Origin of the sequence: Promicromonospora soli (genome assembly GCF_014653785.1) — a bacterium.
Lineage (GTDB): Bacteria > Actinomycetota > Actinomycetes > Actinomycetales > Cellulomonadaceae > Promicromonospora > Promicromonospora soli.
On record NZ_BNAS01000008.1, the window covers coordinates 94,108 to 148,920 of the forward strand.

Sequence of the window (54,813 nt, forward strand, 5' to 3'; positions counted from 1 at the left end):
GTGGCCGTCAGGGGGAGACGTGACCTGCCAGCGCATCGCCTCCCAGATCCAGTCCTTGATCTCGGCGGGGGTGCGGCCGCCGGCGACGTGCGCACCGATCTCCGCGACGTGGTCGGCGACGACCTGCTCCGCGGCGCCGTCGAAACCGTCCGCGTGCACCTCGGCCAGGACGCTCATGAGCGCGCGGTCGTAGACGAGGGCGTGCCAGGGCTCCGGGGTGCGGTAGTTGGGCGTGGCGTCGTCGGACCGGTCAGGGTCGCGCTGGAGCACCTTGGTGTGGCCCCGGCCGGGCAGCACGTCGGTCGCCGGGAGCGCGGCCACCTCGGCGGCCGTCACGCCGTCGCTGAGCAGCTGCGAGGTGAGCAGCAGGGTCGGGTCGGGCGTCGTGCTCGCGAGGCGGGCCCGCACGACCCCCGCGATGTTCTCCAGCGGCGGGCGGTGGTTCGGCTGGTACCGGGTCATGGCGAGGATCAGCGCCCGCAGGTGCCGGTCGATGACCGGCCGCTCGGGCAGGGGGTCCTCGTCCGGTGCGAGGTCGGCCAGCTCCTCGTCCACGAGGTCGGTGGCCACCAGGTCGCGGCCCAGGAAGTTCAGGTCCAGCGGCAGCGTGCCCGTGCTCCCATACACGAGCAGCAGGCCCAGGCTGTACACGTCCGACCGCGGGTGCACCCGGCGCCCGAACAGCTCCGGCGCCATGTAGGAGAAGGTTCCGGCAGGCTGCGTCGACGTCGCGGCGTCGAAGACCTTGGCGATGCCCAGGTCGATGAGCACCGCGCGGTCGCCGTCGACCATGATGTTCGCCGGCTTGAGGTCACGGTGCAGGCAGCGCTCCTCCTGCAGCACGAGCAGCGCGTCGACCAGCTGCATGGCCAGGCGCAGCGCCTGTGGCCCGGACAGCGGCCCTTCCTCGCGCACCCGGTCCCGCAGCGTGGTGCCGGGCACGAGCTCCATCGCGAACCAGGGCTGGTCCGCGTCCAGGCCGGCCTCCACGAAGCGCGGGAAACCGCGACCGTCCAGGCGCTCCAGGAGATGCGCCTCCTGTGCGAAGCGCTCCCGGGCGTCGTCGTGCAGGCCGGTCAGGACCTTGAGGGCTACCTCGTCGCCGTCGTCGGCCTGTGCCCGGTACACGTGCGCGAAACCGCCGTGGCCCAGCGCCTCGGCGAGGGTGAACCGGCCCAGGCGCTCGCCGCTGGCCGGGATGCGCCGAACCGGCCGGACGGGGAGCGCCGCGGCGCGCAGGGCGGGCACGGGCGCGGGCACGGGCACGGGTGCCGGTTCGGGCTCTGGCTCGGGTTCGCGCTCCGATTCCGGTTCCGGTTCCGGTGCGGGGGCTGCTGGGGGCGCGGGCTCCGGCTCCGGCTCGGGTGGCGGGACCGGACCTGGGTCGACGACCGCCGCCGGCGCGACCTCGCCGACGCCCGGCGCTGGTGACGTCATGACGGGCAACCTACCAGCGTGGATGTGTCGGTCCGAGGAAAGTCTCAGGCCATACGGAAGTACGTCAGCGGTGTGGCTGCCCGGCCAGCGAGTGCCGGCACCGGGACAGATACGTGCGGAGGATCTCCGTCTGGCCCAGGTCGAAGCCCTCGAGCATCCGGGCCTCGATGCCGGCCACGTCGTCGGAGAGGTTGTCGAGGACCTGTTGGCCCTCCCGGCTCAGCGCGAGGAGGTACTGCTTGCGGTTGCTCGGGTCCCGCTCACGGGTGACGAACCCGCGGCCGAGCAGGTAGGTCACCATCTCGGCCATCGTCTGGGCCCGGACGAACGAGTTCCTGGCCAGCTCTGCCGAGGTCATCCCGGGATGCCGTTCCAGCACGGTGAGCGCGGTGTACTGCAGGGCGGTCAGGTCGGCGCCGGCAACTACGTCGTCGAGCGCCTGCCGTACGGCCAGCTCGACCTGCTTGATGATGTAAAGCAGGGTCACGTCCTGGTCATGGGCCGGAAGGGCCTCCGGACTCGTCATGTAGGTCCCCGCCCCCGCCACTCGATCCGCCGCCTTGTATCAGGTCTCCTGACGACCAGTCAGTCTGCGGTGGTGCTGGCGCACTGTCAACCGGACCCTTGACGGCCGGTGTGACCGCCGCCATACTCCATCATCAGGGTTCCTGATAACAGAAAACCTGATAACTCGAACGTCTCGGCCCGTCTCAATGAAGAGGTGACCATGTTCAAGTCCCGACTTGCTGTTATCGCCATGGCTGGAGCGCTCAGCCTGTCGGCGTGCAGCTCCTCCGGCGGCACCCCCGCAGAGGGCTCCGGCCCCATCAAGATCGGCGTAGTCATCCCGCTGACCGGCTTCTTGTCACCCCTGGGCGCGGGAGACAAGGCGGCCATCGAGCAGGAGGTCGCGGCGATCAACGAGGCAGGAGGTGTCCTCGGCCGCGACCTGTTGGTCACCATCAAGGACGACAAGTCCGATGTCCCGCAGTCGGTCACGGAGTACAACCAGCTGGCCGCGGACCGCGGCTACAGCGCCATCCTGTCGTCGTCGTTCGTGTCGGCGTCGACCGCAGTGGGGCCGAGCGCGGAGTCCAACAAGATCCCGACGGTGGCACTGGGACCTGTCAGTGCGTTCGCGGACGGCAGCAACCCCTACGCGTTCACGGGTGTCGCCATTCCTGAGGTCTACGCCCAGGCGATGGTCGACCACGTGGCCGACCAGGGCTACGAGACACTGGCGATCGGCTATGTCGGTGACGACCTCTACGGCGAGACCGGCAACGAGGCGACCCTCGCTGCGGCGAAGGAGGCCGGCATCGACGTCGTCGTCGACGAGGCCTTCGACCAGACGGGAACGGACTTCACCCCTCTCGTCTCCAAGGTGAAGGCGGCCGCTCCCGACGCGTTCCTGGTCTGGGGCGCCGGCCCAGCGCCGGTGATCATCACCAAGCAGATGGAAGGCAGTGGCATCCCGCTGCTGATGACGGGAGCCCAGGCGTCCCAGCTGTACGTCGAGCCCGCTGGTGAGGCGGCCGAGGGCGTCACGATGACCAGCAGCATCGCCGTGCCGGGACGCGAGCTCCCCGCCGGTTCGCTCAAGGACCTCGTCGACGCCTTCGCCGACCCGTGGGTCGAGGCCAACGGCACCTACCCGCCCCAGTTCGCGTTCGACGGCGCGACCGGCGTCCAGCTGCTCGTCGCCGCCATCGAGAAGGCGGGATCGGCGGACCGGGAGAAGGTGCGCGACGCCTTGGAGGACCTCGACGAGCTCACGCCGACCGGCCGGTTCACGTTCTCGTCCGACGACCACGCCGGCCTGGACACCGACGCGGTAGCGATCGTCACGGTCACCGACGGCGACTTCAAGACCACGGAGTACTCGCTGGCACGGTTCGAGACCGATCTGCCGAGCTGACCGCAGGCAGACGACGGGAGAGACCATGCTCACGATCGACCGGGTGTCGCGCAGCTTCGGCGGCGTCTACGCCAACCGGGACGTCACACTGACCGTGGCGGAGGGCGAGGTGCGCGGCATCATCGGCCCCAACGGAGCCGGCAAGTCAACACTGTTCAACCTCGTCGCGGGTCACATCCGGGCGGAGAGCGGCACGATCAGCCTCGCCGGACGGCGGATCGATCGGCTGCCGGCGCACGCGAGGGCACGCCAGGGTGTCGGGATCGTGTTCCAGGGCGCTCGGGTCTTCCCCGGGATGAGCCTGCTGGCAAACGTGATGGTGGGCGCGCACGCGCACACCCGGGCCGGCGTCGTCGCGGCGGCGCTGCGCCCACCGTCGCAACGGCGGGAGGAGCGGGCGATCCGGGCCCAGGCCGAGGACTGCCTGAGCCGGGTGGGACTCCTCGACTGGGCCTCGCGCCCGGCCGAGGGGCTCCCGCTCGGCCAGCAGCGCCGGCTCCAGGTCGCCCGCGCGCTCGCGGGGCTGCCGCGGGTGCTCCTCCTCGACGAGCCGGCATCGGGGCTGCGCGCCGCGGAGCGGCAGGAGCTCGCCGAGCTGATCGGTGAGCTGCGCCGCGACGGGACCACGATCCTGCTGGTCGAGCACGACGTCGGCCTGGTCACCTCGCTCGCCGAGCGCATCACCGTGCTGGACCTCGGGCGGGTGATCGCCGACGGTACGCCTTCCGAGGTCACGTCCGACCCCGCGGTGATCAAGGCCTATCTCGGAACAGGAGCCTCGCATGCTGCGGATCGATGACCTTGTGGTGCGCTACGGGTCCGCGGTCGCCGTCGACGGCATCTCGTTCGAGGTCGGTGCGGGCGAGATGGTTGCCCTCGTCGGCCCCAACGGCGCCGGGAAGTCGACCCTCATCAACGCGATCAGCGGACTGGTCGCGCCGCACTCCGGGACCGTGGCCTGCGAAGGCCGGATCGCCCAGGTGCCGGAGGGCCGACAGATGTTCGCCGACATGAGCGTCGAGGACAACCTGCTGCTCGGCGGCTGGTCGATCCGCAACCGGGACCTCGGCGAGGTGTACGACCTGCTGCCCGACCTCGCCGGCATGCGCAAGCGCAAGGCGGGTCGGCTCTCCGGCGGCCAGCAGCAGATGGTGGCGGTCGGGCGCGCCTTGATGGCCCGTCCGGACCTCCTGGCGATCGACGAGCTGTCACTGGGGCTCGCGCCTCTTGTGGTGGCCGAGCTGGCCGAGCACCTCCGCTTCCTCAACCGGGAGCGCGGCACCGCCGTCCTCCTGGTCGAGCAGGAGGTGACGCTCGCCTTCGACGTCTGCCCGCGCGCCCTGGTGCTGGAGGCCGGCCGGATCATCGCGGCCGGACCGTCGGTCGAGCTGGCGCAGAGCGAGACGGTGCGCAAGGCCTACTTCGGCGACCTCGCCGTCGCCGAGACGATGACGGGTGCGACCGCCCCCGCAACAACGGAGGTGTCCCCATGACCGAGCTCGTCGCCTATCTCATCTCGGGGATCGCCCTGGGCTCGTCGTTCGCTCTGATCGGCAGCGGCCTGGTCGTGGTGCACCGGGTCACGCGCGTGGTCAACTTCGCCCAGGGGTCGGTCGCCATCGTCGGTGGCATGACGTCCGCCACCCTGTTGAACGGGTTGCTGCCGCACGGCCTGGGCGAGATCGCGGCCGTCGTGTTGTGCGGGGTGCTGGGCGTCCTCGTCGGGCTGCTGGCGATCGGTCGTCGCGGCACTCCGCCTCTGATCTCGCTGATCGTGACGCTCGGAGCGTCCATGCTCGTCTCCGCGGCGATCATCTGGCTGTGGGGTCAGGACCCCGTCACCCCACCGGGCCTCGAAGGTTCGGTGACAGTTCTCGGGGCCGAGGTGGAGCGTCAGCGCCTGCTCGTGGTCGCAGCGACGGGTGTGGCGTTCGCGGCTCTGACCCTGTTCTTCTCGCGCTCCTACCTCGGCAAGGGGCTGACGGCCAGCGCGTCGAATCCCTTCGCGGCGAGGATGGTCGGCATCGACGTCCGCAAGATGGGGCTGCTCGCGTTCGGCCTGGCCGGGATCCTCGGTGGCCTCGCCGGAGTGCTCATAGCTCCGAGCAACCCGCTCTCGTTCTACTCGGACCTGCCGCTGGTCCTCAGCGGCTTCGCGGCCGCCGTCTTCGGTGGTCTGACCAGCCCCCTGCGCACGTTGTTCGGCGGCCTGGGTCTCGGCGTCGCCGGCCAGCTGACCGCCGGCTACCTCAACGGGTCGTACCAGACCGAGATGGCGCTCCTCCTGATGCTGGTCATCATGATCATCCGGAGCCGCGCCCTCGTACAGGAGGAGGTCAAGTGATGGACCGTGTCAACCCCAGGAACGTCCTGGTAGTCGTCGCGGCGGTCGCCGGGTGCGTCGCGCCGTTCGTGATGGGCGATCTCACCTTCCTGATGCGCATGCTTCTCGCGGCCATCGTCGTGACGGGGCTGTCCCTGCTGATGGGGTACGCCGGCCAGGCCTCCCTCGGCCAGGGCGCGTTCGTCGCAGTTGGTGCGGTCACGGTAGCTGTCGGGACCACGCGCTGGGGGCTGCCGCCCCTCCTCGTGCTCGTCGCAGCCCCGATCGTCGCCGGCGCCTTCGCCGCCTTGGTCGGCGTGCCACTGCTGCGACTGAGGGGCCACTACCTGGCGTTCGGGACGTTGGCCCTGCTGCTCATGGTGCAGACCGCGATGAGCACCCTCGACTTCCTCGGCGGCGCGTTCGGTATCAGCGGCATCCCCGCGTTCGGCGTCGGCGGGAGCGTGTTCACGGACCAGCGCCCTTACGTGCTGCTCGCTCTCGGGCTGCTCGCGCTGGTCCTGTTCGTCACCCACCGGATCGTGGACAGCCGCTTCGGTCGTGGTATCCGGGCGCTTGCGGGCAGCGAGACCGCGGCGGAGTCGGCGGGCGTCCCGGTCATGCGCGGCAAGCTCGTCATCTTCGCGCTGTCGGCGATGTACGCCGGCCTGGCCGGCGGGCTCTCGGCGTTCTTCACGCCGTACGTGAGCCCCGACTCGTTCCCGGCGCTCGAGTCGTTCACCTACGTCATCATGGCCGTGGTGGGAGGCCTGGGGACGCTGTGGGGAGGGGTGGTAGGTGCCGTGCTCGTCTCGACCCTCCTCCAGGTCCTCAACCTGGTGAGCAGCCAACCCCAGCTGCCGCCGACACTGGGGCCGATCCTGCAGTACGCGACCTATGGCGGACTGCTGGTCGTCGCGCTCCTGTTCATGCCCGGAGGTATCGTCCCCACCGTGCAGAGCGCCGCCGCCCGTGCCGTCTCGCGTCGGGGTGGGGCGGGACGCACCTGACCGAACCCCGTGACGCGACGCTTTACGCTCCCTGGCTGTGATACCAGGCGATCTTCTCCCGCAGCTTGTCCTGCTGGCTGCGCAGCGCGTCGATCGACTCCTGCACGCGCCGGTCGTGCTCCTCGAGCAGCGCGACCCGCGCGGACAGGGTGGTCCGGTCGAGCGACAGCTCGGCGTACCGCTTGAGGTCGGCGATGGGCATGCCGGTGTCGCGCAGGCAGTGGACCAGGTCGAGCCAGCCCAGGTCGGCGTCGGTGTAGGTGCGGTGCCCGCCGGATGTCCGCGCGACGGGGCGCAGGATGCCCTCCCGCTCGTAGTACCGGAGCGTGTCGATGCTGAAGCCGGAGACCTCGGCGGCCTGCGCAGGCGAATAAGTGGTCATGTTCAGATCCTGCCCTTGACCTGGAGCGCGCTCCAGGGATTTCGCTGGTCCCATGACCACACTGCAGAGCAGCACCCAGCGCACCACCACCCACGACACCCCACCGGCCGAGCGTCTCGTGCTCGGCGCCATGATGTTCGGCACCGCCGTCGACGAGCCCACGTCGTTCGCCGTCCTGGACCGGTTCGTCGACGCCGGCGGCCGGTGGATCGACACCGCCGACTGCTACGCCTTCTGGGCGAGCGAGTCCGGCTACGGCGGGCAGAGCGAGGAGCTGCTCGGCCGCTGGCTCGCCGCCCGCCCCGGCATGCGGGACCGCATCCTGCTCTCCACCAAGTTCGGGGCCGAGCCGCGCGACGCCGCCGGCTGGCCCGCCTCCCGCACGGGCCTGTCGGCCGCCGCGATCCGCGAACAGATCACCGGCAGCCTGCGCCGCCTCGGCACCGACCGTGTCGACCTGGTGTGGGCGCACATGGAGGACCGGTCAGTCCCGATCGAGGAGACCGCGGACGCCTGCGCCGCCCTCGTGTCCGACGGCGTCGCGGCCCGTGCCGGAACGTCCAACCACCCGGCGTGGCGGGTCGAGCGGGCGCGGCGGCACGCCGTCGCACAGGGCAAGGAGCCGGTGAGCGTGGTCCAGCACGCGTACAGCTACCTCCAGCCCCGGCCCGGGACGCTCACGGGGAACCACCGGTTCGGCTGGCTGAGCGACGACCTGGTCGACCTCGCCGCCGTCGAAGGCCTGGACGTGTGGGCCTACACGCCGCTGCTGTCCGGGGCGTACGACAACCCGGCCAAGCCGATCCCCGAGGTCTTCGACCACCCGGGCAGCACCCAGCGGCTGGCCGTGCTCGACGACGTCGCGGCCCAGGTCGGGGCGTCCCGCGGCCAGGTGGTGCTCGCCTGGCTCACGGCACGCGGGATCCGGCCGATGCTGGGTGGCAGCAAGGTGAACCAGCTCGACGCCGCCGTGGCGGCCCTGGCGCTGGAGGTCCCGGCCGAGCTCCTGGAGCGGATGAACGAGGTGGACGCGACAGCTCCCCGAGCCTGAGTCAGGACAGGTCGATCGTCACCGGCTCGAACGCGGTGCCCGTCGGGTAGCTGCCGCCCCAGAGCTTCGCACCGTCGTCGGTGAGCTCGACCTGCTTCCACGTGAGCCGCGCGCCGTCGTCGGACCGCTCGGGGGCGCCGGCCAGCCGGAACGCGACGGTGCGCACGTCCGACTCGCGGTCCCGGATGGACATGGTCCAGTCGGGGCCGCCGTCGGACGGGGCCACGACCTCGATGTCGGCGACCTCGCCGACGAAGGAGCCGAAGTGCCCGATGAAGACCACGGAACCCGTGAACCCGAACAGCGCGGCGTCGGCGGACGGGTCCGGGCTGCGTTCCGGGTCCAGCGGGAAGTGGAACGCCGCGCCGCTGCCGCCGACGGCGTCGTCCTGCACGATGCGGCCGCCTGGCGCCCCCATCACGTACATCAGCAGGCTTGCCTTGATCTCCCAGTCCAGATGAGCCACCCGAGAACGGTACTCCCGCGTGGGGATTTCTACTGCTTTGCGCCAGGCGGGTGGGTGCGACAGAACTCGCGCACGGCGTCATTCACCTGGTCGGGGTGCTCGAGGTGGCTCAGGTGGCCCGCGCCCTCGATCACGACGAGCGTGGTGTCCGGGATCGCGTCCTCGAACTGCCCCGCGACCGTGAGCGGCGAGCGCGCGTCCAGGCTTCCCCAGACCAGCAGGGTCGGGACGGCGATGCGTGGCAGCAGCTCGTTCAGGTCGGTCTCGGCCATGATGCCCAGCTGCTGGGCAAGGGTGGCCGGGCGGACGTCGGCGGAGACGGCGGCGAGCAGGGGCACGAGCTCCGGCGGCGGATCACCGGCGAAGAGCCCGGGAAACGTCGGGTCGAACTCCGCACGAGGCGCCGCGAGCATCTCGCGTGCACCGGCGACCCGCGCCCGTACCTCGTCCGCCGGCAGCGACCCCTTCCAGCCGGCGTAGGTGTCGATCATGATCAGGGTCGCGACGAGCTCAGGCCGGCGGCGGTAGAGCTCGAGCGCCACGGTGCCGCCCCAGGACACGCCGGCGACGTGCGCGGGCCCGAGGTCGAGAGCCTCGACCAGCGCCGCGAGCGCGTCCGCGTAGCCGGCCAGGCCGAAGCCCTCCGGCAGGTCGGAGGACCGCCCGGCCCCGGGCTCGTCCCAGGCGACGACCGTGAGCTCCTCGGCCAGGCCGGCGAGCTGGAGCTGCCAGACGCGACCGTCCTCCGCGGCTCCGTGGACGAGGACCAGGGGAGGCCCCTCACCGGCCCGCTCGTAGGCGATCCTGAGCCCGCCCGTCTCGATGAACTCCACGCTGAGACGGTACGTGTCCCCGGCACCACGTGCAGGAGATGCCGATCGTGCGGCGGCTCAGCCCGCCGCCTCGGCGGTTCCGTCCTCAGGCGTTGCCCGACGCCGGTCCCGGCGTCCGCGGGCCAGCTCGGTCGCCAGGGCGTCGAGCGGCTGGGCGAACGTGTCCTCGAAGCGGGCGAGCCACGCGCGGGCGGCGGCCGTCCCGGCGTCGTCCACGGCGTAGAGGCGGCGCGTGCCCTCGGCGCGAACCCGCACCAGGCCTGCCTCGCGCAGCACCTTGAGGTGCTGCGAGACGGCCGGCTGGGTGATGTGCACCCGTGCCTGCAGGGCGGTGACCAGCGCGCCGGCGGGCTGCTCGCCCGGTGCGAGCAGCTCCATCAGCCGACGGCGCACGGGGTCGCCGAGCGCCTCGAACACCCCGGGCTGCGCCGAGTCGGGCACTCAGGCCTCCGGCTGCGTCGTGTAGAAGGCCAGGGTGCGTTCGCGGGCCGCCTGCGCCTCGGCGGGGTCGTCCCCGGCGACGACGGCGGCGTCGGCCCAGCCGGTGCTCGCGAGCCGCGCGAACTCGACGCCCTCGGGCGAGAGGGACCACGCCTCGGCCTCGGCGGGGTCCATGGTGGCGCCGCCGGCGAGGTGCAGGCCCAGCCCCATGAGGCCGAGGTCCCAGCCGACGCCGACGGCGCCCGGGCCGTACTGGGCCCAGAAGTCTGGGTCGACTGGGGACTCGTGCTGCAGCTCGAGGGTGGTGCCGCCGTCGGCCGGGGTGAGGTGGACGGTGAGCCAGGAGACCGTGTCGCCGAACTCCCAGGTGACCGCGAACTCCTCGGGCGCGGCGCAGCGTTCGACGGTGCCGCCCGCGTTGCCCTCGAGCTGGTAGCGGCCGCCGACCGAGAGGTCGCCGCTGACCGGCATGAACCAGCGGGGGATGCGGTCGGGGGAGGTGACGGCCTCCCAGAGGTCGGCTCGTTCGGTGGTGTAGGTGCGGCGGGCGACGGCGACCTTGGTCGGGACGCCGTCCCGGCTGCTGTCACGGACCTCGCGGGTCACGAGACCGGCGGTGGCGACGGGATCGATCAGGGTGGGCATGCTGACTCCTTCTATAAGTGAACACTTATGTTATGCCACGAGACGGGGCCGGGGGCAACCGGAGCGTCTTGGTTGTGGGCGCAACCGTCGCGACTATGCGCCCGTTTTAGGCGCAACGGTCACGCCCACAACCAACTAAAAGTGTGCCAAGCGCGAGTGTCGGTGACGCGGAGTAGGTTCCGAACATGGCCACGAAAGACGGGGCTTCGGAGACGCCGACCGGCGCGCCGCGGGTCACCGTGGTTCCCGCGACCGCCGACCGGTTCGGCGATGTCGCGCGCGTGCTCAACCCCAACGGACGCGAGCAGGCGTGCTGGTGCATGCACTGGCGTACGCCGCCCAAGGAGGACGTGACAACGCGCGAGGACCGCCTGCGTGAGCTGACGGAGCGCGAGCCGGCGCCGGGGATGCTCGCGTACCTCGGCGTGGAGGAGGGGGAGAGCCCCGAGGTCGCGGGCTGGCTCGGGTTCTCGCCACGGTCGGCCGCCCGGTCGCTGCAGCGGTCCAGCGTGCTGCCGGTCGGCGAGCCCGACACCTGGCCTACCACCTGGGTGTTCATGTGCGTGACCGTGCGCGCGGGCTTCCGCAGGCAGGGGATCGCCCAGGCGCTGCTCGACGCCGGGGTCGACTACGCCGCGACCCACGGGGCGACGACGCTCGACGCCTTCCCCGTCGAACCGGAGCCCGGCCGGCGGGTGCCCGTGAGTGCGGCGTTCGTCGGCACCGTGGGAATGTTCGAGCAAGCCGGGTTCGACCGGCTGGGGCCCACGGGGGCCACGAGCGGCCGCCTGACCCGCTGGCACATGCGGCGCGAGGTCACGCCGGCCTGAGCGCCCCAGGCCCGAGTGCTACGCCTCGACCGGCACGACCACGCACAGCTCGAACGTGTCCCGGCCGCGGCGGAGCAGGTAGCGCACCCGCTCCGCCGTCGCCTCGGACGCGTTCTCGTCCTTGTAGCTCCAGCGCACGTCGACCCACAGCAGGGCGTCGCCCACCTGCTCGACGGCGCGCACCTCCGGGACGGCGGCGACCAGACCCTGCTCCCGGTAGGCGGCGAGCATGCTGCCGAGACGGTCGCGCGCGGCCTCGGCGTCGGGCACCACGAGGGACCGGACCGCCTCCACCACCACGGACGGGTAGGCGAGGCTCTCCGTCACGGCTTCCAGGTCGCCCGAGCCGAGCGCTACGCCGTACTCGACGAGGAACTTGAGCAGGTCGTCCTGGTCGTACGGGGTACTGGTCATGACCTCACGGTAGGCGGACGCCGCCCACCTCACCACGCCTGAACGCCTGGTCGAGGTCGGCCCACAGGTCCTCTACGTCCTCCAGGCCCACGGACAGGCGCACCAGGTCCGGCGAGATCCCCGCGTCCTTGCGGGAAACCTCGTCCATGATCCGGTGGGTGAGGGACGCGGGGTGCTGGATCAGGCTGTCCACGCTGCCCAGGCTCACCGCCGGGGTGATCAGCCGCACGGCGGAGACCAGGGCCACCGGGTCGACCGACGTCTCGAACGAGACCATCGCCCCGCCCAGCCGCGGGTAGTGCAGCCGGGTCACGCGGGGGTGCTCCGCCAGCCGGCGCGCCAGCTCCGCCGCCGTGGCCGACGCCGCACGCACCCGGACCGGCAGTGTCGCCAGGCCCCGGAGCAGCTCGTAGCCCGCGATCGGGTGCAGCACGGCGCCGGTCATGAACCGGACCTGCCGCAGCGACCGGGCGAGCTCCTCGTCGCACGCGATGACGCCGCCCATCACGTCGCCGTGCCCGCCCAGGTACTTCGTGGCGCTGTGCAGCACCATGCCCGCCCCGAGCGTCAGCGGACGCTGGAGCACGGGCGTGGCGAACGTGTTGTCGACCAGCACGGGGACCGGCGCGCAGGCGTCGGCCAGGGCGCGCACGTCCACCTCGTCCAGCGTGGGGTTCGCCGGGCTCTCGACGACCACCAGTCCTGTGTCCTCAGTGATGGCCGACGCCGCGTCGTCCGGCGACGTCCAGGTCACCGAGGTGCCGAGCAGGCCCGAGCCGAGCAGGTGGTCGGTGGTGCCGTACAGCGGCCGCACGCCGACGACGTGCGGCTTCCCGGCAGCGACCTGCGCCAGCAGGCACGCCGACAGCGCCGCCATGCCGCTCGCGAACGCGACCGCCGCCTTCGCCCCCTCGAGCTCGGCAAGAGCCCGCTCGAAGCGCCGGACCGTCGGGTTGGCGACGCGGCCGTACACGGGCGGACCGCCGTCGTCGTGCCCCTCGGCGAACTCGTCCAGACGCCCTGCCTCGGCGACCACGTCGTGCGACGGGTAGGTGGTGGACAGGTCGATCGGCGGGGCGTGGAGACCCAGGGCGGCCAGGTCGTCCTTGCCGGCGTGGACCGCGCGCGTGGTCCAGGAGTGCGTGCTCATGAGGGACTATCGCCATTCCCGAGGACCGACGCCGGCCAGGCGTGCTAGAAATTCGGTCCATGGCCCAGAACGTGATCCTGGATTCGGTCGACCGTGCGCTCCTGACCGAGCTGCAGAACGACGGACGTCTCTCCAACAAGGTGCTCGCGCAGCGGGTCGGCGTCGCGCCGTCGACCTGCCTGGCCCGCACCCAGCGGCTGCAGAACGCCGGCGTGATCCGCGGGTACCACGCCGAGATCGACCCGGCCGCCGTCGGGCGCGGGCTGCAGGCCATGCTGATGGTGCGGCTCACCACGCACTCCCGGCCGCTGCTGGGACCGTTCGTCGAGTGGGTGCGCCGGCTCCCGCAGACGCGCGCCGTGCACCACGTGTCGGGCCCGGACGACTTCCTGGTCCACGTGGCCTGCGCCGACACCGACGAGCTGCAGCGCCTGGTGCTCGACCTCACGGCCCGCGGCGAGGTGGGCCGCGTGCAGACCGACCTGGTGTTCTCCTCCTGGACCTGCGGTCCGGTCACCCCGGCGGGATGACCGGACCGGCCGGACTGCCCCGTCCGTGTCAGAAGGCCTGCGCGAACAGGTCCGCGAACAGGGCGTCGGGGTCGACGTCCAGCCCGCGGGCCGTGAACCAGCCGCACACCGTGCGGCAGTCCCGCAGCAGCACCTCGCTCGCGAAGGGGTTGGACGCCAGGTCGACGACCTGCGGCAGGTCGATGATGACCAGCCGCTCGCCGTGGGCCAGGATGTTGTACGGCGACAGGTCGCCGTGCGCGAGACCGAGCCGGGCCAGCACGGACATGCCGTGCGTGAGCTGGTCCCAGTACGACTCGAGCAGGTCGTCCGACGGGCGTTCCCGCGTCAGTCGCGGTGCGGCGACGGGCTGGGTGCGGCCGGAGTCGTCGACCTCCTCGGTGCCCACGAACTCCATGAGCACCTCGGTGCCGTCGATCTGCACCGGGTAGGGCACCGGGGCGCCCGCCGACCAGGCGTCGCGCAGGGCGACGAACTCCGCGTCGGCCCACTGGGTGGCGGACACGGCGCGGCCCCACGCGGACTTGCGGTCCTCCATGGCGCGCTGGTCGCGCGTGCGCCGCACCCGGCGGCCCTCGGTGTACTCGGTGCCGCGCTGGAACTGCCCGTGCTCCAGGCTCCGGTACCGCTTGGCCACCAGGAGGCACCGCTCGGTCCGGTCGGACGACGCCGGATCGGCACCTGGCGGGACCGCACGCTCCACCAGGAACGCGTCTGCCTCCTTGCCGGTCTTGAGGATGCCGAGCTCGGTGTCGAGCGCGGCGTCGCGCGTGACCAGCCAGTCGGGCAGCGGCTCGGGACCGCGCTGCCCCTTGGCGACGGATCGCCAGGTGGACCAGCGCTGCCCGGGGCCGGGCTGGGTGGGATCGGGGTTGGTGGTGCCGTGCTCGTTGCTGTCGTATCGGTCGTCGTTGTAGTCGTCGCTGCCCGACGGGCCGCCCTCGACCCGGCTCGGGTGCGGGCCCTCCAGGTCCTCGCGGCGGACTCCACCGCTACGGGTGGCCCGGCGCTTGGCGGCGGTCAGCCGGGCGTCTGGCTGCTTGCGGTCCCGGTTCGCGGCGCGGACCAGGACGGACTTCGGTGCTTCGGGAAAACGGGGCAAGACAGTGCTCCTTGATGCCGGAGCAGCGCCGGATCAGCCCCGCGTGCTCCTGGTGACAGTGGCGTCTGCTGCCGCGAAGGCAGCCGCGCGAACGACGTTGTCCATGGCTGCCTCCTCCCTGTCTTGCCTGAGCTGGCCGGTCATCGAGCGCCTCGACGGGTTGACCCGGTGACCGTGCGACGAGCATGGCATGCCGGTGCATCAGGCTGCACCTGATTTTCCGGAAGTTCTTCGTCGACGTCCGGTGAGCGCCGGCGTCAGCCGCTCAGCTCCAGGGGAGAACGCTCTCGAACGATTCCCAGAGCGAGTCCCGAACGTCCTCGGTGGTGTCCTGGACGCCCTGCTCGATGTCGTCCTGGAGCTGCTCCCGCTGCTGCTCGAAGGAGACCCGGGCGTCCTCCGTGACCTGCTGCGCGTAGCTGACCACACCCTGCACCGCGATCACGATCACCCACACCACGACGACCAGCCAGAACGGCCAGGTGCGTCCGCTGCGGCGCGAGCGGACCGCCCGCACGAGGTTCACGATCGCGGCGGTCACGATGCCGAGCAGCGGGATCGACAGCTCTGCCAAGCGCGGCGTCCACACCGGGTCGACGCCCAGCACGGACACCCCCAGGTCGCCGAGCGCCGCGAACAGCGGCAGCGCGGCCGCGCTGGGCATCTCGGCGAAGCCAGGGATCAGGCGCACCAGCTGGTAGACCGCCACGGCGAGCAGCAAGCGGGGGATCCAGCCGATGATCGCCGCCACAGCCCCCGCGCCCCGGCCGGAGGCGCGGTCCTTTGTCTCGCGGTCCTTGGCAGCGGGGGCCTCCCGCTCGTCGCGGCGCGGCTGGGACCCAGTCGGCAGGGGCGGCGTCGGCGGCTGCGTGCCTACTACGGGCTGCGGCGCCGTGGTGGGCATCGGTCGCGTACCCGGCGGCGGGCCCGGGCGGAACGCCGGCGCGACCTGCGTGACCCGCTGGTTGGTGACGGGCATGGGCTGCGCCGGGCCGCCGGCCTGTCGCCGGGGCGCGACCGGCGTCGAAGGGACGCCGGGGAGCGGAAGGCCGTGGCGCTGCCGATAGCTGGTCCAGCCCTCGAACGTGTCCGGGTAGCCCTCGGGCGTGAAGGCAGGGGCCCAGCGCATCGCGGCCCACAGGTAGTCCTTGATCTCGGCGGGCGCGCGCCCGCCCGCCCGCTGCGGCCCGACGGCGGCCAGGTACACGGAGATGACATCCTCCGCGGCGCCGTCGAACCCGTCGGCGTGCACCTGGTGCAGGCGGCCCATGAGCTGCTGGTCGTAGACCAGGTTGGTGATGGGCTCGCCCTGCCGCACCGGGTTGGTCGCGAGCACGCTGGTGGGCGCGACGGTGGCCGCGGACGTCCCGACGCCGGTCATCACCTCGGTGACGAGCCCGCGCTCGGTGCTGGTGGTGCCTGCGGCGGCGAGCAGCGCAGTGTCGAGCAGTGCCGTATCGAGCCCGCCGCTGGTGGCGAGCTGGGCCACGGTGCGGATGAGGTTGTGCAGCGGCGGGCGGTTCTCCGGCTGGTGCCGCGTCATGGCCAGGACGAGCGGCAGCAGCCGCTGGTCGACAGGTCCGACGTCGGCCGCCGTCAGGTCGCGGCCCACGAAGTTGAGGTCGTTGGGCAGCTCACCCGTCGCGAGGAAGACCAGCAGCAGGCCCAGGCTGTACACGTCGGAGCGGGCGTGCGGCTTGCGCACGAACAGCTCGGGCGCCATGTACGAGATGGTGCCCGCCGCGTGTGTCGAGGTGGTCGTACCGTGCCCCTTGGCGATGCCGAGGTCGATGAGCACGTACCGGTCGGGCGCGGCGATGATGTTGGCCGGCTTCACGTCCCGGTGGAGGAAGCGCTCCTCCTGGAGCACGGCCAGGGCGTCGAGCACGTCGGCCGCCACGCGCAGCACGTCGCGCACCGGCAGCGGTCCTTCCGCGGCCACGCGCTGAGCGAGGGTGGGCCCCGGCACGAGCTCCATGGCGAACCAGGCCGTCGGTGCCTGCAGGTCGGCCGCGACGAGCTGCGGGAACCCGCGTCCGGCCAGCCGCTCCAGCAGCGCGGCCTCACCGATGAACCGGTCCAGCGTGCCCCGCTCGTTGTTGGTCAGCACCTTGATCGCGACCTCGCCGCCCTGCCCCATGGCGCGGTACACGTGCGCGAACCCGCCGTGGCCGAGCGACTCGCCCAGCTGGAACGGGCCGAGGATCTCGCCCGTGGCGGGGATGCGGGGCGCGGAGGGGGGCCCGACCGCCGGCCCGACCGGCGTGACCGCGTGCCCCGCCGCACCCGCGGGCAGGACGACCTTCGTCGGCGTCGGGACCACCCGCGTGGGCGGGGGTGGCGGTGGCGCGACGGCGGTCTGGTCGCCACCCTGACCCGGCTGGCCGGTAGGGCGTGCAGCCGTGATGCGGGCGGTCTCGTCGGACAAACTCAGGGCTCCTCAGCAGCGCACCGGAACTTCCGGGTGACCTGAGAAACGCTATCAGCGTCCGCGCCCGGACGGAGTTATCCGTTGCCGCCCGGCAGGGCGTCCTCGAGCTGCTCGGTGATGCCGTCGGTCGCGTTCTGCTTGGCGTCCTCGACGCCCTGCTCGACCTCCTGCTCGACGGACTCCTTGGCGTCCTGCTTGGCGTCCTCGATCTCCTGGTCCACCGTGTTCTGGAGGTCCTGCTTCACGTTCTCGGTGGCGTCCTGGGCGTATCCGATGACACCGCCGACGGCGAACACCACTATCCACGCGACGATCGCCAGCCCGTAGGGCCAGATCGACAGGGACGTGTTCAGCGACCGGATCGTGTTGAGCAGGCCCGCGAGCAGGATGCCGAGCACGGGGATCGTCAGGTTGGCGGCCTGGTCGGACCACTCCGGGTTGAGGTTGAGCATCGCCAGCACGCCGTCGCCGATCCCGCGGAACAGCGGGAACTGCGAGGCGTCCGGCATGACGTCGAACCCGGGGATCAGCCGGACCAGCTGGTAGACGCCGAGCGCGAGCAGCAACCGCGGGATCCAGGCCAGGACGGCGCCGGCCACCGAACCGCCCGCGCCCGAGTCGTCGTCCCGGTCGCGGTCACGGCGCGGCGGCGTCGGCTGGGCTGCCCGCGGGCCAAAGCCCTGGTCAAAGGGGTTGGGCGGGCCCTGCTGCTGGCCCTGCTGACCGTAGCCCTGCTGCCCTGGCTGGCCGTAGCCAGGCTGCTGACCGTAGGCCTGAGCCGGCTGGCCGTACCCGGGCTGCTGACCGTAGCCCTGATGGCCCGGCTGGCCGTAGGCGGGCTGCTGCCCGTAGCCCTGCTGCCCGTAGCCGGGCGCCTGCACCTGCGTGGGCTGCTCGGTCTCGAACGGGCGGAACGGCCGCGCGGGCGGCGGCGTCGCGGACCGGTAGTCGCGCTGGGCCATCCCCGAGGGCGGCAGCACCTGGGTCTGCTCGTCGACGGCGGAGGACCCGCCCGGCGGCGGCATGACCTGGGTCCGCTCGTCGATGCCGTCGTCCTGGTTCTCGGGGGCCCACTGACCGGCTGCCTGGCGAGCCTGTATCGCATCCATCCGCTGCGTCGCGGCATACGATGACGGGGCGCCGGGCTGTCCCGGGCGAGCGGGCTGCCGCTGGTTCTGCGTCGGGTCGGCCGCCGGAGGAATACGGCGGGTGGGCTCGTCGGACAAGCGGAGGCTCCTCGGTTGTGGTCCCGGTTTCGACACCTGTTTGCGCGAGAACCTACCAGGTGGGGTGAATGCCCCGTTGGGGTGGCCAGGCGGACGATCATGTCCGACCCTTGCTTCGGGGGTGAACCACGCGATGCCGCTTACCAGGAACTTCGGAGGAAACGCATGAGCTCTGACACCGTGCCCCGCTGGCCTCGGATCGACGCGATCGTCCGGGAAGACGGTTCCGGCGAGGTGACGATCGACGGGACGTTCCACCCCATCGCCACGGGGAGCCTGGAAGAGGCGCGCGTCGAGGTGTTGCGCCGGGTGACGGAGAACGCGGCGATGGTCGGTCGGCCCGTGCGGGCCTCCGCCACCGGTCCCGAGGGGCTCTGGAACCTGATCGTGCATCCGGACGGCACGGTGGTGCCGGAGGAGGACGAGATCGAGCCACAGCCTTCCCCGGCGCAGTCCTCGCCGATGCCGGCCCCGGCGTTCGACGGCGTGCCGGTCGCGGACCTGCCCCCGGCCGGCGAGCCCACGGCGGCGGACCCGATCTCTGGTGCCGGCGTCGCGAGCGCCGTCGGCACCGACGCTCCTGGCTCCGCCGTCGAGGTCGACCCGGATGAGACGGTGCGCCGCGCCCCGCGTACGCCTGAGGTGCCGGACGTCGCGGCGTCGCCGGCGGACGGGGCGGTACCTCCCGGGGCCTCGGCCGACGTCGCCGACCGGGTGCGCGAGAACGCGGCGAAGAGCCTGCCGGGCAGCGCGACCGGCAAACTGTCCCTCGCGAACCCCGTGTCAGGGCCCGTGACCCCGGCGGCCGGGAACGGCAGCTCGGGCAGCCTGTCCGCACCGCCGTCGGGCCCGGTGCAGGGGACCGAGGACGGCCCTCGCTCGCGCCGCGAGACGCGGCAGTCGTTCCTCACGCACCAGCAGGACGAGGACCCGGCGACGCGTGGCTTCCGCGGGATGCTGACCCGCATGGGGCTCCGGGTCGGTCCGAGCGAGTCGGAGCGCGCCGAGCGAGCCGACGAGCGCGCGGTGAGCCAGCACTGGCCCGGCCCGCGCACCATCTCGATCGTGAACGGCAAGGGCGGCGCGGGCAAGACGCCGTCGACGGTGCTGCTCGCCGCGGTCTTCGCGCAGTTCGGCGGCGCGGGCGTGGTGACGTGGGACAACAACCAGACGCGCGGCACTCTTGGCTGGCGCACCGAGCAGGGTCCGCACGAGTCCACGCTGCTGGACCTGCTGCCGCAGACCGACCGCCTCCTGGGCCCGTCCGCGCAGGCCGCCGATCTCGCGCGGTACGTGCACCACCAGACGCGCGACCGGTTCGACGTGCTGCGGTCCAAGCCGATCGCCATGGCGAACGAGCAGCGGATCAAGCCGCAGGACGTGGACGCCATCCACTCCGTGCTGTCGAAGTACTACCGGATGATCCTCATCGACTCCGGCAACGACGAGTCCGATCCCATGTGGCAGCGGATGATCGACCTGACCGACCAGCTGGTGGTCGCCACCACGACCCGCGACGACCACGCGGAGGCCGGGGCGCTGTTGCTGGAGGCGCTCGCGACCCGGGACGGGCGGTCGGCGTACCTGGCGCAGCAGGCCGTGGTGGTGGTGAGCCAGGCCGACCAGAAGGAGTCCCTCAGCGAGCTGGAGAAGGTCGCCGACGGGTACCGGTCGCTGGCTCGCGAGGTGGTCACCATCCCGTTCGACCCGGCGATGGTCGACGGTCACCTGCGGTACGGCGCGCTGCGCCAGGAGACGCGGCGCGCCTGGCTCGGCGCGGGCGCGGCGGTGGCCGGCGGCCTGTGAGCCGCTGACCGGCCCCGCCCGCGGCGGGGCCGGTCAGCCCGGGAAGACCGCGACGATCTGGTTCCAGACCGACATGGTGTCGTAGCCCATCTCGTCCAGCAGCGCCCAGACGACGCCGACGATCGCGTACAGCGACACCGGGATGAGGACGATCCACTCGCGTACCGAGCCGGCGTCGCCGAGGATCGGTAGCGAGAGGTTGCCCCCGTACTTCCAGATCATGTCGAGCTCGATGCCGCGCCCGTCGCGCATCCAGCCGGGGGACCGGAACTTCAGGGGCCACAGCAGCGGCACGCCGGCGGTCGTGATCAGGTCGCCGAGGATGTGCACCACGCAGCCGAGCGCCACGCTGAACGGCATCCAGAACCACTCCTCGGGTGCGAAGACCGCGATGAGGACCGCCAGCGTGATGGACGTGGTCCAGGGCAGGAGCTTCGTGTCCCGCGTGATCTTGAGCGCCTTGAGGGCGAACGCGACGAGCAGCACGCACATGATGCCCGGGCCGATGAGGATCGACCCGATCTCCTCGTTGCCCGTGTCGATGCTCAGCAGGCTGAGGCCCCACGCGATCGCAGTGAACACCGCGACGCCGAGGATCGAGTGGGTGCCCTTGCGGTGCCCGCCCGAGACGGTCTCGATGCCCTTGACCACGACGTCCGAGACCGGGGACAGCGAGTTGGCGATGGTGCCGGAGTGATGGTCGGCGTCGGGCAGCAGCGCGGCGCCCGCGCAGACGAGGGCTCCCGCGATGACACCGGTGTTCGTCACCCCCTCGTACCAGCCGAAGGCGATCGGCGTCGATGCGGTGACTGCGACCCAGGCTGCGGCTCCCGTCGCGGCGTGGTGGCCTCCCATCATGGTGGTGTGCGCTCCAGTTCCCGGGTCTCCCCGATTCGGCAGATAAAGCTGACAGGTACCGCTGACAGATATGGCTTGTTTTGACCCGGTTCGTCCTGGCCGGACGAAACCCTAGCGTGGGCCACCCACAATCGCGTCGGCAGCGTGTGGGCAGGGCAGAGCCAGGGCAGGCCAGGGGAAGTGAAGCAGGGGAGCGCGGTGAGATGAGGGAGGGCGCGCCGAGCGGTCAGGCGCCCGTCACGTACGCGTAGTGATGGAAGTGCTGGTCGCGCACGAAGCCCTCCGACTCGTACAGCCCCTGGGCGGCGACGTTGTCCCACGCGGTGGCCAGCGAGACACGGATGGCGCCGGCATCCTTGGCGCGGCGGCACGTCTCCTGCACCAGTGCGCGCGCGGCGCCCGTCCCGCGCGCGGCGGGCGAGACGAACAGGTCGTTCAGGACCCACGACCGGCTCAGGCTTACGGACGACCAGGTGGGGTAGCTCTGCGCGAACCCGACCAGCTCGTGGCCGGCGGCCGAGCCCTCGGGCTCGTCGCCCTCGGGGCTCAGCACCGCCACCAGCAGCACGCTGTCGCCGGCGTCGCGGCGGGCGAGCAGATAGGCGCGTGCTTCGGCGTCGGGCACATACTGCTCGTAGAAACGGAGGTACTGACGGAACAGGTCGACCACAGCATCGACGTCGTCGTCGTTCGCGGGGCGCACATCAACAGACACCTCGCGATCATGTCAGGCCGGAGGGGGTCGGCGCCATGACCTCTCGGAACATGCCGGCCCCCGGAACAGTTGACGGATGCGATGAACACCCAGCCACGCTTGTCCGTCCTTGACCTCGTGCCCGTCCGTTCGGGCCAGACCAGCGCCCAGGCCCTGTCGGCCTCGCTCGACCTCGCGGCGCTCGCCGACCGCCTCGGTTTCGAGCGTTACTGGTTCGCGGAGCACCACAACATGGCAGCGGTGGCGGCGTCGTCGCCGCCGGTCATGATCGCGGCGGCCGCGGCGCGCACGTCCCGCATCCGCGTGGGATCGGGCGGCGTGATGCTGCCGAACCACGCCCCGCTCGTGGTGGCGGAGCAGTTCGCGGCCCTGGAGGCCGTCGCGCCCGGCCGGATCGACCTCGGCATCGGCCGCGCCCCGGGCAGCGACCCGGTGGTCACGTCCCTGCTGCGCGCCACCGGTCCGACGGCGGACGTTGACCGGTTCCCGCAGCACGTCACCGACATCCTGAGCCTGATGGGGCCCGACGGCGCCCGCCTGCGCCTGGTCTCGGGCGACATCTACGACGTGCGGGCCACGCCCGCCGCCGGGAGCGTCCCGACGGTGTGGCTGCTCGGCTCCAGCGACTACTCGGCGCGCCTCGCCGCGGAGCTCGGGCTGCCGTACGTGTTCGCGAACCACTTCTCCGGGCAGGGCATGGACCAGATCCTCGCCCTGTACCGGGACGGGTACCACTCCTCGGCGGAGCACCCGGAGCCGCGCACGTTCCTCACGGCCAACGCGGTCGTCGCGCCGACGTCGGACGAGGCGCACGACCGCGCCCTGCCGCAGCTGCGGCAGATGGCCCGCCTGCGGTCCGGCCAGAAGCTGGGCGCGCTCGAGACGGTCGAGGAGGCGTTGCGCGCAACGGCCGACGAACCGGCCGACGGAATGCTCGCCCAGTCGATCGAGGCGATGCGGGCGCGCTGGCTGATCGGCGACGCCGACCAGGTGGCGACCGAGGTGCGCGGCCTGGCCGAGCGGCACGGCGTCGAGGAGGTCATGCTCGTCCCGGTCGCCGGCTCCCGCGACAGCGAGCCGCTGGACGCGACGTTCGGCCGGGCGCAGACGCTGGAGCTCCTAGCTGCCGCCCTCACCCGCTGACCCAACGGGCGGTCAGAAGCCTCGGGCCACCGACGCGCCCGCCGCGAGCCACGCGCGGCGGGTGGTCGGCCGGAGCGAGCGGTACACGAGCTGACCGTCCACCATGGCCGGGTCGAACGGGATGGTGACCACCTCGCGCGCCAGCGAGCGGTAGCCCTGCGCGACCCGGCGCAGGTCGGCGGGAGTCGCCTTGGGGTCGGACTGGCTGACGACGACCACCGCCTTCCGCGCCAGCTCCGCCATGTGCTCCCCGCGGCTCGCGAGCGCCTCCAGGAGCAGCGCGCCCGCCTCGGCATGGTCGTCGCGGGTGCTGGTGGCGACGACGAGCTGGTCGGTGTGGTCGATCATGCGCAGCCACATCGGGTCCGACTCGTCGTTGCCCGAGTCGATGAAGATCATCCGGTAGTACTTCGACAGGACCGCGTGGATCGCGTCGACGTCCTCGGACGAGATGCGCTGCTCGTGGGCGAGCGCCATCGGCTTGGACCGCAGCACGTCGAACCGGTCGCGCGACTGGTGGTGGACGAACCATGCGAGGTCGGCCAGCTGCGCCGACGGGCCCAGGAAGTGCTCGGTCTGCGGGATCATGTCGAGCAGGGTGGCCTCGTGCGGGCCCTGCTCGGTGCGCCAGCCCAGCGTGCCGCGCGTCTGGTTGTTGTCCCACGCGACGACGCCGGAGCCGCCGTGCGAGGAGAACACCGCCGACAGCAGCACCGTGGCCGGCGTCTTGCCCGCGCCGCCCTTGCCGTTCACTATCGAGATGGTGCGCGGCCCGGGCCAGTGCTGGCTCACCACCTGCTCGTCGGCCCGCTCGGCCCGCTCGGCCTCGCCCGGTCGCACCCGGAACCCGACCCGCGCCAGCACGCCGCGCATGCCCTGGCTGGCCGGCTCGTCGAGGCGGTCCTGCATCAGGAACGAGCGGCGGCTGTCACGGCGTGCGCCGTCGGACCCGGCGGCCGGGCCGAAGGGGGACTCTCTGTAGGCGCCGGGTGCGGCCGGTGCGACGCCCTCGATCGGGTACCCGGGCTGCTCGTACTCGTCCTGGCGCTGACCCTGGGCCGGCTGCCCGAAGGGCGACGACGGCGCTGCGCCGCGGCCCATGACGCTCATCCGCTGGGGCCCGGCGGGTCCGGCGGGCGGCTGGGCGTCCTGCCCGGAGGTCCGGGTGGGAGCCGGCATCGACACCGGTAGGGGAACCGACATCGGGTCCGGCTGCGGAGCCGGCGTCTGCTGGGGCACGGCCGGCGCCGGCGCGCTCGGGGCCGTCGCTGCCTGCGTCGCCTGTGCGGCGCCCGCGCCGCCGTCCTGCACCACGCGGCCGTCCGGGTGGACCGTGAGGCCCGTCGGGCCCTCGGGGCCCTGCGCCTGGACCTCCACGGCCAGCCCGATACTCGCCGAGTACTCCATGATCAGGCGCATCACTTCGCTGCGCGCCTCGCCGAGGCTGTTCCGGTAGACCGGCACCATCTGGCCGTTGATCGTCACCCGGCCCGAGCCGTCGTCGCGCACGACCGCATCGGCACGCGGCCACCCCGTGGTTTCGACGCTCACTGCGTCCCCCTTCTCCGGTCGCCGGTCATCGTTGTGGCGTGGGTCATGAACGCGGACAGGGTACCGGTGACTTTCACCCGCCATGTTTCGCACCAAGAAAGGTCAGGTGATCGGCAACCCGAGTTGCCGATCACCTGACCCTTTACGGGGCTCACCGTGCCCGGGCTATGCCGCGCGGGCCGCCCGGTGCCGGATGGCGCGCGCGTACTCCGTGCGCGGGACGTGTGGCGTCACGTAGAGCACCATGCCGGCCTCGGCCGGCGTGCGGTCCGCCTTGTGCGAGTTGCACGCGTAGCAGGCGGCCACGAGGTTCATCCACGTCGAGGGCCCCCCGCGTGACCGCGGCAGGATGTGGTCCACGGTCTCGGCCGGGCCGCCGCAGTACCCGCACAGGCCGTCGCGCCGCTTGACGCCCTGCTTGGTGCACGCGGGCGCCCCGCCCGTCTTGTAGAGCCACCGCATCGTGACGTACCGGACCAGCCGCAGCACGCGCGGTAAGGGGAACGGCCCGAAGGAGCGGCCGTCGACCGCCTCCTCCACGACCGCGACCTCGCGCACGAGCATGTGGATGGCATGCCGGACCGATACCCGGTGCAGCGGCTCGTAGCCGGCATTGAGGACTAGGACGTCGGCCACGGGCCTGCTCCTTCCGGTGAGCTTGTCGTTCTCGGTTGTCGCTGGTCGTTCAGGTGGTGCTGTTCGGCCCCGGGACGACAAGAGCCGCCCGGGAACACATCTCCCGAGGCGGCTCACGTTCACTGGTCCGGCAGAACCGGATCAGTGGCGTATGGCGCCCCGTATGGCCTCACGGCCGTCCCACAGGTGCTGCGCGGTAGTGGGGTAGGACGATGCGGTGGCAGCACTGACCTTGCACAGGCCGAAGGCCTGGGGCGCAATGTTGGTGCGAACCATCGTGGATCTCGTCCTTTCCCGTCTCGTTCGATCTGGCTGGTGATTTTCGCTGTTATCGGCGTTCGGCAGGTAGTCAATGGCACACAACCTGCCGACACGGCGCGAGTCCGTGTGTGAAGAAAGGTACAACGAGGACTTGGTACCGTCTATGGCTTTTTCGGAACTGCAACCCAAGGATGCATCAAGTGCCCGGCGTGGCGCGGCCCCACGGCGTGTCGCGGGTCACCAGCTGACGGGCTCCCGGATGATCGGGCACGTCATGCAGTGGCCGCCACCTCGGCCGCGGCCGAGCTCGCCGCCCGCGATCTCGATCACCTCGACGCCTGCCTTGCGCAGCAGGTCGTTCGTGGTGGTGTTGCGGTCGTAGGTGAACACCACGCCGGGCTCGACGGCTACGGAGTTGTTGCCGCTGTCCCACTGCTGGCGCTCGGACTCGAAGACGTCGCCGCCGGTCTCGATGACCCGCAGCTCGCCCAGCCCGGACACCTGCCCGACGACGTCGAGGAAGGACGACCCGCTGGCGTCGGTCACTGACACGCCGATCGGGCCCGAGTCGGGGCGCAGGACGAACGGGTGCACGCGGTCCACGATGCGCGGGTACACGGTGACGGTGTCGACGTCGACGAACGTCATGATCGTGTCCAGGTGCATGGCCGCGCGCAGCCGCGGCATGCCGGCCACGACGATCTGCTCGGCCGCGCCCTCCTGGAACAGGGAGGTCGCGACCTGCGTGATCGCCTGGCGGGAGGTGCGCTCGCTCATGCCCATCAGGACGGTGCCGTTGCCGATCGGCATGATGTCGCCGCCCTCGAAGGTGGCCTCGCCGTGGCCGCTCTCGGGGTCGCCCCACCACACGCGGCTGCCCACGAAGTCGGGGTGGAACGTGTACACCGCCTTCATCAGCAGGGTCTCGTCGCGGCGCGCCTGCCAGTACAGCGGGTTCAGGGTGAGGCCGCCGTAGATCCAGCAGGTGGTGTCACGCGTGAAGAGCGTGTTCGGCAGCGGCGGCATGAGGAACTCGCGCGCGTCCGGGCTGACGTCGGCCAGCGCGCGGAAGCCCGGCGGCAGCTCGGGCACGTCCGCGACGGCGAGGCCACCGATCAGGTACCGGGCCAGCTCGTGCTCCGGCAGGGACTCGAGGTACTCGCGCGTAGCCTCGACCAGGCCGTTGCCCACGATCTCCGGCACGATCTTGCGGTCGAGGAGCCAGTCGCGCGCGCCCGGCACGCGGAGCGTCTCCGCGAGCAGCGCGTGCAGCTCGACGACGTCGACGTCGCGGCTGCGCAGCTCGGCCACGAACTCGGCATGGTCCTGCTGGGCGCGCTCCACCCAGAGGACGTCGTCGAACAGCAGGTCGGCCGAGTTGGACGGGGTGAGGCGCTGGTGTGCCAGGCCGGGTGCGCAGACCAGCACCTTGCGCAGTCGGCCGACCTCGGAGTGGACGCCGTACGCCGACGACGGTGCGCCGGCCGGGGGAGGTGTGCTGTCGATGGTGTTCATCGGGCGCTAACGGTACTCACCCGGCGTGCGCTCGCCCACCGGGACCGGGAATTCCAGCGTGTTGCCCGGCTGCGCGAGGGGGCACGTCCACGCCGGGTCGTAGGCGCAGGACGGGTTGTAGGCGAAGTTGAGGTCGAGCACCAGGTCGCCCAGTCCGTCGTCGTACCCGCCGTGCGAGCTGCCGTCGGTCCCGCCGTCGTGCCCGAGCCAGGCGCCCTTGATCGTGTCCAGGAGGTAGCGCCCGCCGCCGTAGGTGCCGCCTGGGGCGCCGGCGAGGCTGTCCTTGATCGGCACGAACAGGCCGCCGCCGTACGAGGCGAGGCGCCAGACGTCGAGCGAACCCAGCCCGTCCAGGGCGACTGACCCGAGCAGCTCGAACGGCACGACGCCGTCGGTACCGGTGGGGACGTCGAGGCGGCGTGGTGCGCCGTCGGGCCCGGGCTCGGCGGGCACGACCTGGGCGGTCAGACGCCAGGCCGGGTCGTACGGGGTGACGGACAGGCCGGTGAATCCGGGCTTGTCCTCGGGCAGGATCGGTGACGCCGGGTGGGTCGCGAAGAGCTCGTCCCGGACGGCCACCCAGTAGGCGTGCGCGGTGGCGGGGTCCTCCGCCGCGCGGGCGCGGACGCCGGCGTACAGCGCGAAGACGCGCCGCCGCCAGTCCGCGGTCTGGAGGGCTGTGGTGACCGGGGATGTGGCGGCGGCGTGCGTCATGCGCACGACATTACCTACCGGGCGTCACCGCGGCGTCAGCCGGATGACGGGCAGCTCCCGGTCGGTCGTCTCCTCGTACTTGCGGAACTGATCGGCCTCGGTGGTGATCCGCTTCCAGGCCTGTTCGCGCTCGGCGCCGTGCAGCTCCTCGGCGGTCACGGCGACCTTGCGCCCTGCCTGCTCGACGGTCACCTGGTCCGGGTTCGCGGCCAGATTGAGGTACCAGGCCGGGTTGGCGGGTGCGCCCCCGGCGGAGGCGACGACCAGCCAGCTGCCGTCCGGGCCGGGGAACCAGGCGAGCGGGGTCGCGCGGGGCTGCCCGCTCTTGCGTCCGACCGTGGTCAGGACCAGGAGGTTCATCCCCATGGTCCTGCTGTCCGTGCGCCGGGCGCGGCCCATGATCAGCCGGTTCATCAAGCGAAACATGCGGCCGGGCTGCTTGGCGCCCCGGGTGCCGGTGGGATGGGTGAAGCTCATGGGGTGCCTTCCGCTCGACGATCGTTCGTGCCATGAACTATACATGGCGGAAATAATCTTGGTTGTGTACCTTTGCTGGGTGAGGCCCGACAAGACGAGTTCCGGTGTGCTGGGCTGTGCTCCGCACGATGTCGTCGGGCTGCCCGAGCTCATGGAGCTCGCCATCGTGCTGACGAGCACCGTCGGGCGCGTCGCCGAGGAGCGCGAGCTCACGCCGATGCAGGGCCGGCTGCTCTGCGGCCTCGCCGAGCGGCCCCAGCGGATGGCCGACCTGGCGCAGTTCCTCGGGATCGAGAAGGCGGCCCTCACGGGGCTCGTCGACCGGGCCGAGCGGCGTGGGCTCGTGGAGCGCTTGCCGGTGTCGGGTGACCGCCGCGCCATCCAGGTGACGCTGACCGACGACGGCGGCAAGGCGGTGGTCGCCTTCGAGACCGGTGTCGCGAGCGCGCTCGACGAGCTGCTCGAGGCGCTCCCCGTCAAGGACCGCGCGGAGTTCCGCCGGCTGGCGTCGGTCGTCGTCGGGGCCGTGCGCACCGGCTGAACCGGTACCGCCTAGGATCGCGGGGTGCTGCGACTCTCCGATGCCACCTACCTCGTCCGCGACCACGACGAGGCGATCGGCTTCTTCGTCGATGCCCTCGGGTTCGCCCTGCGGGAGGACGAGACCAACGCGTCCGGCCGGCGCCGGGTCGTCGTCGGCCCCGCGGACGGCGGCACCGGCCTCGTGCTCGCGCTGACCGACGCCGCGGACGCCGTCGGCAACCAGGCCGGCGGGTCCGTCGCGTTCTTCCTCGAGACCGACGACTTCGCCGCACAGCACGCGCGAATGGTGGCTGCGGGCGTGCGGTTCCGCGAGGAGCCGCGGCACGAGGTGTACGGGACGGTAGCGGTCTTCGAGGACCTGTACGGCATGCCGTGGGACCTGATCCAGCCGCCGGCGCGACCCTGACGCTCAGGCCGCGTGGGTTCCACGCAGGAGGTACATGTTGTCTCCGAAGACGGCGGTGATCTGAATCGTCCCGCCGAGCGCCTCGACATAGCGAGCGACCGCAGAGAATGTCGAGACCTCCCCACGCTCGATCTGCGATACGCGGCTCTTGGTGATTCCCATCCGCTCTGCCAGCTCGAGCTGTGTCATCCCGAGCTCCTTGCGGCGCTCCGCGAGCCGATACCCGTCGATGTAAGCCTGGGTTCGCTCGTGCGCCTCTGCGAGTGCCTCGTCGCCGAGGCGCTCGGCGATCTCGGGTCGCACATCGCTCCACTTCCGGGACGTCGTCATGGCCTGCCTTCCTCCTCTTCGCGCTCCTTGATGTAGTCCACGTAGAGCCGCTCGGCTTCGGGGATCGCTGTGCGGAACCAGGCGGTCCAGCTTCCCGACTTGTCGCCGCCGATGAGCAGGATCGCCGACCGCCAAGGATCGAACACGAACAACACCCGAACCTCGCTTCGTCCGGTGGGCGCCGGGCGCAGCTCCTTCATGTTGTGGACCTGTGAACCCTCAAGTCGGTCGACCAAAGGCCTGCCGAGCTGCGGTCCGGCGTCCGCCAGCCTGTCGATCGCCTCCGAAACCAGCGCCTGCGACTTGTGATCGACCGTGTCGAGCCACGCGAGGAACTGGTCGGTGACTCGGATTTCCCACTCCTCCATCCAACGAGTGTAGTAAATCCTCTACTTTGCCGCGCGGTCAAGGCCGAACGCCCCAGAGGTGGCGGTGGGTTCGTCCCCCGGGGCATTCAGCGTCCAGCGTCAGTGTTCGGCGTGGGCGTCAGCCGCAGTGCTCGAACGGGCTGGTGTAGCTGGTGCTGCCCACCGAGCCACCCCACTTGACGCAGGTGCCGGGCGCGGATCGCTTGACCGGGCCCGCGTAGTACGAGTAGCTGCCGGAGTCGGTGGTGCGTGACGCGTCCTCGGGCTCCAGGAAGGCCGAGACCGCGCTCGGAGTGCCCAGGCTGGTGGACTTCAGGGTCACCACGCAGTTGTAGCCGGTGCCGGAGTTGTACAGCAGATAGGTCCGCCCGACGGTGCCGAGCGCGGCCTCGTCGACCACGGAGAAGCCGGTGCCGCAGACCTCCGTCGGCGTGTACGGGTTGCTCGAGCCGCCGCAGCCGTTGGTGCTCGTGATGGCCTTCTTCTGGCCGATCGAGACGGTCACGCCCTCGACGGTCGGGCTGGTGTCGACGACGCCGGACGAGCCGCGCTGTTCGTAGTGCAGGTGCGGCGCCTCGGAGCCGCCGGTGGAGCCGACGGTGCCGATGACCGTGCCCTGGCTGACCGACATGGTCTGGCCGGGCGCCCGCACCATCGTGGCGAGGTGGGCGTAGCGCGTGCGCGTGCCGTCGCTGTGCACGATCTGCACCCACTGCCCGTAGCTGTCGCTGCCCTCGTCGGCGAAGGTCGCTGTGCCACCAGCGGTGGCGCGGACCGTCTCGCCGTTGATGGCGTCGGTGCCGTAGGACTGCCAGTCGATGGAGCCGGAGGGGTTGTGCCCCGGGCTCCAGTTGTTGGCGTAGAACGTCTTGTTGCAGCTGAACGGCGACTTGTGCGTGATCGCCAGCACGCCGACGTCGTCGGCCGAGGCAGAGGCCGCCGGTGGGGCGACCAGGGCGAGTGCGGCCATGGCCGCGAGCGCCCAGTGCTTCGTGGTTCTTCTGCGGAACGGGGAGAAGACCGACATGTGTGCTCTCCATCCTGAGGTCTGACTCTTGGTCTGACGCTGGAAGGCTTGCACGGCGCGCATGTGGTGCCCATGGGTAGTGCTGCCCCTGGACGGTGCCCGGATCGAGTGCCTGGCCGCGTCAGGCGGCGACCCGCCCGGCGCCCCCGTCGACGGTGACGGTCTCGCCGTCCCGCAGCGTCGTCATGGCGCCGGAAACCGCCAGCACCGCGGGGATGCCGTACTCGCGGGCCACTATCGCGGCGTGCGAGAGGACGCCGCCCGTCTCGGTGACCACGGCGGCCACGACGCCGAACAGCGCGGTCCACGCCGGCTCGGTGAAACGGCAGACGAGCACGTCGCCGGGCAGCACCCGGGCGAAGTCGTCCGGGCCGTGCACCACCCGCGCCGGCCCGGAGGCCCGGCCCAGGCTGCCGGGCGTCCCGGCCAGGTCTGCGACTGCGGAGCTGTCCGACATTGCTTCCTCCCTGGGCGTACCTACCCGCGTTGACACCGGCCATCGGAGGATGCACGGTGCAAAATATGACGCATACTCCGGTGCTCGGCCGATCCTCTCAGCCCGAGCTGCTCGTGCTCCACTCGGTAAGGATCCAGGGCATGGCCGACGACGACGCCGTCGCCGCGCGGTTCGACCTCGACCGGGCGGAGACCCGCGAGACGCTGCTCGACGACGAGGCCTACGGCTGGGTCACCCATTCCGTGTTCGTGGGCACGGAGGGCTGGTCGGTGACGGAGCGCGGCCGCGCCGAGGACGACCGCCGCCTGGCCGAGGAGCTGGCCGAGGCGAACGCCCGGCCCGTCGTCGAGCAGGCCCACAAGGCCTTCCGGCCGTTGAACGGTCGCCTGCTGCAGGCGTGCACCGACTGGCAGCTGCGGCCCGAGGAGGACGACCGGCTGGTCCCGAACACCCACACCGACCGGGAGTGGGACGCGCGGGTGCTTGCCGAGCTCGGAGCGGTCGACGACGAGCTGGGGCCGCTGGTCGCCCCGCTCGCCGCGGTGCTGACGCGGTTCGAGGGGTACGACAACCGGTTCTCCGTGGCGCTCGGCCGGGCGAAGTCCGGGCAGGGGGAGTGGGTGGCCGGTACCGGCATCGGATCGTGCCACGTCGTATGGATGGAGCTGCACGAGGACCTGATCTCCACCCTGGGGATCCAGCGCGCGGAGTAGACCTCCCGGCGGCCACCGAGCTCGGTTGCGCTACCTGCCGCCGACGGTCGTGCTGTTCAACGACATGGGCCACCTGCCGCAGGACCTGCGCTGGACCGGCTTCCCGCCGTCCGCGCGCCCCTGACACCCGCTACTCGACGAGGCCCGCCCAGCGGCGGGACAGGTCGACCAGGTCGACCCGGTCGAGCGCGTCGACCTCCTCCTGGGTGTGCCAGGCGACGCCGTCGGTGGAGCCGTCCTCCTCGACGCGCAGCTCACCGCCCGTGATGTGCGCCCGGTACACGATCCGCAGGGCGTGCACCGGGCGGTCCGTCGGGTAGACCCGTTCCGCGCCGGGAATGACGAAGCTGTCGACGCCGAGCAAACCGTCCAGCTCCACGTGGTAGCCGGTCTCCTCGAAGACCTCACGAATGGCGGCGTCGGCCGGGTCCTCGCCCGGGTCGATCCCGCCGCCGGGCATGGTCCAGCCGCTGTGCGCGGCCTCGCTCCAGTGGGGCAGGAGCATGCGGCGCTGGTGGTCGGTGATGACGGCGTACGCGGCGACACGCAGGTCCATCGCGCCGTCTGAGCTGGTGAACATGGTGCCCATCATGTCGCCCGTCGGGCGACCCCAGCGAGGATGTGCATCATGCACATCGTCGTGTTACGGTCCGGACGACGGTGTCCGGGCCCGTGCCCGGCCGGTCCCTACTCCGACGCGCAGGAGGTACCAGTGCACCCCGGTCACACCTCGGTCCCCGAAGGGGACGGGCCGTTCCCCGGCGTCGTCGTCGTGCACGACGCGTACGGGATGACCGCCGAGCTGCGTCGCGTCTGCGACCACCTCGCCGCCCAGGGCTACCTCGTGCACGCGCCGTCGATGTACCAGGGCGGGCGCTGCCTGCGCCAGACCTTCCGCAGCCTCGTCGCCGACCAGGGCCCGGCCTACGACCGGCTCGAGGCCGAGCGCGCGGCGCTCGCGGCCCGGCCCGACTGCACCGGCAAGGTGGGGATCATGGGGTTCTGCCTCGGCGGCAGGTTCGCCCTGGTTGCGGCGGGCCGCGGCATGTTCGACGCCGCTGCTGTGCAGTACGGCATCCTTCCCGAGGGCAGGCAGGAGCCGGAGGTGCTCGACCGGATGCTGTCGGCGCCCTGCCCGGTCGTGGCGAGCTTCGGCGCGCGGGACAAGGTGGTCGACGAGGCCGAGGTGGACAAGCTCCGGGCCGGCCTGGAGCGTTCGGGCGTCCCGGTGGACCTGAAGGTGTATCCCGAGGCGACGCACTCGTTCCTGGCCCAGTACACGGGGCCGCTCGGGATGCTGATCCGGATCGCGGGCATGACGCACGACCCGGAGGCGTCGGCCGACGCCTGGGAGCGGACGCTCGGCTTCTTCTCGGAGCACCTGGGCGTGGCCGGTGCGGGCGAGGTCAGTTCAGGGCGTGGTCGGTGAACCATCGTCCTGCAAGCGGGGATGGTTCCGCTCCAATCGGGAAGCTCACTCAGAATGGTGGTTCGTCCGGATCGGCCGACGTGGTCGAGCCGGGCGGGTCGGTTGGGTTCGTGGGGACTGCGCCGGGTTCGATGGTGGTGGTGTAGGGGCGCGGCAGGCGTTGTCCGGTCAGGGCGCGGAGGGTGAGGTCGTGGCTGGTTTCGGGGTCGATCTGCTCGATCTCGGCGTGGGTGTCCAGCACCGTGGGTTGCCGCGTGTGGGTGCGGCCGGCGGGGGTGGTCCAGGTGGTGATCCCGGTGTCGGGGTCGCGGACGAGGCGCCAGCCGGCGTGGGTCTTGAGCAGGTGATGCTTGCGGCACAGCGCGTGCAGATTCCGGGCGTTCGTCTGCCCGTCCCCGCCGGTGTCGCCCTCGCCCTTGTTCTTGCGGTTGTGGTCGAAGGGTTGGATGTGGTCCAGGTCGCACCGGCTCGCCGGGGTGTTGCAGCCCCAGAGGAAGGTGCAGGTCCGGTCTCTGGCTTCGACGGCGGCGCGCAGGACTTTGCCGGGTTGGTAGGTGGTGGTGGAGTAGTCGGTCAGGATCCCGGTGATCGGGTCGGTCAGCAGGCGTTGCCAGGTCGCGTCCTGGGCGATCATGCGTGCGGTGTCGGCGGGGATGGGGCCGAACCCGTCCAGGTGCCCGGGCGCGTGGTCCAGCCCGAGCAGGGCGGTGGCGGGGATGGTGACCCGTACGACCGGCCGGGTCGGCGTGACCCGCACCGGCCGCACGATCTCCTGCACGACTTCCTGCACCACAACGCGCTGGACGGGAGCCCGGCCACCACAGCTGCACACGGGTCCCCCCGCACCCTCGGCGCGTGCGCCTTCGTCCCCCTGGGTCTGCGCGCCCGCTTCGGTCTCGGCGGGCGCGTCGGGCAGGGTGTCGGCGTCGGTGTCGGGGTGGGTGAACCGGTCGGCGGGCAGCAGGCGGCCGGTGATGATTCCGGTCAGGGAGTCGGCGCGCAGCTGGGCCAGGGTGCGGTCCTCACCGGTGACGTGCCGTAGCTGGTGCGCCATGTCGTCCACCACACCCCACACCGCGGCGGCGTCGGTCGCGGGCAGGTAGGCCGAGAGCCAGCCCATGTCGTTCTCCGCACGGTCCAGCTGCACGCTGCGACGCAGGGCTTCGGCCCGCGCGGTCTCGGCGGCGCCGTGCCGGTTCTTGGCGAACGCAAGCATCCGGGCCTGCAGCCACTTCCAGGTCCTGTGTGGCGCCTGCGGCAGGAACCGGGCGATCGCCTCGGCCCGCTCGGCGATCGTGAGCTGGGTCGCGGAGCGCAGCAGGGTGTGCGCCTTGCGGGCGTCGATCCGCCCCGCGAGCAGGGCAGTGATCACTGTGGGGTGCTGGGCGCCGGACTCGGCCCGGACCACGACCTCGGTGGCCTCCGGCTCGGTCACCACGAGCTCACCGGTGACCTGCCCGACCAGGGAGTTGTGCGCCAGCGGGTGGGTCTCCCGGGCGGCACGTTCGGCCACCACCAGGGCCTGCATCCCTGTCGCCCAGGACTGCAGGCGCCCGGCCGCGACCACCAGGTCGCCCAGGGCGTCGTCCGACAGGTCGCCCAGCACATCCGAACCCCGATCACCGGCACAGTCACCGCCGCCGTCGTCCGGGCCGCCGCCCGGGGCGTCGTCCAGGTTGCCGTCCAGGTCGATGGCCTCGGCGACCACCCGCGCCAGCCCCACGCCCGGCACACCCCGCAGTGCCTCCCGCAATACCGTCTCGGGCCACAACACGACCGGCACTCCCGCCGGCGGCCGGTCCAGCCCAACGCCCGGCCCTGAATCCGGCCCTACGGACGGGTCGGGCTCCTCGACCCACATCGCATTTCGGAACCACGCATCGTCCAGCCAAGCGCTGTCGTACGACGAGTCCTGGAACGGCCCGCCCGGAGCCAGCACGTTATCGGGCAGCCACCGCACCAGCGTCCCGTCCCGCTCGACCGCCACCCGGCCATCTCGGGCAGGGTCGTCCAGAAGCCCACTCGGGAGCGCGCCGGCCATACCGTCGTCAGACATTCCATCACGCATGCCGGCCTCCTCACTCAGTGGTATCGATCAAGAAGACAAATCATTCACGCCATTCCTGCGGACGCTTGTTCGATTCTAGCCGCGCCCACCGACACACGCCTGTCCGTCTGCCAGCCGCGTAAGAAAGGGCAATGAGAGCCGACTGCCACGTGGTCGGCGCCGGCGGCGATGCCCGTGTCCGGCCAGCCACTCGGTGTTCGGGCGGCGCGGGCTCGGGAGGTGCGACTCGTGCACCCTGGCGGGTCGCATCGTCACGGTCGACGAGGGAAGAGGCTTAGCCGACGTCCTCGCCGGCCAGCGCCTTCGCCGCGAGCCGCTCCTCCTCGCTGACCTCCCACACCTCGTACGCAGCGTGCAGGGCCAGCAGGATGATCACGCAGCCCAGGATCAGGTCGGGCCACCCGGAGCCGGTCCACGCCGTGACCAGGCCCATGGCGATGATGGCGACGTTCACCAGCACGTCGTTGCGGGCCGAGAGGAAGGCGGCGCGGCCGAGGGATCCGCCGTCGTGGTGGGCCCGGGCCAGCAGCCACGCGCTGGTGCCGTTGACGGCGATCGCGCCGAGGGAGGCCACGACGAGCGGCACGACGTCGGGCGCCGTCGGCGCGGCGAACCGCTGCACCGCCTCCCAGGCGGCAACCGCGGCCGGGCCCAGGATGATCACGGCCATCGCCTTGCCCATCACCGCCCGCCGGGCGAGCGGCCAGCTCAGGGCGACGAGGATCAGCACGTTGACGGCCGTGTCCTCGAGGAAGTCGACGCTGTCGGCGAGGAGCGAGACGGACCCGGCGGCGAGCGCGACCGAGAACTCGACGAAGAAGTAGGCGAAGTTGAGGGCCGCGACGATCAGCACGGCCCGGCGCAGCCGGGCCGCACGGGGATCCTGGGTGGCGTTCACAGTCACCCATTGTTCCCGTGCGGCCCCGTCGGTCAGTCCGCCGAGCGGATCATCGCGCGCACGCCCACCGCGAGCCCGAGCACCGCCGTGGCCACGGCCGCGACCCAGCCCCAGGCGACCGCCGAGGAGAGCAGGTCGCCCGCGAAGGCGGCACGGCCCGAGTCGACGACGTAGCGCAGCGGGTTCACCGACGACACGGCGCGCATCCACGCCGGGCCGGTCTCCAGGGGCAGGAGCATGCCGGACAGCAGCATGACCGGGAACAGGACGGTCTGCTGCACCACCCAGAACATCCATTCCTGCTTGCGCACGGCCAGCGCCAGCGCGTACGACAGCGAGCCGACGCCGACGCCGAGAACCGCCAGCTGCAGCAGCGTGAGCACCGCCCCGATCGGGTCCGGGCGCAGGCCGAACGGCAGCATCACGACGATCACGACCGCGGACTGGGCGACGATCGGCACCATCTCCTTGAGCGCGCGGCCCACGAGCTGCGCCGGGCGGGAGAGCGGGGTGACGAGCATCCGCTCGTGCACGCCCGACGAGAGGTCGAGCTGGAGGTTGGAGCCCGTCACCGACGTGCCGAAGAGCGTCGTCATCGCCAGCACGGCCGGCACGAACCAGAGCCAGACGTCGCCGCCGAGGGTCTCACCGGCGGATCCGGCGAGCAGCGGGCCGAACAGGCCGAGGAAGACGAGCGGCTGCACCAGGCCGAAGACGAGCGAGAACGGGTCGCGCACCACGGGCCGGAGCTCCCGGACCAGCACGATCCGGGTGTCCCGCAGGAAGTTGCGACGGGGGAGCGACCTGTCGGCCTGGGCCGGCGTCGTACCGGGGGCAAGGGTCGCGGCGCTCATGCCAGGACCTCCTTCTTGGTCGTGTCTTCGCTGGTCGAGTGTTCGCCGGTCGGGTGTTCGCCGGTTTCGAGAGGCTCAACCCCCGGCGTGTCGACGACTGCCGTCTCCCGGAGGCTGCGGCCGGTGAGGCCGAGGAAGACGTCGTCGAGCGTGGGCCGTGCGACGTCCACGCGGCTGACCTGGAGCCCGGCGCCGTCCGCCGCGCGGAGCAGCCCCGGCGTCGCGCCGGGCCCGTCCGCGGTGCGGATCTCGACGGTGCTCGCCTCGCGGCCCGCCTCGCCGGATGTCTCGACGCGCACCGAGCGGGTGCCCGGTGCGCGTTCCGCGACGGCGGCGAGCGCCGCCGCGTGCTCGGGCGCCACCCGGAGGGTGACGAGGTCGCCCGCCAGCTCGGCCTTCAGAGCGTCGGCGGTGTCGTCGGCGATGACCTGCCCGTGGTCCACCACGATGACGCGCTCGGCGAACGTGTCCGCCTCGTCGAGGTAGTGCGTGGTCAGCACGATGGTCATGGGCTCGGCGGCCGCGGTGCGCATCCGCAGGATGTGCTCCCAGAGGTTGGCGCGGTTGTGCGGGTCCAGCCCGGTCGACGGCTCGTCGAGGAACAGCAGCGACGGCTCGTGGACGAGGCCGACGGCCACGTCGAGGCGGCGCTTCTGGCCGCCCGACAGGCTCTCCACCTTGCGGTCGGCCTGCTCGGTCAGGTCGAGGGCCTCGAGCAGCTCGTTCGCGCGGTCCCGGGCCCGACGCCGGTCGAGGCCGTAGATCTCGCCCTGGGTGACGAGCTCGTCGCGGACGAGCTGGGACGCTCCGGCGGCGCCGCCCTGGCCCACGTAGCCGATGGCGGCGCGGACCCGGTCGGGGTGCGCGACGACGTCGTACCCCGCCACCTCCGCGGTGCCCGCCGTCGGCGGGATGAGCGTGGTCAGCATGCGCAGCGTCGTGGTCTTTCCGGCGCCGTTGGGGCCGAGCACGGCCACGAGCTCGCCTGGCTCGACGTCGAGCGAGATGCCGCGCACGGCGTGGACGGTTTGGGTACGGCCCACCACGAAGTCCTTGGTGAGCGCTCGGGTGCGGATCACGGTGTCTCCTTCTTGCGGTCTCGGTTACCTGCCCCAGCCTTCCGGCAGTAGCGGTCAGGTCCTGTCCTCTACCGCATGCGATCCTGGTTTCGTGCTCGAAACCTCCGGACGCCTCCTCGCCCTGCTGTCGCTGCTCCAGGCACGCCGGGACTGGCCCGGCGCGCTCCTCGCCGACCGGCTCGGCGTCAGCCCGCGCACGGTGCGGCGCGACGTCGACCGGCTCCGTGAGCTCGGCTACCCCGTCAATGCCACCAAGGGGCCCGACGGCGGCTACCGCCTCGACGCCGGCGCGGACCTCCCGCCGCTGCTGTTCGACGACGAGCAGGCGGTGGCCGTCGCCGTCGCGCTGCGTACCGGCACCATCCCGGGGGCGGAGGAGGGGGCCTTGCGGGCGCTGGCCACCATCCGCCAGGTCATGCCGGCCCGGCTCCGGGCGCGCCTGGACGCGCTCGAGGTGACCACCGTGCGGCGTCGGCCCGGGCGTGACGAGCCGGCCGTGGAACCCGACCTGCTCCTGGCGCTCGGCTCGGCGTGCCAGGCGCGCGAGGTCGTGCGGTTCGACTACGAGGGCGGCAGCATGGCGCCCGTGGGCGAGGGCGACAACGCCTTCCGGCCGCCGCGCAGGGTCGAGCCGCACCACCTCGTGACGTCGGAGGGGCGCTGGTATCTCGTCGCGTTCGACCTCGACCGCGACGACTGGCGGCTCTTCCGGGTGGACCGGATGACGCTCCGTTCCGGCACCGGCCCGCGGTTCGTCCGCCGGGAGGTGCCCGGCGGCTCCGTCGCCGGGTTTGTCGGCTCGCGGATCAGCGGATCGCCGTCGCCCGTGCGCGGCGAGGTGGTGCTCCACGCGCGCGCCGCCGACATCGCCCCGTGGGTCGGTGGCCAGGGCCTGTGCGAGCCGCTGCCGGACGTCGACGGCGTGCCCCGGTGCCGCGTGGTGCTGGGCTCGTGGTCCTGGGGCGGGCTGGCCGGGCGGCTCGGCGCCTTCGACGTGCCGTTCGAGGTGGTGGGCCCGCCCGAGCTCGTCGAGGCGGCGCGGGAGCTGGCCGGCCGCTACGCCGCGGCGGTGCCGCGGTAGGCGCCACCTGCGAGAAGGCACGTGGGGCGGATCACGCACCGGTCCGTGCGCGCAGTATGTTGTGCCCGTTCCTCGCCGGCACAACAGAGAGCGTGCGCATGACGAATCTGTCCGACTTCAGCGACGACGAGCTTGCCCAGATCCTGGACGCCCCGGGGGCAGTGCTGAAGGGCGCCACCCTCGCCGACGGGAGACCGGGGCCGATCCGGTTCATCAGGGAGCTCGCGTCCGGCGCCAAGGTGTTCCGGGAGGCCCAGGTGCACGAGAACGCGTTCGTGCAGTCAGTGGCGGCGGCGCTGCGCGACCGGGAGGCCTCGGCGGCGAAGGACGGCGGTCCGGGGTCGGAGGACGGCGCGGAGCCGGCGGCGGACGGGTCGGTGCTTCCCGACCCTGAGGGGGAGGCAGCCAGGGCGGTCGAGCTGACCGCGGCCTCGGTCGCCCTGCTCCGAGGGCGGGCGGACGAGAAGGACGTCGACGCGTACGGCGAGTGGCTGATCCGCATCGCCACGCAGGTCGCCAAGGCCACCAGGTCCAAGGACGGCGGCTTCTTCAGCAAGCGGGTCACGGTCTCCGCGGACGAGCAGGCCTTCATCGAGAAGCTCACGGCCGCCGTGGGCCGCTGACGGGCCGGACCGGAAAGTGCCCGGGGCGGGGCCTGGCCCGCCCCGGGCACCTGCCTAGCCGGTCAGCCGGTGATACGGAGGAACGTCGGGCTGGACTGCCAGATTGCCGTGTACCGGACGGTCTTCCCGGGGACCGGTGCCTCGATCTGCATGCCGTCACCCGCGTAGATCGCGATGTGTCCGGGGCTCCAGATCAGGTCGCCCGGCTGGGCGTCGGCCCACGAGACCTCGGTGCCGGCGTACCGCTGCTCCGAGGACGTGCGCGGCAGGTCGATGCCGACCTGCGCGTACACGTAGGACGTGAACCCGGAGCAGTCGAAACCGTCGGGGGTGGTGCCGGCCCAGAGATACGGCACACCGAGGTACCGCATGGCGATCGACACGACCGCGGAGCCCGCGGCGGAGTCCGGGATCTCGATCGCCGCCGCCGCCTCCGCGGCTGCCTCGTCAGCGGCCTCGGCGGCAAGCTGCGCCTGGTACTCGTCGTTCTCCTCGGCGGAGGTGACGGAGACGGCCGACCGCTCGACCTTCAGCTCCGCATCGGTGGCGACGGTCACCATCGGCGCGGCGGAGACCGACTCCTTGGCCTGGGCGGTCAGGGCGTTCAGGTCGGCGCTGTCGAGCTTCGCGGTGACGACGTCGGTGCTCGGCATGGCCTGCGCCGGAGAGCTGACCATCGAGATCAGCAGACCGGAGCCCGCTGCCGCCAGGGCGCCTCGCTTGGCCACGACCGCCACCTGCGCGCCGGCGGTCAGGGCCATGGGGACGAGGGTCGCACGACGGGCAGCCCGGTGACGTCCACGGCCTGGGGCCGCGGGGAGAACGGTGTTGCGCTCCATAGGTGTGATGGACCTTTCTTCTCGGGGAGAACCACACACGCGAACCCCTGGGTGGGCACGCGCGATCGGCCGACGCCGTACGGGCGCCGGCTGCTGCGGTTCTTCTAGGTCCGAGAGATCCCGAGCGCGTGCAGGGACGGTGCGGTCCCGACCGGTGCGGCGGGCAGCGCCCACCGGGCCATGAACGCCCAGACCGGTACCAGGCGCATGACCGCCGCCCGTTTGGGGACCACGACGGCGAGCAGTGCGACGAGCACCATCAGGCACAGCGTCGCGGCGTCGTGGTGGCTGCCGCACCCGGGCGAGCAGTCGCCGTCGCTCTCCTCGGCGATGGTGAGGCCATGGGAGTGCGCGGCGGAGGCCTGCACCGCGGTCTCGGCGGAGTCGGTGTGGTGGTCCGCCACGGCGACGACGGGCGCGGAGTGCGCGTTCGCCACGCTCGTCGCGTGCACGAGCCCGACGCCGAAGACCAGAGTCATGATGACCAGCACGCGCGCCAGCCCTCGCCTACGGTCGGCGAGCAGCGAGCGGAATGTGGTCAAGAGGCCCATGTCGACCACAAGGATAGCCACATCATCGGAGCGGGCGATGTGCAGCGCCGCGGTCGAGCGCCCCAGTAGTGTTGTGGCCTGCGTGACGTTGTCCCAGGTCGATGGCTGTTTTCAGGAGGTTCGGTGCGGCGGGTCGAGCAGTTCTTGTGGGACCGGGACGCGGAGACGGTGCGGAGCGGAGCGTTCGGCATCGCCGTCGTCGCCTACTCGATACTCGTGGTCTCGACCAGTGCGCAGACGGGCGACATCCACCCGGTCGTGCAGGTGCTCCTCGCGGCGGTGTCGCTCGCGGGGATCGTCGCGCTCGTCGAGGGAGCGGCCCGCCGCCTCCGTACCAGGGCGGTGCGCGGCATCTGGATGTACCGGTCGTCGTCGTCGAACTGGGGACTGGCCGAGATCTCCGGCCGCCGGAACGGCCTGTACTACTCGGTCCAGCTCTTCGCGGACGAGGAGTCGCTCCTCGCGTGCTACCGCGGCGAAGGGACGAACTGGCACTCGTTCCTCGGGCACACGGAGTCGACCTTCGTGGAGTTCAGCGAGCGGCAGCTGCACATCCGCTACGAGGTGAACTACACCGGACCGCAGTACCCGAGCAGGGCCGGCTTCCTGGTCCTTCAGCCCATCGGCCGTGAGGGCTACGACCGGATGGTGGGCTACTGGACGTCCACCACCGCATCCGACGGGACGTCGAGCGGGCGGCTCATGTTCGTGCGTCCGCCTGCCGACGGCACCGGCCCCACCATGCTGGACCCGGGGGAGGAGCCCGTCGCAGGAGACCGGTCCGACGGCGACAGAGGGAGCGACCGATGAACCGTGTCGGAGTGCTCGGGCTGGGGCAGATCGGCGGGTCGATCGGCAAGAACCTGGTCCGAGGGGGCCTGGCCGTCGCGGGGTACGACCCCGACCCTGGGACGCGAGCCATGGCCGCCGACGCCGGCATAGCGGTCCACTCCAGCGTCGGGGACTGGCTGGGCGCTCAGGATCTCGTCGTCGTCGCCGCCCCGATCGACCAGCTCGCCGCGTCGTTCGCCGAGGTCAGGGCCTGGTCGGTGCCTGGCCAGACGGTCATCGACGTCGCCAGCGTGAAGGGCGAGGTGCACGAGATCGCCCGGTCGGCCGGCCTCGGCGGGAGCTTCGTCGGGTGCCACCCGATGGCGGGCAAGGCCGAGGTGGGGTTCGAGGTCTCCGACGCAGACCTGCTCAGCGGGATCTCGTGGGCGGTCACGGCCGACGACACCACACCCGCTCCCGCCACCCGTGCGATGATCCGCTTCCTGATGCGGCACTTCTCCGCGCGGATCAGCGTGCTGGACCCGGTGACGCACGACCAGGCGGTCGCGACGATCAGCCATACGCCGCACGTGCTCGCCTCGGCCCTGCTCGCGTCCCTGGGCAGCGTCGACAGCCCGAGGGCGGCCGCCGTGCTCGCGGCCGGGTCCTTCCGGGACGGGACGCGGGTCGCCGGGACGGGCACGCACCGGACGGCCAACATGGTCGTGCACAACGCGGCGAGCGTGGCCGGCGACCTCGACGCCCTGATCAAGTCGCTGGCCGAGCTGCGCGGGTACCTCGGCGGGGTGGACCAGGGGGCAGACCCGGTGGCGATCGAGCAATGGTTCGACGCGTCGCGCGAGGTCCGCGAGACCTACCTCGGCTCGGGCCTGGAGGCCGTCCGGCTCCCGCTCGACTGCGACGTCGCGTCCCTCGTCGGCCACGGCAAGGCCGGCTGGCTGGTCGTCGCCGTCGACGGCGAGGAGCTCGTCCTCGAACGCGGCGGGGCGAACCGGGCGTTCGCCGCGCCGGTGTCCGGCTGACTCGCGCCGGATCGGCTCAGGCCGGCCGCTGCCGCTCGTACTCGAGCTCCGGCCGCCCGCGGGCCCCGTACCGCGGCGCGCGGGTGGCGACGCCGCGGTCGGCGAGGTACTCCAGGTAGCGGCGTGCGGTGATGCGCGCCAGGTGGAGCTCGTCCGCCACCTCGCTCGCCGACAGCGCGCCGGGCTGCCGGGCGAGCAGGTCGGACACGGCGTCCAGCGTGTCCTGGGACAGGCCCTTCGGGAGCCCGGCGGCGTTGGACGTGCGCAGCGCCGCGAACGCCGTGTCCACCTCGCGCTGGCTGAGCGTGGAGACGGGCGAGCGCATCTGGTCGAAGTACTTGCGGTACGCGCCGAGCTTCTCGGCGAACAGCCCGAACGCGAACGGCTTGATGAGGTACTGCACGACGCCGATGGCGACGGCCTCGCGCACCGTCTCGAGCTCGCGGGCCGCGGTCACGGCGATGACGTCCACCACCAGGCCGGCCGCGCGCAGCTGGCGGCACAGGACCAGGCCGTGCCGGTCGGGCAGGTTCATGTCCAGCAGGAGCAGGTGCACCTCCTGCCCGGCGGCCTGCGCGTCGCGCAGCGCGCGGACGGTCTCGCCCGCCGTGTGCACCACCCCGGCGAGCTCGAAGCCGTCCACGCGGCGCACGTACTCGCCGTGCGCCTCGGCGGTGCGGTGGTCGTCCTCCACCACCAGGACCCGGATCACAGGCGACCCACCGAGCCGCTCACCCGGGCGGGCGGGGGCGACGGCGGGGACGCCGCGGGGCGGGGGAGCGTGACCGTGAAGACCGCCCCTGCGCCGCTGGACACCTCGATCCCGCCGCCGAGGCTCTCGACCACCTGGCGCACGAGCGCGAGACCGTAGCCTCGGCCGCCGGCCGCGGCGTCCTTGGTGCTCCAGCCGGGGTCGAAGATCTGGTCCAGGTCGGCGTCGGCGATGCCGGGTCCGCTGTCTGAGACCTGGAACACCAGGGAACCGTCGTCGCCGTTGGCGAGGTAGACCTCGACCCACGCCGGCTCCGGCGTGCCCTCCAGGGCGCGGGCCGCCGCGGCGTCTATCGCGTTGTCGATGAGGTTGCCCAGGATCGTGACGACGTCCACGGGCTCCAGCCAGTGCGTGCCCGGCGCCAGGTGCGTCTCGAAGTGCATCTCCACGGCGCGTTCGCGCGCCTGCGCGGCCTTGCCCAGGACGAGCGCGGCGATGACCGGCTCCTCGATCGCCTCCACGACGCGGTCCGTGAGCCGCTGGCCGAGCTCCCGTTCGCCGGCGACGAACCGCAGGGCCTCGTCGCTGCGGCCCAGCTCGATGAGCGTGGCGATCGTGTGCAGGCGGTTGCTGAAGTCGTGGGTCTGGGCACGCAGCGCCTCCGAGATGGTGCGCACCGAGGACAGCTCGCCGGTGACACGCTGCAGCTCGGTGCGGTCCCGCAGGGACACGATCTCGCCGACGTTCCGGCCGGCGGCCGCGGCGGTGTCGCGGCCCACGAGCAGCACCCGGTCGCCGACGCGGACCGGCCCCTCCGGCGCGGTGCCGGCCAGGATGTCGTGGACGGCCGGGGACAGCCGCGGGTCGGCCACGGCGAAGGGGGCCGCGAGGTCCGGGACGTCGAGCAGGCGCAGCGCCTCGTCGTTGGCGAGGACTACCGTGCCGTCCTCGACGAGCAGCATGCCCTCCTCGACCGAGTGCAGCACCGCCTCGTGCGCGGTGAAGAGGTGGGCCAGCTCGTCCGGGCCCTTGCTCTCCGTGATCCGGTCGAGCCGGCGCGCGAGCAGGGCCGCGGCGACGGCACCGGCGCCGAACGCCAGGAGCGTCCCGACGCCGACGATCACCAGGCGCGGGACGATGCTGTCCCACAGCCGGTCGAGCGTCACCCCGGCCGACACGAGGCCCACCACCTCGCCGTCGTCCGTCATGATGGGGACGACGGCGCGCACCGACGGGCCGAGGGTGCCGTCATAGACCTCGGTGAACGACTCACCACGGAGCGCCGGGGCCGTGCTGCCCACGAACGGGCGGCCGATCTGCCACGGGTTGCGGTGCGTGTAGCGCGTGCGGTCGGTGTCCATGACGGTCAGGTAGTCGATCTCGGTGGTCGCCATGACGCGCTCGGCGTACGGCTGGAGCTCCGCCGACGCGTCGGCGACCGAGCCGGCGCGGTCCGTCTCGGCGGCCGCGTGCGCGCGGGCGACCGTGTCGATCACCAGCGAGTCCGCCGCCACCGTGGCCGCGAGGTCCGTGCTCTCCTTGCCCGCGTAGGTCTGCGCCGTGGACCGGGCATCGAGCACCAGGAGCCCGAACACGACGACGGCGCCCACGAACAGCAGCGCCGTGTGCATGGCGAGGAACCACCTCGCGATACTCGCACCTCGTCGTTGCGCCACGGACCCATTGTCGCCTGGCCGAGCCGCCGGGAATACCGCCTGAGAACACTATGTACGCAATAGGCGGTTTCGCTGCTGTCCCCAGCACTCTTGTCACGACCACACAGCGTTGTGAGAGGAACACACCATGGCGGCAATGCAGCCCGCCGGCGCCGGGACCACCCCGCGCCGCCGGCTCGACAAGAGTCACTACCTGTACCTGGCGGTGATCGTCGCCGTCGTGGCCGGCGTCATCGTCGGACTGGCGTCGCCCGAGACCGGAGTGGCGCTGAAGCCGATCGGTACCGGGTTCGTCGCACTGATCAAGATGATGATCTCGCCCGTCATCTTCTGCACCATCGTGCTCGGCATCGGGTCCATCGCGAAGGCCGCGACCGTGGGCCGCGTGGGCGGGCTGGCGCTGCTCTACTTCCTGACCATGTCGACGTTCGCACTGGTGATCGGCCTGGTCGTCGGCAACGTGCTGCACCCGGGCGAGGGCCTGTCCGTCGCGGGCGTGACCTACGAGGCCGAGGGCGAGGCATCGTCCCTGGTGGACTTCGTGCTCGGGATCATCCCCACCACGCTCGTCTCGCCGCTCAGCGGCGAGTCCGTGCTGCAGACCCTGTTCGTGGCGCTGCTGGTCGGGTTCGCGATCCAGCAGCTCGGCGCGCGCGGGAAGCCCGCGCTGGACGCGGTGCGGCTGATCCAGGCGATCGTGTTCCGCGTGCTGACGATGATCCTGTGGGTCGCGCCGGTCGGCGCCTTCGGTGCCATCGCCGGCGTCGTCGGCGAGACCGGGTGGGGCGCGGTCGTCGCGCTGGGCACCCTGATGGCCGGGTTCTACCTGACGTGCATCGTGTTCATCGTCGTCGTGCTCGGCACCGTGCTGCGGCTGGTGTCCGGCGTGAACATCTTCCGGCTCATGAAGTACCTGGCGCGTGAGTACCTGCTGATCGTCAGCACCTCCTCGTCCGAGGCGGCCCTGCCGCGCCTGATCGCCAAGATGGAGCACCTCGGCGTCTCCAAGCCCGTGGTGGGCATCACGGTGCCGACCGGGTACTCGTTCAACCTGGACGGCACGGCGATCTACCTGACCATGGCGTCGTTGTTCATCGCGTCGGCCCTGGGCGTGCCCATGTCGATCCCCGAGCAGATCGGCATGCTCGCCTTCATGATCATCGCCTCCAAGGGCGCGGCCGGGGTCACCGGCGCCGGCCTCGCCACCCTCGCCGGCGGCCTGCAGACCTACCGCCCCGACCTGGTCGACGGCGTGGGGATCATCGTCGGCATCGACCGCTTCATGTCCGAGGCGCGCGCACTGACCAACTTCACCGGCAACGCCGTGGCGACGGTGGTCATCGGCACCTGGACGCGCGAGATCGACCGCGAGCGCGTGAGCCAGGTCCTCGCGGGCGGGATCCCGTTCGACGAGACCGCGATGGACGACCTGCACGGCGGTCCGGACGACGCCGCGGGCGCCGCGGACGGCGGGGACGCCGCCGCGGACCAGAACGGCAACCCGGGCGCGAAGGCGCTCGAGCCGACCGGCAATCTGACTGCCGGCCGATAGCTGGCTGTTGTTCAGCATGCGTCTGCTGCGGGATCCGACGGTGGATCCCGCAGCAGACGCATGCTGAACGGAGGTCAGCTCATCGAACCAGGCACGGTCGCTTCGGGTCGAACTCCCACCCCTCAACCAGGTACTGCATTGCCATCGCGTCGTCCCGCGCCCCGAGCCCGTGCTCCAGGTAGAGCTCGTGCGCCCGGGCCAGGCGCTCGCGGTCCAGCTCGACGCCGAGCCCGGGCGTGGTCGGCACTCGGATCTCGCCGCCGGAGATCTGGGGCGGCGCCTTCGTCAGGCCTTGCCCGTCCTGCCAGATCCAGTGGGTGTCCAGCGCGGTGATCGTGCCGGGAGCGGCAGCGCCGACGTGCGTGAACATGGCCAGCGAGATGTCGAAGTGGTTGTTGGAGTGCGACCCCCAGGTCAGGCCGAACTCGTGGCAGAGCTGGGCCACGCGCACCGAGCCGGCCATGGTCCAGAAGTGCGGGTCCGCCAGCGGGATGTCGACGGCGCCCGCGCGCACGGCGTGCGCCATCTCGCGCCAGTCCGTGGCGATCATGTTGGTCGCGGTCGGCAGGCCCGTCGCCCGCCGGAACTCCGCCATGACCTCCCGGCCGGAGAACCGGCCCTCCGCGCCGCACGGGTCCTCGGCGTAGGCGACGACGCCGCGCATGCGCCTCCCCAGCCGGATCGCCTCGGCCAGCGGCCAGCCGCCGTTGGGGTCGAGCGTGATCCGGGCGTCGGGGAACCGCTCCTTGAGCGCGACGACGGTGTCGACCTCCAGGTCCCCGGCCTGCACGCCGCCCTTGAGCTTGAAGTCGGTGAAGCCGTAGCGCCTCTGGGCGGCCTCGGCGAGCCGCACGACGTCGTCGGGCGTGATGGCCTGCTCGCGGCGCAGCCGGCCCCACGCGTCGGAGTCGTCGTCCCCGCGCAGGTACGGCAGGTCGGTCGCACCCGGGTCGCCCACGTAGAAAAGGTAGCCGAGCATGGGCACGGCCTCCCGCTGGGCTCCGTCGCCGAGCAGCTCGGCCACCGGCAGGCCCAGGTCCTGACCGTGCAGGTCCAGCAGCGCGGACTCCAGGGCCGTGACCGCGTGCACGGTGGTGCGCAGGTCGAAGGTCTGCAGGCCGCGCCCGCCCGCGTCGCGGTCGGCGAAGGTCCGCGAGACCTCACGCAGCAGGCTGCGGTAGCGCGCCACCGGCTGCCCGACGACGAGCCGGCCGGCCTCCTCGATCGTGGCCCGGATCTTCTCCCCGCCGGGCACCTCTCCGAGCCCGGTCCGCCCGTCGGAGTCGGTGACGATCGCGATGTTCCGCGTGAAGAACGGGGCGTGCGCGCCGGACAGGTTCAGCAGCATCGAGTCGTGGCCCGCGACGGGCACCACCTCGACGCGGGCGATCGTGGGGTGGCCGGTCACCGGGCGGCCCCGCTCGGCTCGGGCTCCGTGGCGCCGAGCACGACGTCGAGAACCCCGTCCACCCGCCGCGTCAGGTGCCACGGGTTGTCCGACCGGACCGGCTCGGGGAGCAGGTACTCGGGCAGGTTCTGGTAGGCCACGGGGCGCAGGAACCGCTCGATCGCGAGCGTCCCCACGGAGGTGCCGCGGGCGTCCGACGTCGCGGGGAACGGGCCGCCGTGCACCATCGCGTGCCCCACCTCGACGCCGGTGGGCCAGCCGTTCGCGAGGATGCGGCCGGCGGTGCGCTCCAGGACGGGCAGCAGCCGGGCTGCGGTCTCCCGGTCGTCCTCGGTCAGGTGCAGCGTCACGGTGAGCTGCCCCTCCAGCCGCTCGACGGCGGACAGGAGCTCGTCGGCGTCGGCGTACCGGACCACCAGGGAGGCCGCGCCGAAGATCTCGGCCTGCAGCACCGGGTTGCTCAGCAGGGCCGGTACGGCGCTCGCGAACACGGCCGGTGCGGGGGCGTTGTGGGTGTCTCCGGGCGTACCCGCCCCGACGAGCCGAACGCCGTCCTGGGCCGCCAGCCTGTCGACGCCGTCCTGCCAGGCCTCGGCGATGCCGGCCGTGAGCATGGTCTGCCCGGCGGCAGCCGCGGCGGCGCGCCCCGCGGCCTCGACGAACGCGTCGCCCCGCGGGCCGCTCGGCACGAAGACGAGCCCGGGCGCGGTGCAGAGCTGGCCCGACGAGCCGGTCACCGACGTGAGGTACCCGGCGGCGAGCGCGTCGACGTCGCCGGCCAGGGCGCCGTCGAGCAGGATCGTCGGGTTGATCGAGCTCATCTCGGCGTAGACGGGGATCGGAACGGGGCGGGCGGCGGCCGCCGCGACGAGCGCGAGGCCGCCGCCGCGCGAGCCGGTGAAGCCGACCGCCTTGATCGCGGGGTCGGACACCAGGGCCTGGCCAACGGCGTTGCCCGGCCCGTAGACCAGGGAGAACACGCCCGGGTGCAGGCCGCACTGCGCGACGGCGTCGGCCACCGCGCGGCCCACGAGCTCGGCAGTGCCCGGGTGCGCGTTGTGCGCCTTGACGACCACGGGGCAGCCCGCCGCGAGCGCCGAGGCGGTGTCGCCGCCCGCGGTGGAGAAGGCGAGCGGGAAGTTGCTCGCGCCGAACACCGCGACTGGCCCGAGCGGCACCTTGCGCTGCCGGATGTCGGCGCGGGGCAGGGGAGTGCGGTCCGGCAGGGCCGGGTCGATCCGCACGCCGCGGTGGTCGCCCTGGCGCACCACCTGCGCGAACAGGCGGAGCTGGCCGGTGGTGCGGGCGACCTCGCCCGTCAGGCGCGCCGCCGGGAGGCCGGTCTCCCGCATGGCCCGCGCGACCACGTCGGGCGCCAGGGCGTCGATGTTCGCCGCTACCTGCTCCAGGAAACGCGCGTGGGGCTCGGGCGCGAGAGTGGAGAAGGTTGCGAAGGCCTCCTGCGCGGCCGCGGTCGCCTGGGCGACCTGCGCGTCGTCGAGTAGGGAGTAGGCGGGTTCGAGCGCCTGGGCGGTCGCCGGATCCTGCCCGGCGACGGTGCCGGCGGTGCCCGCCAGGGGCGCTCCGGCGACGATCGAGTGGCCCGTGAGCTCGGTGGTCATCGCAGGTCTCCTTCGGGGTGGACGTCGGCGGTCTTGATCAGTGTGCTGAGGTCCGCGAGGTCCTGGGCGGTGAGGTCCTGCAGGGGTGCGCGCACGCTGCCCATGTCGCGGCCCACGGCCTTCATGCCGCCCTTGACGATGGACACGCCGTACCCCTTGGCGCGGTCGCGGATGTCGAGGTAGGGCAGCACGAAACGGCTGAGCTTCTCGGTGACGGCCGCGTGGTCCAGGCTGCGGACGTCGCGGTAGAACGCGAGGGCGAACTCGGGCACGAAGTTGTACATGGCCGAGGAGTAGGTGCTCATGCCGAGCTGCAGGAGCGGCAGGGCGAAGGTCTCCGCGGTGGGCAGCCCGCCCAGGTAGAAAAGCCGGTCCCCGTTCAGGACGGTGACGTGGGTGAGCTGCTCGATGTCGCCGATAGCGTCCTTGAACCCGATGAAGTTGGGGTGCCGCTCGGCCAGCCGCGCCACGGTCTGCGCCGAGTACACGGCGTTGCCGCGGTTGTAGACGATCACCCCGAGGCTCGTGGACCCGCACACGGCCGAGGCGTGCTCCAGCAGCCCGTCCTGGTCGCACTCGGTCAGGTACGGGGGCAGCAGGAGGAGCCCTTCGGCGCCGGCGGCCTCGGCGGCCCGCGCGTTCTGGATCGCCTGGGCGGTGTTGCCGCCCGCGCTGCCGAGCACCGGGGTGCGTCCGGCGGCGGTCTCGACGGCGAGCCGCACCACGCGGGCCGACTCCTCGGGCGTCAGGCTGAAGCCCTCGCCCGTGCCGCCCGCGGCGAAGAGGCCGCCGATCTGAAAGCTCGACTGCCAGTCGATGTGGTCGCGGTACCGCTCCTCGTCGATCTCCCCGTCCCCGCCGAACGGGGTGACGGGGAACGACAGCAGCCCGTCCTTGAGGGCGACGGCGAGCTCCTGGGGTGCATACGTGGCCAAGGGGGCCCCTCCTGTGACAGACGTCGGCGACGGCGTGCTGGTCCGGCTGGTTCGGCTGGTTGGCGCCAACCTAAGAACCTCCGACGATGCCTGTCCAAGCCCGATGTTGCATCGGGTCATGCCTCGGGTGCATCGATCAGTCGTGGACCCGGTGCAGGAAGCGCAGGAACTCGCGCAGCGCCGGGTTCTTCGAGTCCCGGTTCCAGATGGCGTGCAGCTCGACGACGCCGTGCGGCACGTCTCCGAGCTCGAGGAGCGTCACACCGGGCAGGCCCAGGAGGCGGGCCGACTCGGGGACGAACGCCACGCCGCGTCCCGCTGCCACCAGCGAGCACATGGTCAGGATCTGGCTGACGACGTGCACGACGTTCGAGTGCTCGACGGCGATGTACCGCACCACCATGTCGTGGAAGTACCGGGCCTTGGTGGGGTGGTGCCCCACGACCGGCTGGTCGCGCAGGTCGGCGACGGCGACCGGCCGGTCCAGCCGGGCGAGCGGGTGCCCGTTGGGCACGGCCAGGACGAGGTCCTCCGACAGCAGGAGCCGGGAGTCGAAGCTCTCCTGGTCGAACGGCGGCCGGCCGAGCGCCAGGTCGAGCTCGCCGCGGCGGATCGCCTCGATCTGCTCGACGGTGACGAGCTCCTGCAGGTCGAGGTCCACGTCGGGCATGAACTCGGCGATCTCCTGGACGAGCGTGCCCAGGAGGCTGAACCCCGACGCCGCGGTGAAGCCGAGGCGCAGCACGCCCGCCCGGCCCGCGGCGATCTTCCGGGCCAGCGCGGGGGCGGCGTCGGCCGCGGTGAGGAGGCGGCGGGCCTCCTCGAGGAACACGCCGCCGGCCGTCGTCAGCTCGACGTGGCGGTTGTCGCGTTCGAGCAGCGCCACCCCGACGGCGCGCTCGAGCTTCTGCACCTGGCGGCTCAGCGGGGGCTGGGTCATGTTGAGCCGTTCGGCGGCGCGGCCGAAGTGGAGCTCCTCCGCCACGGCCAAGAAGCAGCGGACCTGGTCGAGGGTGTACACGATGCCTTCCGAGAATCAAGCAATGCAGTAAGAGGCTTAGACAGGCATCGTATGGGGTTCTTATGCTCAACGCCCGACCGGGATATGCCATTTGAGATCTCAACGAGGAGAGCCGTCATGACCACTCCTGCCCGCCGAACCCTGCGCACCAGCAGGGCTTTCCTGGGTGCCACCGCCGCAGCCGCCGCCTTGACCCTCGCCGCGTGCGGCGGGAACGTGGGCGGCGGAGGAGACGCCGCGGGGTCCGACTTCCCGACCGGCCCCGTGACCATCACCGTGGGTCAGGACGCCGGCGGCTCCACCGACCTGATCGCCCGCGCGGTCGCCGAGGGCATGGCCGAGGACCTCGGCGTGTCCGTCCCCGTGGTCAACCGAGCGGGGGCCAACGGCGCGCTGGCCACCGAGGAGGTCGCGGGCAAGCCCGCCGACGGGTACGAGCTGGTGCTGCTCAACGCGTCCCTGATCACGATCACGCCACTGGCCGTGTCCGAGGACGAGGCGGTGGACCTGGCCGACCTGGAGGTGCTCAAGGGACTCTCGCAGGACGACTACGTGCTGCTCGCCAGCAAGGAGTCCGGGTTCGAGAACCTGGACGACCTGAAGGACGCGTCCGGCGACATCAAGTACGGCACCACCGGCGTGGGCACCGGCTCGCAGCTCGCGCAGGCCGCCCTGTTCGCGCAGGCGGAGATCGAAGGCACCGCCGTCCCGTTCGACTCCGGGTCGCCCGCGCTCACCGCCGTCGTCGGCGACCAGGTGCAGGTGGCCACGGTGCAGCTCGGCGAGGCCAAGCCGCAGATCGACGCCGGGAACGTGGTGCCGCTGCTGGCGTTCTCCGCCGAGCGCAACCAGTTCCTGCCCGACGTGCCGACCGCCGTCGAGGAGGGCTACGACGTGCCCGTCTCGCAGTACCGTGCGGTCGCCGCCCCGAAGGGCCTGCCGGAGGACGTCAAGGCCCGGCTCGTGGAGGCGATCGACGCGGCCATCGCCTCGGACGCCTACGCGTCGTTCAACGAGAACAACCTCCTCACGCCGCACGAGATCTCGGGCGAAGAAGTCACCACCGAGTGGACCGAGCTCGCGGAGAGGTACCAGGCGCTCACCGAGGAGTACGACATCAGCCTCGCGGAAGGCTGAGCGGGCGTGGAGACGACAGCAGCCGGGCCGGTCGAGGCCTGGGCCGACGACACGGCGCCGCCCGCGGGCCCGGTGGCGAACCTCGCCGCCTGCCTGGTGACCGCCGCGGTCGGCGTCGCCGGCGCGGTGGGGGCGATGGCTCTGGGCCTCGGCACGCTGACGCGGCCGGGGGCGGGGCTGTGGCCGCTGGCGATCAGCGTCGCCGTCGTCGTGCTGTCCCTCGCGCAGGTCCTGATCGGACGACGGGGCGGCGACGGCGAGAAGTTCTCCCGCTACTCGTTGCTCTCCCTGGCCGGCCTCGTGACCCTCCTGGGGCTGGTCGCGCTGCTCCCGGTGATCGGGTTCGAGATCCCCGCCCTGCTGCTGAGCCTCGTCTGGATGAAGTTCCTCGGCGGTGAGTCCTGGCGCTCGGCGGCCGGGTACTCGGTGCTCGTCGTGGGCGTGCTCTACGGGGTCTTCGTCGGGGCGCTCGGCACCAACGTCCCGCACCTCTTCTAAGGGAACCGCACGTGGAATCGCTGCAGAACGTCGCCGCCGGCTTCGCCGTCGTGCTGGAACCGACGAACCTCCTGTACTGCCTCGTCGGGGTGGTCATCGGCATGCTCATCGGGGTGCTGCCGGGCCTCGGCCCGGCCGCCACCATCGCCATCCTGCTCCCGCTCACGTACGGCGTGGAGCCGGTCACCGCGATCATCATGCTCGCCGGGATCTTCTACGGCGCCCAGTACGGCGGCACCATCACCTCGGTGCTGCTCCGCCTGCCCGGCGAGGCGAGCTCCGTGGTCACCGTCCTGGACGGGCACGCGCTCGCCCGGCAGGGACGGGCGGGCACCGCGCTCGGCGTCGCCGCCGTCGGCTCCTTCGTGGGCGGCACCGTCGCGATCATCGGGCTGACCTTCCTCGCGCCGCTCGTGGCGGGCTTCGCCCTAGACTTCGGGCCGCCCGAGTACGCCGCGCTCGCGCTGCTGGGCATCCTCCTGGTCTCGACCATCGCGTCCGGCGCCAAGGTCAAGGCGCTGATCGCGGCGGCCATCGGGCTGCTGCTGGCCACGGTCGGGCGCGACGCCTTCACCGGCGCCGAACGCTTCACGTTCGACAGCCTGAGCCTGGCCGACGGCATCGACTTCGTCCCCGTCGCCATGGGCCTGTTCGGCCTCGGCGAGATCCTCTACAACCTCGAGGATCGGCACCGCGCGGTGCAGGCGCCGGGCAAGGTGGCCAACGTCTGGCCCTCCCGCAAGGACCTGCGGGAGTCCTCCGGCGCCGTGACCCGCGGGTCCGTGCTCGGGTTCTTCCTCGGCATCCTGCCCGGCGGCGGCGCGACCATCGCCTCCATGGCCGCCTACGCGGCCGAGAAGAAGCGCGCCAAGGACCCGAGCCGCTTCGGCAAGGGCGCCATCGAGGGCGTCGCCGGCCCGGAGACGGCGAACAACGCCGCCGCCACCAGCTCGTTCATCCCGCTGCTCACCCTCGGCATCCCCGCGAACGCCACCATGGCGCTCATGTTCGGCGCGCTCCTCATCCAGGGCATCACGCCCGGCCCGCAGCTCGTGACCGAGCACCCCGAGCTGTTCTGGGGCGTCGTCAACTCGATGTACATCGGCAACGTGCTGCTGCTGATCATGTCGATCCCGCTGGTCGGCGTCTTCGTCCGCATCCTGCGCGTGCGATCGGCGATCCTCGCGCCGGTCACCGCGCTGATCACGATGATCGGCGCCTACACGATCAACAGCTCCGTGTTCGACGTGCTGCTGGTCGTCGTCTTCGGAGCCATCGGCTACCTGATGAAGAAGTTCGGCTTCGAG

General features: G+C 71.9%; 58 protein-coding genes (2 of these 58 cut by a window edge). 22 read left to right on the top strand and 36 right to left on the bottom strand.

Annotated features, from left to right (window positions below):
• Together IE250_RS21525 and IE250_RS21530 are read right to left on the bottom strand one after the other, a co-directional pair.
• On the bottom strand, positions 1-1,437 hold the 5' portion of the coding sequence (locus IE250_RS21525) for a serine/threonine-protein kinase (RefSeq protein WP_189671363.1). 678 nt of this gene lie to the left of the window's left edge; only the first 1,437 of its 2,115 coding nucleotides appear in the window; it begins with the start codon at positions 1,435-1,437; the stop codon falls past the left edge of the window.
• A 64-nt stretch (positions 1,438-1,501) separates the two neighbouring features.
• Positions 1,502-1,963 (bottom strand): MarR family winged helix-turn-helix transcriptional regulator, encoded by a 462-nt coding sequence (locus IE250_RS21530; protein ID WP_189671364.1) that lies wholly within the window; start codon positions 1,961-1,963, stop codon positions 1,502-1,504.
• Between the two features lie 201 nt (positions 1,964-2,164).
• Here IE250_RS21530 and IE250_RS21535 point away from each other — a divergent pair, with 201 nt between their 5' ends.
• The 5 genes from IE250_RS21535 to IE250_RS21555 are packed head-to-tail and all read left to right on the top strand — an operon-like array spanning position 2,165 to position 6,688.
• On the top strand, positions 2,165-3,355 hold the full coding sequence (locus IE250_RS21535; RefSeq protein ID WP_189671365.1) for an ABC transporter substrate-binding protein: 1,191 nt from the start codon (positions 2,165-2,167) through the stop codon (positions 3,353-3,355).
• Between the two features lie 25 nt (positions 3,356-3,380).
• Positions 3,381-4,154, top strand: coding sequence for an ABC transporter ATP-binding protein (locus tag IE250_RS21540; RefSeq protein ID WP_189671366.1), 774 nt, complete (start codon positions 3,381-3,383; stop codon positions 4,152-4,154).
• Positions 4,138-4,848: an ABC transporter ATP-binding protein gene (locus IE250_RS21545; protein ID WP_189671367.1), complete on the top strand. Its 711-nt coding sequence runs from the start codon at positions 4,138-4,140 to the stop codon at positions 4,846-4,848. The genes IE250_RS21540 and IE250_RS21545 overlap by 17 nt, the downstream gene beginning before the upstream one ends.
• Positions 4,845-5,699, top strand: coding sequence for a branched-chain amino acid ABC transporter permease (locus IE250_RS21550; RefSeq protein WP_189671368.1), 855 nt, complete (start codon positions 4,845-4,847; stop codon positions 5,697-5,699). Before IE250_RS21545 ends, IE250_RS21550 begins: the two co-directional genes overlap by 4 nt.
• Positions 5,699-6,688 (top strand): branched-chain amino acid ABC transporter permease, encoded by a 990-nt coding sequence (locus tag IE250_RS21555; protein ID WP_189671369.1) that lies wholly within the window; start codon positions 5,699-5,701, stop codon positions 6,686-6,688. Before IE250_RS21550 ends, IE250_RS21555 begins: the two co-directional genes overlap by 1 nt.
• A 22-nt stretch (positions 6,689-6,710) precedes the next feature.
• Here the strand turns inward: IE250_RS21555 and IE250_RS21560 are convergent, their stop codons facing one another.
• Positions 6,711-7,070 carry a MerR family transcriptional regulator gene (locus tag IE250_RS21560; RefSeq protein ID WP_189671370.1) on the bottom strand — a complete coding sequence of 120 codons (360 nt, stop codon included), beginning with the start codon at positions 7,068-7,070 and terminating at the stop codon, positions 6,711-6,713.
• A gap of 52 nt (positions 7,071-7,122) precedes the next feature.
• Here IE250_RS21560 and IE250_RS21565 point away from each other — a divergent pair, with 52 nt between their 5' ends.
• Positions 7,123-8,121, top strand: coding sequence for an aldo/keto reductase (locus tag IE250_RS21565; RefSeq protein WP_189671371.1), 999 nt, complete (start codon positions 7,123-7,125; stop codon positions 8,119-8,121).
• Position 8,122: 1 nt separating this feature from the next.
• Here IE250_RS21565 and IE250_RS21570 read toward each other — a convergent pair whose 3' ends face one another.
• Genes IE250_RS21570 through IE250_RS21585 form a run of 4 tightly spaced genes read right to left on the bottom strand, consistent with a single transcriptional unit; the run spans position 8,123 to position 10,506 of the window.
• Entirely contained in the window at positions 8,123-8,587 is a 465-nt protein-coding gene (locus IE250_RS21570) for an HtaA domain-containing protein (protein ID WP_189671372.1), read from the bottom strand.
• 29 nt (positions 8,588-8,616) lie between these two features.
• Positions 8,617-9,420 (bottom strand): alpha/beta fold hydrolase, encoded by an 804-nt coding sequence (locus tag IE250_RS21575; protein ID WP_229872673.1) that lies wholly within the window; start codon positions 9,418-9,420, stop codon positions 8,617-8,619.
• A gap of 57 nt (positions 9,421-9,477) precedes the next feature.
• Positions 9,478-9,861 carry an ArsR/SmtB family transcription factor gene (locus IE250_RS21580; RefSeq protein ID WP_268247861.1) on the bottom strand — a complete coding sequence of 128 codons (384 nt, stop codon included), beginning with the start codon at positions 9,859-9,861 and terminating at the stop codon, positions 9,478-9,480.
• Positions 9,862-10,506: an SRPBCC domain-containing protein gene (locus IE250_RS21585; protein WP_189671373.1), complete on the bottom strand. Its 645-nt coding sequence runs from the start codon at positions 10,504-10,506 to the stop codon at positions 9,862-9,864.
• A gap of 185 nt (positions 10,507-10,691) precedes the next feature.
• Here IE250_RS21585 and IE250_RS21590 point away from each other — a divergent pair, with 185 nt between their 5' ends.
• Positions 10,692-11,336 carry a GNAT family N-acetyltransferase gene (locus tag IE250_RS21590; RefSeq protein ID WP_189671374.1) on the top strand — a complete coding sequence of 215 codons (645 nt, stop codon included), beginning with the start codon at positions 10,692-10,694 and terminating at the stop codon, positions 11,334-11,336.
• Positions 11,337-11,354: 18 nt separating this feature from the next.
• On the opposite strand, the gene IE250_RS21595 is transcribed toward IE250_RS21590, so the two are convergent.
• Together IE250_RS21595 and IE250_RS21600 are read right to left on the bottom strand one after the other, a co-directional pair.
• A complete protein-coding gene (locus IE250_RS21595; RefSeq protein ID WP_229872674.1) occupies positions 11,355-11,750 on the bottom strand; it encodes a DUF6841 family protein in 396 nt (131 codons plus the stop codon).
• A gap of 4 nt (positions 11,751-11,754) precedes the next feature.
• The gene (locus IE250_RS21600) at positions 11,755-12,900 is read right to left on the bottom strand and encodes a trans-sulfuration enzyme family protein (protein WP_189671376.1); all 1,146 of its coding nucleotides are present in this window, start codon (positions 12,898-12,900) and stop codon (positions 11,755-11,757) included.
• Positions 12,901-12,959: 59 nt separating this feature from the next.
• Here IE250_RS21600 and IE250_RS21605 point away from each other — a divergent pair, with 59 nt between their 5' ends.
• Positions 12,960-13,430, top strand: coding sequence for an Lrp/AsnC family transcriptional regulator (locus IE250_RS21605; protein WP_189671377.1), 471 nt, complete (start codon positions 12,960-12,962; stop codon positions 13,428-13,430).
• 28 nt (positions 13,431-13,458) lie between these two features.
• Here the strand turns inward: IE250_RS21605 and IE250_RS21610 are convergent, their stop codons facing one another.
• The 3 genes from IE250_RS21610 to IE250_RS21620 form a co-directional block, all read right to left on the bottom strand.
• Positions 13,459-14,532 (bottom strand): serine protein kinase RIO, encoded by a 1,074-nt coding sequence (locus tag IE250_RS21610; protein ID WP_229872675.1) that lies wholly within the window; start codon positions 14,530-14,532, stop codon positions 13,459-13,461.
• A gap of 265 nt (positions 14,533-14,797) precedes the next feature.
• The gene (locus IE250_RS21615) at positions 14,798-16,960 is read right to left on the bottom strand and encodes a serine/threonine-protein kinase (protein WP_189671378.1); all 2,163 of its coding nucleotides are present in this window, start codon (positions 16,958-16,960) and stop codon (positions 14,798-14,800) included.
• 77 nt (positions 16,961-17,037) lie between these two features.
• Positions 17,038-18,189, bottom strand: a complete 1,152-nt coding sequence (locus tag IE250_RS21620; protein WP_189671379.1) for a hypothetical protein — start codon at positions 18,187-18,189, stop codon at positions 17,038-17,040.
• Between the two features lie 165 nt (positions 18,190-18,354).
• Between IE250_RS21620 and IE250_RS24695 the strand changes: the two genes are divergently transcribed.
• Positions 18,355-19,995 (top strand): ATPase, encoded by a 1,641-nt coding sequence (locus tag IE250_RS24695; RefSeq protein WP_229872676.1) that lies wholly within the window; start codon positions 18,355-18,357, stop codon positions 19,993-19,995.
• 33 nt (positions 19,996-20,028) lie between these two features.
• Here the strand turns inward: IE250_RS24695 and IE250_RS21630 are convergent, their stop codons facing one another.
• Complete coding sequence (locus IE250_RS21630; RefSeq protein WP_229872677.1) at positions 20,029-20,850, bottom strand: metal-dependent hydrolase; 822 nt, start codon at positions 20,848-20,850, stop codon at positions 20,029-20,031.
• A 229-nt stretch (positions 20,851-21,079) separates the two neighbouring features.
• A complete protein-coding gene (locus tag IE250_RS21635; RefSeq protein WP_229872678.1) occupies positions 21,080-21,568 on the bottom strand; it encodes a GNAT family N-acetyltransferase in 489 nt (162 codons plus the stop codon).
• An 81-nt stretch (positions 21,569-21,649) separates the two neighbouring features.
• Between IE250_RS21635 and IE250_RS21640 the strand changes: the two genes are divergently transcribed.
• Positions 21,650-22,711: an LLM class flavin-dependent oxidoreductase gene (locus IE250_RS21640; protein ID WP_189671381.1), complete on the top strand. Its 1,062-nt coding sequence runs from the start codon at positions 21,650-21,652 to the stop codon at positions 22,709-22,711.
• A gap of 12 nt (positions 22,712-22,723) precedes the next feature.
• Here the strand turns inward: IE250_RS21640 and IE250_RS21645 are convergent, their stop codons facing one another.
• The 5 genes from IE250_RS21645 to IE250_RS21665 form a co-directional block, all read right to left on the bottom strand.
• The gene (locus tag IE250_RS21645; RefSeq protein WP_189671382.1) at positions 22,724-24,262 is read right to left on the bottom strand and encodes an ATPase; all 1,539 of its coding nucleotides are present in this window, start codon (positions 24,260-24,262) and stop codon (positions 22,724-22,726) included.
• A 165-nt stretch (positions 24,263-24,427) separates the two neighbouring features.
• Complete coding sequence (locus tag IE250_RS21650) at positions 24,428-24,898, bottom strand: HNH endonuclease (protein WP_189671383.1); 471 nt, start codon at positions 24,896-24,898, stop codon at positions 24,428-24,430.
• A 498-nt stretch (positions 24,899-25,396) separates the two neighbouring features.
• Entirely contained in the window at positions 25,397-26,674 is a 1,278-nt protein-coding gene (locus tag IE250_RS21655; RefSeq protein ID WP_189671384.1) for an arginine deiminase, read from the bottom strand.
• Positions 26,675-26,680: 6 nt separating this feature from the next.
• On the bottom strand, positions 26,681-27,388 hold the full coding sequence (locus IE250_RS21660; protein WP_189671385.1) for a DUF1684 domain-containing protein: 708 nt from the start codon (positions 27,386-27,388) through the stop codon (positions 26,681-26,683).
• A gap of 24 nt (positions 27,389-27,412) precedes the next feature.
• A complete protein-coding gene (locus IE250_RS21665; protein ID WP_189671386.1) occupies positions 27,413-27,865 on the bottom strand; it encodes a nitroreductase/quinone reductase family protein in 453 nt (150 codons plus the stop codon).
• 79 nt (positions 27,866-27,944) lie between these two features.
• On the opposite strand from IE250_RS21665, the gene IE250_RS21670 reads away from it, so the two are divergent.
• Together IE250_RS21670 and IE250_RS21675 are read left to right on the top strand one after the other, a co-directional pair.
• Positions 27,945-28,406: a MarR family winged helix-turn-helix transcriptional regulator gene (locus IE250_RS21670; protein WP_229872679.1), complete on the top strand. Its 462-nt coding sequence runs from the start codon at positions 27,945-27,947 to the stop codon at positions 28,404-28,406.
• A gap of 24 nt (positions 28,407-28,430) precedes the next feature.
• The gene (locus IE250_RS21675; RefSeq protein WP_189671387.1) at positions 28,431-28,814 is read left to right on the top strand and encodes a VOC family protein; all 384 of its coding nucleotides are present in this window, start codon (positions 28,431-28,433) and stop codon (positions 28,812-28,814) included.
• A 3-nt stretch (positions 28,815-28,817) separates the two neighbouring features.
• Here the strand turns inward: IE250_RS21675 and IE250_RS21680 are convergent, their stop codons facing one another.
• The 4 genes from IE250_RS21680 to IE250_RS21695 all read right to left on the bottom strand — a co-directional run bounded on the left by IE250_RS21680 (position 28,818) and on the right by IE250_RS21695 (position 30,996).
• A complete protein-coding gene (locus IE250_RS21680; RefSeq protein ID WP_189671388.1) occupies positions 28,818-29,144 on the bottom strand; it encodes a helix-turn-helix domain-containing protein in 327 nt (108 codons plus the stop codon).
• Complete coding sequence (locus tag IE250_RS21685; RefSeq protein WP_189671389.1) at positions 29,141-29,512, bottom strand: type II toxin-antitoxin system RelE/ParE family toxin; 372 nt, start codon at positions 29,510-29,512, stop codon at positions 29,141-29,143. Before IE250_RS21685 ends, IE250_RS21680 begins: the two co-directional genes overlap by 4 nt.
• Before the next feature lie 118 nt (positions 29,513-29,630).
• Positions 29,631-30,539 carry a M23 family metallopeptidase gene (locus IE250_RS21690; protein WP_189671390.1) on the bottom strand — a complete coding sequence of 303 codons (909 nt, stop codon included), beginning with the start codon at positions 30,537-30,539 and terminating at the stop codon, positions 29,631-29,633.
• Positions 30,540-30,660: 121 nt separating this feature from the next.
• Positions 30,661-30,996: a PEP-utilizing enzyme gene (locus tag IE250_RS21695; RefSeq protein WP_189671391.1), complete on the bottom strand. Its 336-nt coding sequence runs from the start codon at positions 30,994-30,996 to the stop codon at positions 30,661-30,663.
• Positions 30,997-31,061: 65 nt separating this feature from the next.
• Here IE250_RS21695 and IE250_RS21700 point away from each other — a divergent pair, with 65 nt between their 5' ends.
• The gene (locus IE250_RS21700) at positions 31,062-31,709 is read left to right on the top strand and encodes a transcriptional regulator (RefSeq protein ID WP_189671392.1); all 648 of its coding nucleotides are present in this window, start codon (positions 31,062-31,064) and stop codon (positions 31,707-31,709) included.
• Between the two features lie 130 nt (positions 31,710-31,839).
• Here the strand turns inward: IE250_RS21700 and IE250_RS21710 are convergent, their stop codons facing one another.
• Positions 31,840-32,265 (bottom strand): NUDIX hydrolase, encoded by a 426-nt coding sequence (locus IE250_RS21710; protein WP_189671453.1) that lies wholly within the window; start codon positions 32,263-32,265, stop codon positions 31,840-31,842.
• Positions 32,266-32,421: 156 nt separating this feature from the next.
• On the opposite strand from IE250_RS21710, the gene IE250_RS21715 reads away from it, so the two are divergent.
• Positions 32,422-33,138, top strand: a complete 717-nt coding sequence (locus IE250_RS21715; protein ID WP_229872680.1) for a dienelactone hydrolase family protein — start codon at positions 32,422-32,424, stop codon at positions 33,136-33,138.
• Between the two features lie 49 nt (positions 33,139-33,187).
• Here the strand turns inward: IE250_RS21715 and IE250_RS21720 are convergent, their stop codons facing one another.
• From IE250_RS21720 to IE250_RS21735, 4 genes are all read right to left on the bottom strand, one after another.
• Positions 33,188-35,206: an HNH endonuclease signature motif containing protein gene (locus IE250_RS21720; protein WP_229872681.1), complete on the bottom strand. Its 2,019-nt coding sequence runs from the start codon at positions 35,204-35,206 to the stop codon at positions 33,188-33,190.
• 274 nt (positions 35,207-35,480) lie between these two features.
• Complete coding sequence (locus IE250_RS21725; RefSeq protein ID WP_229872682.1) at positions 35,481-36,110, bottom strand: cation efflux transmembrane domain-containing protein; 630 nt, start codon at positions 36,108-36,110, stop codon at positions 35,481-35,483.
• 26 nt (positions 36,111-36,136) lie between these two features.
• The gene (locus IE250_RS21730) at positions 36,137-36,958 is read right to left on the bottom strand and encodes an ABC transporter permease (protein ID WP_189671394.1); all 822 of its coding nucleotides are present in this window, start codon (positions 36,956-36,958) and stop codon (positions 36,137-36,139) included.
• Entirely contained in the window at positions 36,955-38,037 is a 1,083-nt protein-coding gene (locus IE250_RS21735; protein ID WP_229872683.1) for an ATP-binding cassette domain-containing protein, read from the bottom strand. The genes IE250_RS21730 and IE250_RS21735 overlap by 4 nt, the downstream gene beginning before the upstream one ends.
• Before the next feature lie 91 nt (positions 38,038-38,128).
• On the opposite strand from IE250_RS21735, the gene IE250_RS21740 reads away from it, so the two are divergent.
• Together IE250_RS21740 and IE250_RS21745 are read left to right on the top strand one after the other, a co-directional pair.
• Positions 38,129-39,118, top strand: coding sequence for a helix-turn-helix transcriptional regulator (locus IE250_RS21740; protein WP_189671395.1), 990 nt, complete (start codon positions 38,129-38,131; stop codon positions 39,116-39,118).
• Between the two features lie 98 nt (positions 39,119-39,216).
• On the top strand, positions 39,217-39,741 hold the full coding sequence (locus IE250_RS21745; protein ID WP_189671396.1) for a hypothetical protein: 525 nt from the start codon (positions 39,217-39,219) through the stop codon (positions 39,739-39,741).
• A 62-nt stretch (positions 39,742-39,803) separates the two neighbouring features.
• Here the strand turns inward: IE250_RS21745 and IE250_RS21750 are convergent, their stop codons facing one another.
• Positions 39,804-40,502 (bottom strand): C40 family peptidase, encoded by a 699-nt coding sequence (locus tag IE250_RS21750; RefSeq protein ID WP_229872684.1) that lies wholly within the window; start codon positions 40,500-40,502, stop codon positions 39,804-39,806.
• Between the two features lie 182 nt (positions 40,503-40,684).
• Entirely contained in the window at positions 40,685-41,131 is a 447-nt protein-coding gene (locus tag IE250_RS21755) for a hypothetical protein (RefSeq protein WP_189671398.1), read from the bottom strand.
• 123 nt (positions 41,132-41,254) lie between these two features.
• Between IE250_RS21755 and IE250_RS21760 the strand changes: the two genes are divergently transcribed.
• Both IE250_RS21760 and IE250_RS21765 read left to right on the top strand, forming a co-directional pair.
• The gene (locus tag IE250_RS21760) at positions 41,255-41,941 is read left to right on the top strand and encodes a hypothetical protein (RefSeq protein WP_189671399.1); all 687 of its coding nucleotides are present in this window, start codon (positions 41,255-41,257) and stop codon (positions 41,939-41,941) included.
• Positions 41,938-42,945: a prephenate dehydrogenase gene (locus IE250_RS21765; protein ID WP_189671400.1), complete on the top strand. Its 1,008-nt coding sequence runs from the start codon at positions 41,938-41,940 to the stop codon at positions 42,943-42,945. Before IE250_RS21760 ends, IE250_RS21765 begins: the two co-directional genes overlap by 4 nt.
• Positions 42,946-42,961: 16 nt before the next feature.
• On the opposite strand, the gene IE250_RS21770 is transcribed toward IE250_RS21765, so the two are convergent.
• Positions 42,962-43,657 (bottom strand): response regulator, encoded by a 696-nt coding sequence (locus IE250_RS21770; RefSeq protein ID WP_189671401.1) that lies wholly within the window; start codon positions 43,655-43,657, stop codon positions 42,962-42,964.
• Positions 43,654-45,333: a sensor histidine kinase gene (locus IE250_RS21775; RefSeq protein WP_189671402.1), complete on the bottom strand. Its 1,680-nt coding sequence runs from the start codon at positions 45,331-45,333 to the stop codon at positions 43,654-43,656. The genes IE250_RS21770 and IE250_RS21775 overlap by 4 nt, the downstream gene beginning before the upstream one ends.
• A 127-nt stretch (positions 45,334-45,460) precedes the next feature.
• On the opposite strand from IE250_RS21775, the gene IE250_RS21780 reads away from it, so the two are divergent.
• A complete protein-coding gene (locus IE250_RS21780) occupies positions 45,461-46,885 on the top strand; it encodes a cation:dicarboxylate symporter family transporter (protein ID WP_308434178.1) in 1,425 nt (474 codons plus the stop codon).
• Positions 46,886-46,964: 79 nt separating this feature from the next.
• Here the strand turns inward: IE250_RS21780 and IE250_RS21785 are convergent, their stop codons facing one another.
• The 4 genes from IE250_RS21785 to IE250_RS21800 form a co-directional block, all read right to left on the bottom strand.
• Positions 46,965-48,293, bottom strand: a complete 1,329-nt coding sequence (locus tag IE250_RS21785) for an enolase C-terminal domain-like protein (protein WP_189671403.1) — start codon at positions 48,291-48,293, stop codon at positions 46,965-46,967.
• Positions 48,290-49,915 carry an aldehyde dehydrogenase (NADP(+)) gene (locus IE250_RS21790; protein ID WP_189671404.1) on the bottom strand — a complete coding sequence of 542 codons (1,626 nt, stop codon included), beginning with the start codon at positions 49,913-49,915 and terminating at the stop codon, positions 48,290-48,292. Before IE250_RS21790 ends, IE250_RS21785 begins: the two co-directional genes overlap by 4 nt.
• Positions 49,912-50,850 carry a 5-dehydro-4-deoxyglucarate dehydratase gene (gene kdgD / locus IE250_RS21795; RefSeq protein ID WP_189671405.1) on the bottom strand — a complete coding sequence of 313 codons (939 nt, stop codon included), beginning with the start codon at positions 50,848-50,850 and terminating at the stop codon, positions 49,912-49,914. The genes IE250_RS21790 and kdgD overlap by 4 nt, the downstream gene beginning before the upstream one ends.
• A 136-nt stretch (positions 50,851-50,986) precedes the next feature.
• Positions 50,987-51,871 (bottom strand): LysR family transcriptional regulator, encoded by an 885-nt coding sequence (locus IE250_RS21800; protein ID WP_189671406.1) that lies wholly within the window; start codon positions 51,869-51,871, stop codon positions 50,987-50,989.
• A 117-nt stretch (positions 51,872-51,988) separates the two neighbouring features.
• On the opposite strand from IE250_RS21800, the gene IE250_RS21805 reads away from it, so the two are divergent.
• The 3 genes in view from IE250_RS21805 to IE250_RS21815 are tightly spaced (at most 11 nt apart) and all read left to right on the top strand, a layout consistent with a single transcriptional unit that may run on beyond the window.
• Positions 51,989-53,008, top strand: a complete 1,020-nt coding sequence (locus IE250_RS21805; RefSeq protein ID WP_189671407.1) for a tripartite tricarboxylate transporter substrate binding protein — start codon at positions 51,989-51,991, stop codon at positions 53,006-53,008.
• Positions 53,009-53,014: 6 nt separating this feature from the next.
• Complete coding sequence (locus tag IE250_RS21810; protein ID WP_189671408.1) at positions 53,015-53,506, top strand: tripartite tricarboxylate transporter TctB family protein; 492 nt, start codon at positions 53,015-53,017, stop codon at positions 53,504-53,506.
• A gap of 11 nt (positions 53,507-53,517) precedes the next feature.
• On the top strand, positions 53,518-54,813 hold the 5' portion of the coding sequence (locus tag IE250_RS21815; protein WP_189671409.1) for a tripartite tricarboxylate transporter permease. The gene runs 201 nt beyond the window's last position; the window shows 1,296 of its 1,497 coding nt (coding positions 1-1,296); the start codon lies at positions 53,518-53,520; its stop codon lies beyond the right edge, outside the window.

What these genes read in the sequence shown, in the direction of transcription:
- IE250_RS21690 (WP_189671390.1), bottom strand. Translation starts at nt 30,539, where the DNA reads ATGTCGGTCTTCTCCCCGTTCCGCAGAAGAACCACGAAGCACTGGGCG.
- IE250_RS21560 (WP_189671370.1), bottom strand. Translation starts at nt 7,070, where the DNA reads ATGACCACTTATTCGCCTGCGCAGGCCGCCGAGGTCTCCGGCTTCAGC.
- IE250_RS21660 (WP_189671385.1), bottom strand. Translation starts at nt 27,388, where the DNA reads ATGACGCACGCCGCCGCCACATCCCCGGTCACCACAGCCCTCCAGACC.
- IE250_RS21805 (WP_189671407.1), top strand. Translation starts at nt 51,989, where the DNA reads ATGACCACTCCTGCCCGCCGAACCCTGCGCACCAGCAGGGCTTTCCTG.
- IE250_RS21655 (WP_189671384.1), bottom strand. Translation starts at nt 26,674, where the DNA reads ATGAACACCATCGACAGCACACCTCCCCCGGCCGGCGCACCGTCGTCG.
- IE250_RS21750 (WP_229872684.1), bottom strand. Translation starts at nt 40,502, where the DNA reads ATGGCCCTGACCGCCGGCGCGCAGGTGGCGGTCGTGGCCAAGCGAGGC.
- IE250_RS21790 (WP_189671404.1), bottom strand. Translation starts at nt 49,915, where the DNA reads ATGACCACCGAGCTCACGGGCCACTCGATCGTCGCCGGAGCGCCCCTG.
- IE250_RS21565 (WP_189671371.1), top strand. Translation starts at nt 7,123, where the DNA reads ATGACCACACTGCAGAGCAGCACCCAGCGCACCACCACCCACGACACC.
- IE250_RS21665 (WP_189671386.1), bottom strand. Translation starts at nt 27,865, where the DNA reads ATGAGCTTCACCCATCCCACCGGCACCCGGGGCGCCAAGCAGCCCGGC.
- IE250_RS21695 (WP_189671391.1), bottom strand. Translation starts at nt 30,996, where the DNA reads ATGTCGGACAGCTCCGCAGTCGCAGACCTGGCCGGGACGCCCGGCAGC.
- IE250_RS21745 (WP_189671396.1), top strand. Translation starts at nt 39,217, where the DNA reads ATGACGAATCTGTCCGACTTCAGCGACGACGAGCTTGCCCAGATCCTG.
- IE250_RS21640 (WP_189671381.1), top strand. Translation starts at nt 21,650, where the DNA reads ATGAACACCCAGCCACGCTTGTCCGTCCTTGACCTCGTGCCCGTCCGT.
- IE250_RS21585 (WP_189671373.1), bottom strand. Translation starts at nt 10,506, where the DNA reads ATGCCCACCCTGATCGATCCCGTCGCCACCGCCGGTCTCGTGACCCGC.
- IE250_RS21595 (WP_229872674.1), bottom strand. Translation starts at nt 11,750, where the DNA reads ATGACCAGTACCCCGTACGACCAGGACGACCTGCTCAAGTTCCTCGTC.
- IE250_RS21720 (WP_229872681.1), bottom strand. Translation starts at nt 35,206, where the DNA reads ATGCGTGATGGAATGTCTGACGACGGTATGGCCGGCGCGCTCCCGAGT.
- IE250_RS21730 (WP_189671394.1), bottom strand. Translation starts at nt 36,958, where the DNA reads ATGAGCGCCGCGACCCTTGCCCCCGGTACGACGCCGGCCCAGGCCGAC.
- IE250_RS21680 (WP_189671388.1), bottom strand. Translation starts at nt 29,144, where the DNA reads ATGACGACGTCCCGGAAGTGGAGCGATGTGCGACCCGAGATCGCCGAG.
- IE250_RS21685 (WP_189671389.1), bottom strand. Translation starts at nt 29,512, where the DNA reads ATGGAGGAGTGGGAAATCCGAGTCACCGACCAGTTCCTCGCGTGGCTC.
- IE250_RS21630 (WP_229872677.1), bottom strand. Translation starts at nt 20,850, where the DNA reads ATGGGAGGCCACCACGCCGCGACGGGAGCCGCAGCCTGGGTCGCAGTC.
- IE250_RS21530 (WP_189671364.1), bottom strand. Translation starts at nt 1,963, where the DNA reads ATGACGAGTCCGGAGGCCCTTCCGGCCCATGACCAGGACGTGACCCTG.
- IE250_RS24695 (WP_229872676.1), top strand. Translation starts at nt 18,355, where the DNA reads ATGAGCTCTGACACCGTGCCCCGCTGGCCTCGGATCGACGCGATCGTC.
- IE250_RS21780 (WP_308434178.1), top strand. Translation starts at nt 45,461, where the DNA reads ATGGCGGCAATGCAGCCCGCCGGCGCCGGGACCACCCCGCGCCGCCGG.
- IE250_RS21545 (WP_189671367.1), top strand. Translation starts at nt 4,138, where the DNA reads ATGCTGCGGATCGATGACCTTGTGGTGCGCTACGGGTCCGCGGTCGCC.
- IE250_RS21605 (WP_189671377.1), top strand. Translation starts at nt 12,960, where the DNA reads ATGGCCCAGAACGTGATCCTGGATTCGGTCGACCGTGCGCTCCTGACC.
- IE250_RS21755 (WP_189671398.1), bottom strand. Translation starts at nt 41,131, where the DNA reads ATGGGCCTCTTGACCACATTCCGCTCGCTGCTCGCCGACCGTAGGCGA.
- IE250_RS21555 (WP_189671369.1), top strand. Translation starts at nt 5,699, where the DNA reads ATGGACCGTGTCAACCCCAGGAACGTCCTGGTAGTCGTCGCGGCGGTC.
- IE250_RS21540 (WP_189671366.1), top strand. Translation starts at nt 3,381, where the DNA reads ATGCTCACGATCGACCGGGTGTCGCGCAGCTTCGGCGGCGTCTACGCC.
- IE250_RS21550 (WP_189671368.1), top strand. Translation starts at nt 4,845, where the DNA reads ATGACCGAGCTCGTCGCCTATCTCATCTCGGGGATCGCCCTGGGCTCG.
- IE250_RS21710 (WP_189671453.1), bottom strand. Translation starts at nt 32,265, where the DNA reads ATGGACCTGCGTGTCGCCGCGTACGCCGTCATCACCGACCACCAGCGC.
- IE250_RS21700 (WP_189671392.1), top strand. Translation starts at nt 31,062, where the DNA reads ATGACGCATACTCCGGTGCTCGGCCGATCCTCTCAGCCCGAGCTGCTC.
- IE250_RS21535 (WP_189671365.1), top strand. Translation starts at nt 2,165, where the DNA reads ATGTTCAAGTCCCGACTTGCTGTTATCGCCATGGCTGGAGCGCTCAGC.
- IE250_RS21600 (WP_189671376.1), bottom strand. Translation starts at nt 12,900, where the DNA reads ATGAGCACGCACTCCTGGACCACGCGCGCGGTCCACGCCGGCAAGGAC.
- IE250_RS21590 (WP_189671374.1), top strand. Translation starts at nt 10,692, where the DNA reads ATGGCCACGAAAGACGGGGCTTCGGAGACGCCGACCGGCGCGCCGCGG.
- IE250_RS21765 (WP_189671400.1), top strand. Translation starts at nt 41,938, where the DNA reads ATGAACCGTGTCGGAGTGCTCGGGCTGGGGCAGATCGGCGGGTCGATC.